This window comes from Chryseosolibacter indicum, assembly GCF_018598585.1.
Lineage (GTDB): Bacteria > Bacteroidota > Bacteroidia > Cytophagales > Cyclobacteriaceae > Chryseosolibacter > Chryseosolibacter indicus.
Window position 1 is genome coordinate 115,344 of sequence record NZ_JAHESD010000003.1, and the last position, 55,737, is coordinate 171,080.

General features: G+C 39.5%; 68 protein-coding genes (2 of these 68 running past the window's edge). 51 read left to right on the plus strand and 17 right to left on the minus strand.

Annotated features, from left to right (window positions below; translation table 11 throughout):
• From rpoC to rpsJ, 6 genes are all read left to right on the plus strand, one after another.
• Nucleotides 1-1,390 carry the 3' portion of a DNA-directed RNA polymerase subunit beta' gene (gene rpoC, locus KK060_RS02155; RefSeq protein WP_254151756.1) on the plus strand. 2,921 nt of this gene lie to the left of the window's left edge, so only the last 1,390 of its 4,311 coding nucleotides appear in the window; its start codon lies off the left edge, out of view; the stop codon is at nt 1,388-1,390.
• Nucleotides 1,391-1,517: 127 nt separating this feature from the next.
• On the plus strand, nt 1,518-1,847 hold the full coding sequence (locus KK060_RS02160; RefSeq protein ID WP_254151757.1) for a DUF3467 domain-containing protein: 330 nt from the start codon (nt 1,518-1,520) through the stop codon (nt 1,845-1,847).
• Nucleotides 1,848-1,992: 145 nt separating this feature from the next.
• Nucleotides 1,993-2,415, plus strand: coding sequence for a 30S ribosomal protein S12 (gene rpsL / locus KK060_RS02165; RefSeq protein WP_254151758.1), 423 nt, complete (start codon nt 1,993-1,995; stop codon nt 2,413-2,415).
• Between the two features lie 12 nt (nt 2,416-2,427).
• Nucleotides 2,428-2,895 (plus strand): 30S ribosomal protein S7, encoded by a 468-nt coding sequence (rpsG, locus tag KK060_RS02170; protein WP_254151759.1) that lies wholly within the window; start codon nt 2,428-2,430, stop codon nt 2,893-2,895.
• A gap of 17 nt (nt 2,896-2,912) precedes the next feature.
• Complete coding sequence (gene fusA / locus KK060_RS02175) at nt 2,913-5,018, plus strand: elongation factor G (protein WP_254151760.1); 2,106 nt, start codon at nt 2,913-2,915, stop codon at nt 5,016-5,018.
• 49 nt (nt 5,019-5,067) lie between these two features.
• Complete coding sequence (gene rpsJ, locus KK060_RS02180) at nt 5,068-5,373, plus strand: 30S ribosomal protein S10 (protein WP_079688288.1); 306 nt, start codon at nt 5,068-5,070, stop codon at nt 5,371-5,373.
• A 75-nt stretch (nt 5,374-5,448) separates the two neighbouring features.
• Here rpsJ and KK060_RS02185 read toward each other — a convergent pair whose 3' ends face one another.
• The 3 genes from KK060_RS02185 to KK060_RS02195 form a co-directional block, all read right to left on the minus strand.
• A complete protein-coding gene (locus KK060_RS02185; RefSeq protein WP_254151761.1) occupies nt 5,449-6,066 on the minus strand; it encodes a nucleotidyltransferase family protein in 618 nt (205 codons plus the stop codon).
• A gap of 7 nt (nt 6,067-6,073) precedes the next feature.
• Nucleotides 6,074-7,249: an XdhC family protein gene (locus tag KK060_RS02190; protein ID WP_254151762.1), complete on the minus strand. Its 1,176-nt coding sequence runs from the start codon at nt 7,247-7,249 to the stop codon at nt 6,074-6,076.
• A gap of 84 nt (nt 7,250-7,333) precedes the next feature.
• Nucleotides 7,334-8,158: a M57 family metalloprotease gene (locus KK060_RS02195; protein WP_254151763.1), complete on the minus strand. Its 825-nt coding sequence runs from the start codon at nt 8,156-8,158 to the stop codon at nt 7,334-7,336.
• A 108-nt stretch (nt 8,159-8,266) separates the two neighbouring features.
• Between KK060_RS02195 and KK060_RS02200 the strand changes: the two genes are divergently transcribed.
• Complete coding sequence (locus KK060_RS02200; RefSeq protein ID WP_254151764.1) at nt 8,267-11,077, plus strand: S8 family peptidase; 2,811 nt, start codon at nt 8,267-8,269, stop codon at nt 11,075-11,077.
• A 56-nt stretch (nt 11,078-11,133) separates the two neighbouring features.
• Here KK060_RS02200 and KK060_RS02205 read toward each other — a convergent pair whose 3' ends face one another.
• From KK060_RS02205 to KK060_RS02215, 3 genes are read right to left on the minus strand one after another with little or no spacing between them, the layout of a single operon-like run.
• Complete coding sequence (locus KK060_RS02205; protein WP_254151765.1) at nt 11,134-11,541, minus strand: c-type cytochrome; 408 nt, start codon at nt 11,539-11,541, stop codon at nt 11,134-11,136.
• A gap of 58 nt (nt 11,542-11,599) precedes the next feature.
• The gene (locus tag KK060_RS02210; protein ID WP_254151766.1) at nt 11,600-13,765 is read right to left on the minus strand and encodes a molybdopterin cofactor-binding domain-containing protein; all 2,166 of its coding nucleotides are present in this window, start codon (nt 13,763-13,765) and stop codon (nt 11,600-11,602) included.
• Nucleotides 13,766-13,773: 8 nt separating this feature from the next.
• On the minus strand, nt 13,774-14,253 hold the full coding sequence (locus KK060_RS02215; protein ID WP_254151767.1) for a (2Fe-2S)-binding protein: 480 nt from the start codon (nt 14,251-14,253) through the stop codon (nt 13,774-13,776).
• Nucleotides 14,254-14,485: 232 nt separating this feature from the next.
• On the opposite strand from KK060_RS02215, the gene KK060_RS02220 reads away from it, so the two are divergent.
• Nucleotides 14,486-14,908 (plus strand): DUF2141 domain-containing protein, encoded by a 423-nt coding sequence (locus tag KK060_RS02220; RefSeq protein WP_254151768.1) that lies wholly within the window; start codon nt 14,486-14,488, stop codon nt 14,906-14,908.
• A 1-nt stretch (nt 14,909) separates the two neighbouring features.
• Here the strand turns inward: KK060_RS02220 and KK060_RS02225 are convergent, their stop codons facing one another.
• The 7 genes from KK060_RS02225 to KK060_RS02255 form a co-directional block, all read right to left on the minus strand.
• Nucleotides 14,910-15,413, minus strand: a complete 504-nt coding sequence (locus KK060_RS02225) for a c-type cytochrome (protein WP_254151769.1) — start codon at nt 15,411-15,413, stop codon at nt 14,910-14,912.
• Nucleotides 15,388-16,032 (minus strand): SCO family protein, encoded by a 645-nt coding sequence (locus tag KK060_RS02230; protein WP_254151770.1) that lies wholly within the window; start codon nt 16,030-16,032, stop codon nt 15,388-15,390. The genes KK060_RS02225 and KK060_RS02230 overlap by 26 nt, the downstream gene beginning before the upstream one ends.
• Nucleotides 16,025-16,561: a CopD family protein gene (locus KK060_RS02235; RefSeq protein WP_254151771.1), complete on the minus strand. Its 537-nt coding sequence runs from the start codon at nt 16,559-16,561 to the stop codon at nt 16,025-16,027. The genes KK060_RS02230 and KK060_RS02235 overlap by 8 nt, the downstream gene beginning before the upstream one ends.
• Nucleotides 16,562-16,609: 48 nt before the next feature.
• Entirely contained in the window at nt 16,610-17,428 is an 819-nt protein-coding gene (locus KK060_RS02240) for an MOSC domain-containing protein (RefSeq protein ID WP_254151772.1), read from the minus strand.
• 501 nt (nt 17,429-17,929) lie between these two features.
• Nucleotides 17,930-19,636: an alpha-glucan family phosphorylase gene (gene glgP / locus KK060_RS02245; protein ID WP_254151773.1), complete on the minus strand. Its 1,707-nt coding sequence runs from the start codon at nt 19,634-19,636 to the stop codon at nt 17,930-17,932.
• 105 nt (nt 19,637-19,741) lie between these two features.
• Nucleotides 19,742-20,710 (minus strand): ABC transporter ATP-binding protein, encoded by a 969-nt coding sequence (locus KK060_RS02250; RefSeq protein WP_254151774.1) that lies wholly within the window; start codon nt 20,708-20,710, stop codon nt 19,742-19,744.
• Between the two features lie 48 nt (nt 20,711-20,758).
• A complete protein-coding gene (locus tag KK060_RS02255) occupies nt 20,759-21,772 on the minus strand; it encodes an iron chelate uptake ABC transporter family permease subunit (RefSeq protein WP_254151775.1) in 1,014 nt (337 codons plus the stop codon).
• Between the two features lie 395 nt (nt 21,773-22,167).
• Between KK060_RS02255 and rplC the strand changes: the two genes are divergently transcribed.
• The 34 genes from rplC (at nt 22,168) to KK060_RS02425 (ending at nt 41,648) form a co-directional block, all read left to right on the plus strand.
• Nucleotides 22,168-22,800, plus strand: coding sequence for a 50S ribosomal protein L3 (gene rplC / locus KK060_RS02260; protein ID WP_254151776.1), 633 nt, complete (start codon nt 22,168-22,170; stop codon nt 22,798-22,800).
• Complete coding sequence (rplD, locus tag KK060_RS02265) at nt 22,800-23,432, plus strand: 50S ribosomal protein L4 (protein ID WP_254151777.1); 633 nt, start codon at nt 22,800-22,802, stop codon at nt 23,430-23,432. The genes rplC and rplD overlap by 1 nt, the downstream gene beginning before the upstream one ends.
• Entirely contained in the window at nt 23,432-23,719 is a 288-nt protein-coding gene (rplW, locus tag KK060_RS02270; protein ID WP_254151778.1) for a 50S ribosomal protein L23, read from the plus strand. Before rplD ends, rplW begins: the two co-directional genes overlap by 1 nt.
• Nucleotides 23,720-23,731: 12 nt before the next feature.
• Nucleotides 23,732-24,556 carry a 50S ribosomal protein L2 gene (rplB, locus tag KK060_RS02275; RefSeq protein ID WP_254151779.1) on the plus strand — a complete coding sequence of 275 codons (825 nt, stop codon included), beginning with the start codon at nt 23,732-23,734 and terminating at the stop codon, nt 24,554-24,556.
• Complete coding sequence (gene rpsS / locus KK060_RS02280) at nt 24,556-24,834, plus strand: 30S ribosomal protein S19 (RefSeq protein ID WP_254151780.1); 279 nt, start codon at nt 24,556-24,558, stop codon at nt 24,832-24,834. The genes rplB and rpsS overlap by 1 nt, the downstream gene beginning before the upstream one ends.
• A gap of 2 nt (nt 24,835-24,836) precedes the next feature.
• Entirely contained in the window at nt 24,837-25,307 is a 471-nt protein-coding gene (gene rplV / locus KK060_RS02285) for a 50S ribosomal protein L22 (RefSeq protein WP_302179988.1), read from the plus strand.
• Nucleotides 25,308-25,309: 2 nt separating this feature from the next.
• Nucleotides 25,310-26,122, plus strand: a complete 813-nt coding sequence (gene rpsC / locus KK060_RS02290; protein WP_254151781.1) for a 30S ribosomal protein S3 — start codon at nt 25,310-25,312, stop codon at nt 26,120-26,122.
• Nucleotides 26,123-26,173: 51 nt separating this feature from the next.
• Nucleotides 26,174-26,596: a 50S ribosomal protein L16 gene (rplP, locus tag KK060_RS02295; protein WP_254151782.1), complete on the plus strand. Its 423-nt coding sequence runs from the start codon at nt 26,174-26,176 to the stop codon at nt 26,594-26,596.
• 6 nt (nt 26,597-26,602) lie between these two features.
• On the plus strand, nt 26,603-26,797 hold the full coding sequence (gene rpmC / locus KK060_RS02300; RefSeq protein WP_254151783.1) for a 50S ribosomal protein L29: 195 nt from the start codon (nt 26,603-26,605) through the stop codon (nt 26,795-26,797).
• A 5-nt stretch (nt 26,798-26,802) separates the two neighbouring features.
• Entirely contained in the window at nt 26,803-27,057 is a 255-nt protein-coding gene (gene rpsQ / locus KK060_RS02305; protein WP_254151784.1) for a 30S ribosomal protein S17, read from the plus strand.
• 109 nt (nt 27,058-27,166) lie between these two features.
• Nucleotides 27,167-27,535 carry a 50S ribosomal protein L14 gene (gene rplN / locus KK060_RS02310; protein ID WP_254151785.1) on the plus strand — a complete coding sequence of 123 codons (369 nt, stop codon included), beginning with the start codon at nt 27,167-27,169 and terminating at the stop codon, nt 27,533-27,535.
• 3 nt (nt 27,536-27,538) lie between these two features.
• Nucleotides 27,539-27,880, plus strand: a complete 342-nt coding sequence (gene rplX / locus KK060_RS02315; RefSeq protein ID WP_254151786.1) for a 50S ribosomal protein L24 — start codon at nt 27,539-27,541, stop codon at nt 27,878-27,880.
• Nucleotides 27,880-28,437, plus strand: a complete 558-nt coding sequence (rplE, locus tag KK060_RS02320; protein ID WP_254151787.1) for a 50S ribosomal protein L5 — start codon at nt 27,880-27,882, stop codon at nt 28,435-28,437. The genes rplX and rplE overlap by 1 nt, the downstream gene beginning before the upstream one ends.
• Nucleotide 28,438: 1 nt before the next feature.
• Nucleotides 28,439-28,708 (plus strand): 30S ribosomal protein S14, encoded by a 270-nt coding sequence (rpsN, locus tag KK060_RS02325; RefSeq protein ID WP_254151788.1) that lies wholly within the window; start codon nt 28,439-28,441, stop codon nt 28,706-28,708.
• 231 nt (nt 28,709-28,939) lie between these two features.
• Nucleotides 28,940-29,338: a 30S ribosomal protein S8 gene (gene rpsH, locus KK060_RS02330; RefSeq protein WP_254151789.1), complete on the plus strand. Its 399-nt coding sequence runs from the start codon at nt 28,940-28,942 to the stop codon at nt 29,336-29,338.
• Nucleotides 29,339-29,349: 11 nt separating this feature from the next.
• Nucleotides 29,350-29,904 carry a 50S ribosomal protein L6 gene (gene rplF, locus KK060_RS02335; RefSeq protein ID WP_254151790.1) on the plus strand — a complete coding sequence of 185 codons (555 nt, stop codon included), beginning with the start codon at nt 29,350-29,352 and terminating at the stop codon, nt 29,902-29,904.
• 59 nt (nt 29,905-29,963) lie between these two features.
• A complete protein-coding gene (gene rplR / locus KK060_RS02340) occupies nt 29,964-30,311 on the plus strand; it encodes a 50S ribosomal protein L18 (protein WP_254151791.1) in 348 nt (115 codons plus the stop codon).
• Nucleotides 30,312-30,332: 21 nt separating this feature from the next.
• Nucleotides 30,333-30,851 (plus strand): 30S ribosomal protein S5, encoded by a 519-nt coding sequence (gene rpsE, locus KK060_RS02345; RefSeq protein ID WP_254151792.1) that lies wholly within the window; start codon nt 30,333-30,335, stop codon nt 30,849-30,851.
• Nucleotides 30,852-30,856: 5 nt separating this feature from the next.
• Entirely contained in the window at nt 30,857-31,036 is a 180-nt protein-coding gene (rpmD, locus tag KK060_RS02350) for a 50S ribosomal protein L30 (RefSeq protein ID WP_254151793.1), read from the plus strand.
• A gap of 1 nt (nt 31,037) precedes the next feature.
• Complete coding sequence (rplO, locus tag KK060_RS02355) at nt 31,038-31,484, plus strand: 50S ribosomal protein L15 (RefSeq protein WP_254151795.1); 447 nt, start codon at nt 31,038-31,040, stop codon at nt 31,482-31,484.
• The gene (gene secY, locus KK060_RS02360; RefSeq protein WP_254151797.1) at nt 31,484-32,809 is read left to right on the plus strand and encodes a preprotein translocase subunit SecY; all 1,326 of its coding nucleotides are present in this window, start codon (nt 31,484-31,486) and stop codon (nt 32,807-32,809) included. The genes rplO and secY overlap by 1 nt, the downstream gene beginning before the upstream one ends.
• Before the next feature lie 7 nt (nt 32,810-32,816).
• Nucleotides 32,817-33,629 (plus strand): type I methionyl aminopeptidase, encoded by an 813-nt coding sequence (gene map, locus KK060_RS02365; RefSeq protein WP_254151799.1) that lies wholly within the window; start codon nt 32,817-32,819, stop codon nt 33,627-33,629.
• On the plus strand, nt 33,590-33,808 hold the full coding sequence (gene infA / locus KK060_RS02370; RefSeq protein ID WP_254151800.1) for a translation initiation factor IF-1: 219 nt from the start codon (nt 33,590-33,592) through the stop codon (nt 33,806-33,808). Before map ends, infA begins: the two co-directional genes overlap by 40 nt.
• A 35-nt stretch (nt 33,809-33,843) precedes the next feature.
• Nucleotides 33,844-33,960 (plus strand): type B 50S ribosomal protein L36, encoded by a 117-nt coding sequence (ykgO, locus tag KK060_RS02375; protein WP_079690082.1) that lies wholly within the window; start codon nt 33,844-33,846, stop codon nt 33,958-33,960.
• 6 nt (nt 33,961-33,966) lie between these two features.
• Nucleotides 33,967-34,347 carry a 30S ribosomal protein S13 gene (gene rpsM, locus KK060_RS02380; protein ID WP_254151802.1) on the plus strand — a complete coding sequence of 127 codons (381 nt, stop codon included), beginning with the start codon at nt 33,967-33,969 and terminating at the stop codon, nt 34,345-34,347.
• A gap of 28 nt (nt 34,348-34,375) precedes the next feature.
• Entirely contained in the window at nt 34,376-34,774 is a 399-nt protein-coding gene (rpsK, locus tag KK060_RS02385; RefSeq protein WP_254151804.1) for a 30S ribosomal protein S11, read from the plus strand.
• A gap of 72 nt (nt 34,775-34,846) precedes the next feature.
• Nucleotides 34,847-35,452, plus strand: a complete 606-nt coding sequence (gene rpsD / locus KK060_RS02390; protein WP_254151806.1) for a 30S ribosomal protein S4 — start codon at nt 34,847-34,849, stop codon at nt 35,450-35,452.
• Nucleotides 35,453-35,477: 25 nt separating this feature from the next.
• Nucleotides 35,478-36,467: a DNA-directed RNA polymerase subunit alpha gene (locus KK060_RS02395; protein ID WP_254151807.1), complete on the plus strand. Its 990-nt coding sequence runs from the start codon at nt 35,478-35,480 to the stop codon at nt 36,465-36,467.
• A gap of 6 nt (nt 36,468-36,473) precedes the next feature.
• Nucleotides 36,474-37,004 (plus strand): 50S ribosomal protein L17, encoded by a 531-nt coding sequence (rplQ, locus tag KK060_RS02400; RefSeq protein WP_254151809.1) that lies wholly within the window; start codon nt 36,474-36,476, stop codon nt 37,002-37,004.
• 136 nt (nt 37,005-37,140) lie between these two features.
• Nucleotides 37,141-38,235, plus strand: coding sequence for a glutamine-hydrolyzing carbamoyl-phosphate synthase small subunit (gene carA / locus KK060_RS02405; RefSeq protein ID WP_254151811.1), 1,095 nt, complete (start codon nt 37,141-37,143; stop codon nt 38,233-38,235).
• Nucleotides 38,236-38,279: 44 nt separating this feature from the next.
• A complete protein-coding gene (gene eno, locus KK060_RS02410; protein ID WP_254151812.1) occupies nt 38,280-39,557 on the plus strand; it encodes a phosphopyruvate hydratase in 1,278 nt (425 codons plus the stop codon).
• A 431-nt stretch (nt 39,558-39,988) separates the two neighbouring features.
• A complete protein-coding gene (locus tag KK060_RS02415; RefSeq protein WP_254151814.1) occupies nt 39,989-40,561 on the plus strand; it encodes a hypothetical protein in 573 nt (190 codons plus the stop codon).
• A gap of 215 nt (nt 40,562-40,776) precedes the next feature.
• Nucleotides 40,777-41,070 carry an FtsB family cell division protein gene (locus KK060_RS02420; RefSeq protein WP_254151816.1) on the plus strand — a complete coding sequence of 98 codons (294 nt, stop codon included), beginning with the start codon at nt 40,777-40,779 and terminating at the stop codon, nt 41,068-41,070.
• An 11-nt stretch (nt 41,071-41,081) separates the two neighbouring features.
• Nucleotides 41,082-41,648, plus strand: coding sequence for a hypothetical protein (locus KK060_RS02425; protein WP_254151818.1), 567 nt, complete (start codon nt 41,082-41,084; stop codon nt 41,646-41,648).
• Here KK060_RS02425 and KK060_RS02430 read toward each other — a convergent pair.
• The gene (locus KK060_RS02430) at nt 41,645-42,721 is read right to left on the minus strand and encodes an Ldh family oxidoreductase (RefSeq protein WP_254151819.1); all 1,077 of its coding nucleotides are present in this window, start codon (nt 42,719-42,721) and stop codon (nt 41,645-41,647) included. The genes KK060_RS02425 and KK060_RS02430 overlap by 4 nt on opposite strands.
• Nucleotides 42,722-42,854: 133 nt before the next feature.
• On the opposite strand from KK060_RS02430, the gene KK060_RS02435 reads away from it, so the two are divergent.
• The 3 genes from KK060_RS02435 (at nt 42,855) to KK060_RS02445 (ending at nt 47,092) form a co-directional block, all read left to right on the plus strand.
• Nucleotides 42,855-44,465 (plus strand): DUF4139 domain-containing protein, encoded by a 1,611-nt coding sequence (locus KK060_RS02435; protein ID WP_254151821.1) that lies wholly within the window; start codon nt 42,855-42,857, stop codon nt 44,463-44,465.
• A gap of 134 nt (nt 44,466-44,599) precedes the next feature.
• Nucleotides 44,600-46,573, plus strand: coding sequence for a TonB-dependent receptor plug domain-containing protein (locus KK060_RS02440; protein ID WP_254151822.1), 1,974 nt, complete (start codon nt 44,600-44,602; stop codon nt 46,571-46,573).
• Between the two features lie 3 nt (nt 46,574-46,576).
• Nucleotides 46,577-47,092: a YfiR family protein gene (locus KK060_RS02445; protein ID WP_254151824.1), complete on the plus strand. Its 516-nt coding sequence runs from the start codon at nt 46,577-46,579 to the stop codon at nt 47,090-47,092.
• Here KK060_RS02445 and KK060_RS02450 read toward each other — a convergent pair.
• On the minus strand, nt 47,072-48,007 hold the full coding sequence (locus KK060_RS02450; RefSeq protein WP_254151825.1) for a Ppx/GppA phosphatase family protein: 936 nt from the start codon (nt 48,005-48,007) through the stop codon (nt 47,072-47,074). The genes KK060_RS02445 and KK060_RS02450 overlap by 21 nt on opposite strands.
• A 72-nt stretch (nt 48,008-48,079) precedes the next feature.
• Here KK060_RS02450 and KK060_RS02455 point away from each other — a divergent pair, with 72 nt between their 5' ends.
• From KK060_RS02455 to KK060_RS02475, 5 genes are all read left to right on the plus strand, one after another.
• On the plus strand, nt 48,080-49,651 hold the full coding sequence (locus KK060_RS02455; RefSeq protein WP_254151827.1) for an acyl-CoA carboxylase subunit beta: 1,572 nt from the start codon (nt 48,080-48,082) through the stop codon (nt 49,649-49,651).
• Between the two features lie 90 nt (nt 49,652-49,741).
• On the plus strand, nt 49,742-50,812 hold the full coding sequence (locus KK060_RS02460) for a M42 family metallopeptidase (protein ID WP_254151829.1): 1,071 nt from the start codon (nt 49,742-49,744) through the stop codon (nt 50,810-50,812).
• A 109-nt stretch (nt 50,813-50,921) separates the two neighbouring features.
• Complete coding sequence (locus KK060_RS02465; RefSeq protein WP_254151831.1) at nt 50,922-51,434, plus strand: YfiR family protein; 513 nt, start codon at nt 50,922-50,924, stop codon at nt 51,432-51,434.
• 84 nt (nt 51,435-51,518) lie between these two features.
• A complete protein-coding gene (locus KK060_RS02470; protein ID WP_254151832.1) occupies nt 51,519-52,028 on the plus strand; it encodes a YfiR family protein in 510 nt (169 codons plus the stop codon).
• A 462-nt stretch (nt 52,029-52,490) separates the two neighbouring features.
• Nucleotides 52,491-53,276 (plus strand): ABC transporter substrate-binding protein, encoded by a 786-nt coding sequence (locus KK060_RS02475; RefSeq protein ID WP_254151834.1) that lies wholly within the window; start codon nt 52,491-52,493, stop codon nt 53,274-53,276.
• Nucleotides 53,277-53,332: 56 nt separating this feature from the next.
• On the opposite strand, the gene aroA is transcribed toward KK060_RS02475, so the two are convergent.
• On the minus strand, nt 53,333-54,553 hold the full coding sequence (aroA, locus tag KK060_RS02480; RefSeq protein ID WP_254151836.1) for a 3-phosphoshikimate 1-carboxyvinyltransferase: 1,221 nt from the start codon (nt 54,551-54,553) through the stop codon (nt 53,333-53,335).
• A 95-nt stretch (nt 54,554-54,648) separates the two neighbouring features.
• Between aroA and KK060_RS02485 the strand changes: the two genes are divergently transcribed.
• Nucleotides 54,649-54,840: a hypothetical protein gene (locus KK060_RS02485; protein WP_254151838.1), complete on the plus strand. Its 192-nt coding sequence runs from the start codon at nt 54,649-54,651 to the stop codon at nt 54,838-54,840.
• Here the strand turns inward: KK060_RS02485 and aroB are convergent.
• Nucleotides 54,837-55,737: the 3' portion of a 3-dehydroquinate synthase gene (gene aroB, locus KK060_RS02490; RefSeq protein WP_254151840.1), read on the minus strand. The gene runs 131 nt beyond the window's last position; 901 of the gene's 1,032 nt are visible here — the last part of the coding sequence; the start codon falls outside the window, past its right edge; the stop codon is at nt 54,837-54,839. The genes KK060_RS02485 and aroB overlap by 4 nt on opposite strands.

Below are 55,737 nucleotides of genomic sequence, written 5' to 3' on the forward strand. Positions count from 1 at the left end.
TATCATTGATACTACTGATAATGACAATAATCCTGTTCAGGTTGTAATGGGCCGTACAGGTGAAATAAGAATTGTAGATAATGATAAATCCCGCGTGCTTATTACTAATAACGTTCCTTATGGCGCGTTTTTGAAAGTAAAAGACGGACAAAAAGTAGAGAAAGGTGATGAGCTGTGTTTCTGGGATCCTTACAATGCAGTAATTCTTTCTGAGTTTGAAGGAGTAATTGAATACGAATCGATTATAGAAGGTGTTACCTATAAAGAAGAGTCTGACGAACAGACTGGTCACAGAGAAAAGGTAATTACTGAAACAAGAGATAAGACTAAAAACCCTGCAGTTGTTGTTAGAGGCAGTGCAGAACCTAAGGCTTACAACGTGCCTGTAGGGGCTCACTTGGCTGTTGATGCAGGTGAGAAAATTAAAGCAGGTCAAGTACTTGCTAAGATTCCTCGTACAATGGGTAAATCAAGAGATATTACCGGAGGTCTTCCTCGTGTAACTGAATTGTTTGAAGCACGTAATCCTTCTAATCCAGCTGTTGTATCCGAGATAGACGGTGTGGTTACTTATGGAGGTATTAAGCGTGGTAACAGAGAGATCTTTATTGAATCTCGTGATGGTGTTCAGAAGCGTTATTTGGTGCCATTGTCTAAACATATTCTTGTTCAGGATAACGATTTTGTAAAAGCAGGTCAACCCTTATCTGATGGTTCAATCACGCCTTCTGATATCTTATTGATTAAAGGACCTACTGCAGTACAAGAGTACTTAGTAAATGAGATTCAAGAAGTATATCGTCTGCAGGGTGTGAAGATCAATGATAAACACATTGAAGCTATTGTTAGTCAAATGATGCAGAAGGTTGAGATTATCGATCCAGGAGACACTAACTTCTTACCAGGAGAATTTGTAGATAAGTTTGTTTTCCGTGAAGAAAACGATCAGGTTCTTGATAAAAAAGTAGTTACTGATGCTGGTGATTCTCAAAACTTTAAGCCGGGACAGATTATCACAGCCCGTGACCTTCGCGATGAAAATTCAGCTTTAAGGAGAAAAGATCAGAAGTTGGTTGAAGTGAGGGATGCCCTTGCGGCGGTTTCGAGACCTACATTGCAAGGTATTACGCAGGCGTCATTGAAAACTGAAAGCTGGTTATCTGCCGCATCGTTCCAGGAAACTACTAAAGTGTTAAGTGAAGCTGCGATTCGCGGTAAAACTGACTGGTTGATGGGTATGAAAGAAAACGTAATTGTTGGACACTTGATACCTGCAGGTACTGGTCAGCGGAAGTTCAATGATATCATTGTAACTCACAAGGATGAGTATAATGCATTGACTAGTGCAGAAGCTCGTACTAGAGACAGAGAAAAAGAACTTCAGGATTAAATAATAGTCAATAGTCATTGGTCATAGTCATTAATCAGTAGGGTAAGCCCTTTGATTAATGACTTTTTCCTTTGGACGAATTAGTTTGCAGAGTACATAAGCGCTTGACCAATGAACTTAAATTAAGATGGCAGACGAAAAGAATAAACAACAGCCGCCTCAGAACCAGATAAATATTGAATTAACAGAGGAAACCGCAGAGGGTATTTATTCAAATCTGGCAATGATTGCTCATTCAAATAGTGAGTTTGTTATTGATTTTATTCGACTTATGCCTGGTGTTCCAAAGGCTAAGGTCAAATCGAGAATTATAATTACTCCGGAGCATGCTAAGCGATTTCTTTTAGCACTCAAGGATAATATTGAAAAATACGAAGCTGCTTTTGGTACAATAAAGAGAACGGAGGACATGCCTAAGTTCCCCATGAACTTTGGTGGTGCAATGGGAGAAGCGTGATGACAGCAAAGGAGAAGATTAATCTCTAAAAGATTGATACAAAGCGTTTCTGATAAAGAAATTTCTTATTAGTCTTTTGTAGGTTTCCTTCTTCTGACTACCTTTGCAGTCCTTATTTTAAGAGGTTTTAATAATTAGTATATAAATGCCTACCATTCAACAACTTGTAAGAAAAGGCCGTACGAAATTGACTTTCAAGTCTAAGTCACCTGCCTTGGATTCTTGCCCACAGCGCAGAGGTGTATGTACACGTGTGTACACAACGACCCCTAAAAAGCCGAATTCTGCTATGCGTAAGGTAGCAAGGGTTCGTTTAACAAACGGTAAAGAAGTAAACGCATATATTCCAGGTGAGGGTCACAACCTACAAGAGCACTCAATTGTGCTTATTCGCGGCGGAAGGGTAAAAGATCTTCCAGGTGTTCGTTATCACATTATTCGTGGAGCATTGGACACTGCAGGTGTAAATGGCCGTCTTCAAGGTCGTTCTAAATATGGAGCTAAAAGACCTAAAGCTGGTGCAGCTGCAGCTCCTGCAAAAGGTGCTCCTGCGAAAGGTAAAAAATAATTGAATTGAACAATGAGAAAGTCTAAACCAAAAAAGAGATACTTACTTCCTGATCCAAAGTTCAATGATACTTTGGTAACAAAATTTGTTAACTACCTGATGGAAAGCGGCAAGAAAAGCGTTGCTTATGGCATTTTCTATGATGCAATTGCGCTTGTTGAGAAAAAGGCCAATGAATCAGGACTTGAAGTATGGAAACGCGCTATGAACAACCTTATGCCTTCGTTAGAGGTTAAAAGTAGACGTGTAGGTGGAGCTACTTTTCAGGTGCCTGTAGAAATCAGACCTGAAAGAAAGATCAACTTAAGTATCAAGTGGCTTATTGATTATTCAAGAGCCCGTGGTGAAAAGACAATGATGGACAAGCTAGCTGCTGAAATCATCGCTGCATCTAAAGGAGAAGGTGCTGCTATTAAGAAGAAAGATGATACACACAGAATGGCAGAAGCGAACAAGGCATTCTCACATTTCAGATTTTAATTGAGGAATTATAAGTAATGGCAAGAGATTTAAAATTCACCAGAAACATTGGTATTGCTGCCCACATCGATGCAGGTAAGACAACTACCACTGAGCGTATTCTATACTATGCTGGTGTAAACCATAAAATTGGAGAAGTGCACGAAGGTGCAGCAACGATGGACTGGATGGCGCAGGAGCAGGAGAGGGGTATTACCATTACTTCAGCTGCAACAACAGTACACTGGAAATATCGTAACAACGAATATCACATCAATATCATTGATACTCCTGGTCACGTGGATTTTACTGTTGAAGTAAACCGCTCACTTCGCGTATTGGATGGTCTTGTGTTCCTCTTTAGTTCAGTTGATGGCGTTGAGCCTCAGTCTGAAACTAACTGGAGGCTTGCTGATAACTATAAAGTAGCCCGTATTGGTTTCGTGAATAAAATGGACCGCTCTGGTGCTGACTTTTTAGGTGTTGTTAAACAAGTAAAAGAAAGATTAGGGAGCAATGCAGTTGCGCTTCAATTACCAATTGGTGCTGAAGACAATTTTAAAGGTGTTGTGGATCTTGTGAACAACCGTGGTATCGTATGGAATGAGCATGATAAGGGGATGACTTTTACTGAAGTTCCTATTCCTGACGATATGAAAGACGAAGTTCTCGAGTACCGTGAGAAGCTTTTAGAAGCTGTAGCAGAGTATGATGAGACATTGATGGAGAAGTTTTTTGAAGATCCTAACTCAATTTCTGAGAAGGAAATTCTCGCAGCACTTCGCAAGGCTACAATCGATATGAAGATTGTTCCTATGGTTTGTGGTTCATCTTTCAAAAATAAAGGTGTTCAAACCATGTTGGATTACGTGATGGAATTACTTCCTTCGCCTCTAGATAAAGATAATATTATTGGAACCGATCCTGATACAAATGGAGAGGTCACCATTAAGCCTGATGAAAAGGAGCCATTTACAGCATTGGCATTTAAAATCGCAACTGATCCGTTTGTAGGACGTTTGTGCTTTATTCGTGCTTACTCTGGTGTTCTTGAATCGGGTTCTTATATTTACAATACCCGCTCAGGACAAAAAGAACGCATCTCCCGCGTATTCCAGATGCATGCGAATAAGCAGAATCAAATCGAAAGACTTGCTGCTGGTGATATCGGTGCTGTTGTTGGATTTAAAGATATTAAAACTGGTGACACCCTTTGTGATGAGAAACGCAAAGTTGTATTGGAATCAATGGTGTTCCCTGAACCTGTTATTGGTTATGCAATCGAGCCTAAAAAACAAGCTGATGCTGATAAATTAGGTATGGCGATTGGTAAACTAGTGGAAGAAGATCCTACACTTCGCGTAAATACTGATCAGGAAACTGGTCAGACTATCCTTCGTGGGATGGGAGAGTTGCACCTTGAAATTATTATCGACCGTTTGAAGCGTGAATTCAAGGTTGAAATCAATCAGGGCGCTCCTCAGGTGGCGTATAAAGAAGCACTTACTAAAGGTGTTGAACACAAGGAGGTTTATAAGAAACAGACTGGTGGTCGTGGTAAGTTCGCTGATATCGTATTTGAGCTTTCGCCACGTGAAGATGGTAAAGAGGGACTTGAGTTTGTTAACGACATCGTTGGTGGTGTTATTCCTAGAGAATTCATTCCTGCGATTCAAAAAGGATTTCAGTCAGCAATGGTTAACGGACCTTTAGCTGGATACCCTGTAGATTCCATGAAAGTACGTCTGTTCCATGGTTCTTACCATGATGTTGACTCTGATGCATTGTCATTTGAATTGGCAGCTCGTTTAGGTTTTAAAGAAGCGGCAAAAAAGGCAGGACCACAGCTTCTTGAACCTATCATGTCTGTGGAAGTTTTATCTCCAGATGAATATACTGGTTCAGTAACGGGTGACTTGAATAGAAGAAGAGGTTTGATGAAGGGTATGGATACAAGAGGTGGTGCTCAAGTTATAAAAGCTGATGTTCCTCTTGCTGAATTGTTCGGTTACGTAACTGATCTTCGTACCATTACTTCAGGACGTGCATCTGCTTCACTTACTTTTTCTCACTATGCTCCGGTTCCTAAAAACCTGGCTGACAAAGTAATTGAAGAAGTTAAAGGTGCTGCTTTAGCGAAATAATATAACTAATTAATTATAGGATTTAGACGATCTCCTAACTGAGACAAAGATGAACCAAAAAATCAGAATAAAACTTAAGTCTTACGACCACAACTTGGTGGATAAATCTTCTGAGAAGATTGTAAGAGCAGTAAAGGCTACCGGTGCTGTAGTAAGTGGTCCTATTCCGCTTCCAACAGAAAAGGAGAAGTTTACTGTATTACGCTCACCGCACGTAAATAAAAAGTCTCGTGAGCAATTTCAACTTTGCACTTATAAGCGCTTAGTAGACATCTACAGTAACAGTGCAAAAACAGTTGATGCGCTTATGAAGCTTGAATTGCCAAGTGGTGTTGATGTAGAGATCAAAGTCTAACGTTTGAAAGATTATTAAAAAAAAGCTATCACTTCAGTGATGGCTTTTTTTATTGCCTCACGCATTAAAGCCTAGCTAATTTGAGATTTTAGTTAGTTGTGTCAAGAACTTGGTGTAGTCCTCAATAGTGTCTAAATCAAACTCTCCATTTTCGAATGGAATTGTCGTTGAATCATCAGTACAGGATTCAATAACTCTTTTTGCTCCCTCATCGTCTCCCAATAGTGTTAAGTTATTATACAACTGTTTATCGAATAGAGCAGGTGTTCCGGTTGTTTTTAAATAGCTGGAAGCTACTACTGGCTTAGAAAGCCGACTGTATGCATTAATAAGCTTGTTGATATGGTCTTTAGTAAGGAAAGGTTGATCGCATACAGAAATAATAACCGCATCTAAATCTTTTCTTAATTCGTTTATGCTTTGTAGGCCGTATTTAATAGATGTGCCGATTCCTCTTTGCCAGTTTGGGTTTATGGTATATTTAATTGGTAAGTCTTTTATTAGACTTTGATGTTCTGCTTGACGAGCGCCCAACACTACTAACGTTTCATCGACATTTGATGAAAGTACTTCCTTTATGGTTTTTATTAATAGAGGTTCGCCGTTAATGGGTAATAATTGTTTAGACTGTCCCATTCTCGAAGAAGATCCTGCTGCAAGAATGATGCATCCAATTGAGACTTCTTTGGTCATTAAATAATTAAAGGTTGGAAGATTTTCGGTATTCTCTATCGGCTAAATAGACTTGTTTAAAAACCTGGTCGCTTTGCTGATCGCGATGATGAATAGGTGCATTTCTATACTTTAAAAAGCCGCCTGACCTGTTTGAAAATTTACTCTGAATTTCTGCAATAATACTGATTGCAATTTCATCTGGTGTTTCTGCGCCAATATCAAGTCCAATAGGCGAGTGAATACGATTAAGATCATTGTCGTCGAACACAATTCCTTCTTGCGCAAGTTCCTCTTTCATTTTATCAAATCTTTTTCTAGGCCCCAGTATGCCTATATAAGGTGATGGCGTTCCTAGAAGTTTTCGGAGAACATCGCGGTCATATTCGTAGTTGTGTGACATAAGAACACAAGCAGTGTATGGGGTAATCGAAAAATCACGGTCAACAAAGTCTCTATGACAAAGTGAAAGTTTGTCAACCCCGGGAAAAAAGGTAGGTGCAATATGAGCTACACATTCATCAGTAATCTGTACAAGCCAGCCTAGGGATTTTGCTAGTTGACTTACAGGTCTTGCATCAAAACCTCCTCCGAATATTATGAGTGAGGTTGAAGGTTGTATTAATTCAATAAACACTTCTGTTTGCCCATTAGCAGATGTATAACTGTTAGCATATGATTTTTTGTTTAAGAAAACCTCTTTAAGATCTTTTTTTACTTCACTAGTGAGACTGCTATTGGAAAATGAAATTTTAACGTTTTCATTTTGAATCAGTAGCTTTTCTCCAATTAATGTTCCATTGAAAACAGTGGCAATACCAGTAGGAATGTTAGTATTAATAATTTCCCTAAGAAGATTTATTGGATTTTTTGCGTCTTGTTCATCAATCGGTTCTATTAAAACATCAATCACACCGTTACAGCCAAGACCGATGCCCAGGTTTTGATTGCTTTCTTCCCTGGTGTCGTAAGTAACGGTCATAGGTTTTTTATCCAGTATTACCTGTCTTGCTTTTCGTAATGCATCACCCTCCAGACAGCCACCGCTAATAGATCCAGTCCACCTTCCATTGTCAGTAATTAACATTCTCGCCCCCGGACTCCTGTAAGAAGACCCGCGAACTCTAACAACTGTAGCAAGGGCTGCTTTCTGCTGTTTTTCGATTTTAGAAAATGCTTCTACAATAGCGATCAGTTCTTTCATGTTCTGCTAATATCAGGACTAATATAAAAAAAGAAAGCCGTCCACCTGCATTTGGTAGACGGCTTTTGGTCAGGTTATATATGCTTAGTATATGGTAGACAAAGCAGTTTTATCGCCGGACGTAAAAGGACGATCACCACCATTTGAACAAGCAAGCATATACGAGCCTGATTCAGGATTTGTTGGTGTGCCAGGTATGTGTACTGCACCATATTGCGAAGGGCCTTCGTTTCCTGCACCGCTAGAGCCACAACTAAATGCTCTGTTCATATAATCTGTATGACGTAGTCCAATAGCATGTCCAATTTCATGTGCAATAACAGTTGTAGCGTCAGCTCTACGACTTGACCCATTGTAAACATATGTGTTTAATTTGATTGGGCTTGCAGGATTTCCACTGGCACTAGGAAAGCCGGCGCTTTGCCCTAGTGTAACAAAACCGCCGCTAGGTAATTCATACATCGTTAGTATTTGAATATTCGCTCCGGTTTTTGTTGTTGTTCTTTGGAATTTTAATGTGAGATTTTCAGCATTATAGCGAGCAAGTGCAGCGTCAAAAGAACTTTGCATATATGAATCGAAGCCAGGATCCATGTATATTTTTAATGTTCTTGGGGTGCTTTTTACAATGTTGGTTGTTCTGTAGTGCTCCTCACCTGCTTTTCCGCCTAGCCCGACAGGTGCAACGAGGTCATCAATTTGATTTTCTGTTAAAAAGATATCATATTCAACAATGTACCCATTTCCTGATTTCTTTAATCCTTCATTCGTATGGAAGCCTGCGGCTTCCAGTTTGGAAATAATTTCTTTCGGAACATCATTTCGTAGTTCTTCTTGTTGTTCTTCACAAGAAAGCATAGCGGTAAACACCAACGCTATGCTTAGCGTTGTAGCATGAATTCTCTTCATAAGTTTTTAAAAATTTAGGTTTGAGTGATTAATGTGTTTGATGAAATAATAAATTAAACGTTAACTTTTCAAGAAATTGGTGAAATATAATTTTAGAAAATCTTCTGAATGAAGAACAAACAGGTTTATATACTTTTTTCTGTCGTTTCTTTTCTTTCTATAACGTTACCGGTATCTGTTATTTCTCAAATTAGAAGTGACAACTTGTTTTCTAGACAGCGTAATCTCATGCCAAAATCAGATAGTTACTTCGTTATCTCCTATTCTAATAACGAAATACAGAATCTAAGGAAGAGTGAGTCGGTAAGATACCTCAGAAAATTGTCTGCTACTAAGTATATAATTGCTTTCAACGGAGTTCCTAGCGTTCCGTTTTACATCAAAGGCCAATCAAAGGATGACAATAGTTGGAAACTCCCTTCGGGTACTAATATTGCTGATCAAAAGGAATGCAAATATGTTGTTTGTGTACTAGATATAGATGCTTTTATAAAAGCGAATAATAGTAATGATGTAAATATTATCAATATCTACGATGACTCACAAACTATAATAATCAGAATTAAGGACGATAAAACGTTAAATCAGCTTTTAGAGTTGAGTAATGTTGTTTTTGTAAAACCATATCAATCTGCTAAAGAAGAGTCACCTAATTCCTTTCAAGATAATAGTGTAAATAAAATTAATATCGTACATCACGAGAATCCTTTTATAGCTGGGGAAGATTTGACAGTATGTGTTAAGGAAAGGACTATTGATAAAACTGACATTGATCTTAAGAATAGAATTATTAATTCTGAACTTGAAGATTCACAAGTTTCTTTACATGCGAATCAGATTGCAACTATGATTGCAGGAGGAGGAAATACCCTTCACACTGCTCGTGGTGCTTCATGGAAAAGCCGAGTAATGTCATCGAGTTTTGATAATCTCTTTCCTGATAATATTAGGGAGTTACAGGGCAATGGTGTTACTGTACAGAATCATTCATATGGTGTTGCTATCGAGAATTATTACGGACCGGAGGCGCATGCTTATGATGAAAGTATAAATAAAGCACCAGAGATACTTCATGTTTTTTCATCAGGAAATTCAGGTGAGGAGATTCCTTTAACTGGCAATTATGCCGGGTTGGGAAGGTATTCAAATATTACTGGTAATATGAAGATGTCAAAAAATGCTTTGGTTGTAGGAGGACATAGTAGAGAACTTCAAGTAGATTCTCGTATTTCTAGGGGCCCCGCCTATGATGGACGCATAAAGCCTGAAGTAGTAGCATTTGGTCCCGAAGGTTCTTCAGACGCAGCTGCGGTAGCTTCTGGTACTGCTTTACTTTTACAGGATGCCTACACGCAGATTAATGAAAAGATTCCTTCATGTGACTTGGTGAGGTCTGTTATGATTGCTGGGGCGGATGACGTAGGAGCCGTAGGGATAGATCATGTGACTGGATATGGTGCTATTAACGCTTACAGATCAATACAACTTATAAAGAATAAATGGTTTTATCAGGACTCGCTTCAAGATAATCAGGATAAATTGGTATCACTTGATGTGCCTGCAGGAATAAAGTCTCTTAAAGTCACCTTAAGTTGGATTGATCCAGCTGCAACTGCCGGAGATGTTCAGGCTTTAGTAAATGACATTGATCTTAAAGTTATCGATGATGATCAAAACACAATATTGCCATGGTGTTTAAGTAGTTATCCTCACATTGACTCTCTATCTCTAATTGCAAAACGTCGTGAAGATCATTTGAATAATAATGAAATAATAACAATAGAAAATCCGCGGGAAGGGAAGTACATAATAAAAGTATCTTCTAAAGCCTTGGCTACATCTTATCAAAAGTACTCGGTAACCTTCTTCATGGATAGTATAGACAGCTTTAAATGGACTTACCCTACAGGTTCCGATCCTCATCCTACAAACTCTGAAAAGTATTTAAGATGGAATACGACTTACAATGGGATAGGAGATTTAGCTGTTAGCGTTAACGGATCTTCTTACGTAACTATTAGTAATAGTGTCAGTTTAAATGGAGGATTCTATAAATGGCTTACTCCGGATAGTACGGGAACAGCAGTGGTTAGAATGAAGATACATGATAAAACTTACTACAGTGATACTTTTTATATTACGCCGCCTGTAAATGTATCGATAGGATATAATTGTGATGATGAAGTAATGATAAATTGGAACGCCATCGAGAAAGCAACTGCTTATCGAATATATACTCTAGGGGATTTATTTTTAAAACCTTTGACAGAGGTTGGAGATACTTCATTCATTATTAAAAAAGGTCACTTAGTTGACGAGTACGTGGCGGTAGAACCTCTAATGGACAAAAAATCTGGCGGTGTAAGAAGCATTAGCTACAATGTGGGAACACAAGGAGTTAATTGTTATTACTTAACTTTTACTGCTCAAGCTGTTGAATCATCTGCCTTATTAACCTTAAATCTTAGCACTTCAACCCAGGTTCAGAAGATAATCTGGCAAAAGATGGTAGGTGGAATATATCTTTCATTAGATGAAAGTGCAGTCGTAAATGAAGAGTTGTTGTATAACTATACCGATCATTCTATTACTGGAGGTATTACAGATTATCGGGCAATTATCGTTGTGAAAGGTAGAGGTGAGGTGTTGACTAATACAGCAAGAGTCTACTATGCGGAAAAGGAAAATGTCTATTTATATCCTAATCCTGTTCGTACGACTGAGGAACTTGAAATCTTAACTAATGGCGACAATCTTTTATTGCAAATAATTGATGTACAAGGAAGAGTTGTAAAAAGGCAAATACTTAATACCCTCCTTTCCAAAGTAAGCATTAGCGATCTTCCACCAGGTTTATACATATATAGATTACAAAGGGGAAGTGATTTTTTTAGCTCAGGAAGGATTGTAATTAAGTAACATGTAAAAGCTGCAAGAAATGTCAGATGAATGCCATCTTCATCTGACATCAGTTATTACTTTCTTGCTGAAGCTACTTCAGCTGGAGTTACTGCAGCACCTTTATTTCCCCACGAATTCCTGATGTAGTTAAGAACATCACTTACTTGTTCATCAGAAAGATCAAAAGCCGGCATCTCACTATTATATGTTTTTCCGTTTACCTTCATCTCACCACTTACCCCATTTATTATTTGCTTGATAGAACGATTCTTGTCAGCCATTAGATAATCTGACTTTGCCAACGGTGGATATACGTCTTCTATTCCTTCTCCTTGTTCCTGGTGACAAGAGATACATTGTGCTACATAAATGTCTTGACCACGTGCAATGCTGGCTTTAAGGTCAAACTTTTGATTTTTATTGAATGAGAATTGAATTACAGCAGTTAAAACAATAAAGGTGCTTAAAAAATACTTTTTCATACGTGTTTTAATAGTTAAGAAAGCAATCTCCATACCGCGATTGCTTTCCAAAGTAAGATTAAACTTCTTCTAAAGTAAAAGGTAAAGTTCGTATTCTTTTACCAGTTAAATCAAAAATTGCGTTGGTCAATGCGGGAGCAAATGGAGGAAGGGCTGGTTCACCAACACCGCCGGCTTTCTCATCATTTTCCATGATGTGAACCTCAATCTCTGGAGTGTCGGTTATTCTCGGTAGTTTGTAAGTATCGAAATTTCTTTCAACAGCTTTGCCATCCTTGAAATGAGTCTCGTGTTTTATTGCAGCGCCTAAAGCCATAATAATGCTTCCCTCTACCTGAGCCCTGATTGTATCAGGATTAACATACCACCCACAATCCATTACAGCCCAAACTTTATCGATTTTTAACTTACCGTCTGCCTTCTTGGATACTTTCACTACTTCACCTACTATGGAAGAGAAGCATTCTGTAATCGCTACGCCATAACCTGAATTCTTACTTTTCGATTTCCAACCACTTACCTGTTCTAGCTTACTTATCAGTTCGTGATAGCGCTCATCCCAAATATGTTGTCTTCTGAATTCAAGTGCATCTTTGTTTACGCTTATAGCAAGTTCATCCATGAAGCTTTCAAAGGCAAAAGCATTTGTAGAAGAATAAACAGAACGCCACCACATTACCGGAACCGGTGATTCTAATGGAACATCCCCAAAATTATAATGAGGAAGACTGTTAAAATAAGTTTCTAAAAATCCTTCAGTTACGCTTGAGTTGTAACTGCCTTTGTTCGCTCCGGGGTTTTGATGATCCATGTTTTGACCTGCCATTTTCGTCTCAAATCCGCGAATCCTTCCGTCATCTGTCAAGGCAGCCTTGCATTGGTAAACCATGCCAGGCCTGAAAGGACCTTGTGTCATATCATCTTCACGTGTCCAAACTACCTGAACGGGTGTCTTAATTTCTTTTGATATCATTACTGCCTCATGAGGATAATCAGTAAATGCTTTTCTGCCGAAACCCCCACCGAGGAAAGTCATGTTAACTGTTACATTTTCCAATGGAATACCTAATTGCGTACTAATATCACTTTGAATCCAATCAGGGCCTTGGATAGGGCCCCATATTTCAACCCTATCACCTGTAACATTTGCAATACAATTCACAGGCTCTATACAGCTGTGGGATTCATAAGGTGTTTCATATATAGCTTCCAGTTTCCTGGTCTCCTTCTCCATCACATTCTTAAAATTACCCTTTGTCTTAAACGATATCGGCTCTTCTTTAAGCTGATCTCTCATTTTTGAATAAAGTTGTTCTGTGCTGTGATGTTCAAATCCAGCATCATCCCATTCTACTTTTAGAGCCTTACGCCCCTGCATGGCAGACCAAAGGTTGTCGGCTACAACAGCAACACCTTCACGCTTATGAGAGAAAACATTCATTTGAACTTTTAAGACATGCTTAACGCCCGGTATAGCCCTTGCAGCGGTGTCATCAAAACTTTTTACCTTCCCTAAAAATCTTGGGTTACGCTCTACAACAGCATAAAGCATTCCGGGAAGCTTCTTATCTATACCAAAGATCGCTTTTCCATTGACCTTTAGTGGTGTATCCTGCCGTGGTAATGGCTTCCGTAGAATTTTATAATCCTTAGGATGTTTTAAGGCTACATCTTTTGGAGGCTCCAATTTAGATGCAGCCTCAACAAGCTCTCCATACCCTAACTTTTTTCCAGATGCTTTGTGAATGATAAAACCATTTTCAGCATAGAGCTCAGAAATAGGTACACCAAGTTTGTTAGATGCCGCAAGCTTCAGCATTTCTCTTGCTGTTGCACTGAGTTTTAAAAGCTTTTTATAGATGCCTCTTACTGTAGAACTTCCTCCTGTTATTTGATTTCCATATTTGGCGTTGTTACCTACTCCAAAAACAATATTTACATCATTTAAATCTACTTCAAGTTCTTCTGCAATAATTTGAGGTACTGCCTGATATGATCCCTGCCCCATCTCTGAGCGATGATTAACAATTGTTACCTTTCCTGTTGTGTCAATTGTTATCCATGCATTCAATTCTATTCCCAGATTGTTTGCTGTGTCGGTGCTAACAATACTCCCTTCTTTAGCTTTTGCAGTTGAATAAAAGCCAAGTGATAAAGCTGCACCTGTCAAACCAGTAAGCTTTAGGAAATTTCTTCTGGATAAATTTTTAGCTGATGTCTCCATAGTAAAAGTTATTTAGCAGAGGCTTTTTGATTCATGAGTTGAGATGCTGTTTTGATTGCTTTACGAATCCTTGGGTAGGTTCCGCATCTGCAAAGATGCCCTTGCATTGCTGAATCAATGTCTTTATCTGCTGGATTAGGGTTACGCTTCAGTAGAGCCGTGGCAGCCATAATTTGGCCTGATTGACAATAACCGCATTGTGGTACTTGCTCTTGTATCCACGCCTGTTGTACCGGGTGAGAGTTGTCTTCAGATAATCCTTCAATAGTCGTGATGTTCTTGTTTGATGCTGCAGAAACAGGAATTGAACACGAACGAACCGGATTGCCTTCCAAATGAACAGTACATGCGCCGCATTGAGCAATGCCACAGCCATACTTTGTGCCAGTAAGACCTATAAGATCTCGAATGGCCCATAACAATGGCATTTTAGGGTCAGCATCTATAGTAATGTTCTTGTCGTTGATTTTTAGGGTTATAGAAGCCATGAGTAAGAGGTTTGATTCTGATTAAAAATAGCAAATAGGACTGTGATTTTTTTAATATATGATTTAGCGAATGCGGTATATATTTAACAAAAGCACAATTTTAGTTCTCAGTGGTTGTACTATTGGTATAAACAACAGTTTTAACCTGATATATTTTTGCTTAGAATGCGGCTGTCGCCTAAGTAATCAGGAATAAGATTTTTGTAATAATGAGCAACGTTAGGATAAAATTATGAAAAAGGCTGTCCCGTATGTAATAGTATTCCTACTCTTGGCTCAATCTGTAAAGGCGCAAACGACCTTGGAAGTTTCGATAAAGAATATCAAAGAGCCGAAAGGAACCATAAGAGTGGGCCTTTTTAATAATGAAAAGGACTTCCTGAAAAAGCCAGTCGATGGTAAAGTGGTGGATGTAACGTCTCATAGTGTAGCAGTTATGTTCGAAAACCTTCAGCCGGGCGATTACGCAATAAGCGTTATACACGATAAGAATTCAAATGGCGATTTGGATACTAATATTATGGGAATACCGAAAGAAGGCTTCGGATTTGGAAATGATTCGATGGGATTATTTGGACCACCATCTTTTGATAAAGCAAAAGTTACTGTTAAGGAAGGACTGGTAAAAGCAGAAATTACGCTAAAATATTTCTGACTTAATTACAGTCTTGCAGCATGTCACTTGCTTCTTTAACATCAATAATTCCCTTTTCATGACTCCAGGAATTGTAAATGTAAGTGGAAATCTCAGCTATCTCTAAATCGCTTAAAAGGGCCATAGGAGGCATGCGTTGGTTGTAGGCCTTTCCATTTACAATAAGCTCGCCTTCTTTTCCGTACCGAATAAGACACAATACATCTTTCAGATTCTTGTCCATGTAATCTGATTCGTTCAATGGGGGGTAAACTAAACCTAAACCCTTGCCATTTTTTTGGTGACAGTTACTGCAATGTTTAAGGTAGAGCTGCTCACCCTGGTTATAGTATTGTTGGAATTTAGTAGAAGAATTTTTGGATATTCTATCCTCGCTATTCTTATTACAAGAAACTAGCAACGAACCAAAAAGTAAAAAGTAAAAAGAAGAGAGCCTTATAAGGCTTTTAGCTTTCTGCCTTTTTCCTCTAAAGCTAGGCCTATTTACTTTCTCTCTTATACTCATTCTTTAATCTTTCCAAATCTGCCATCAGCCTGTTTACATCCTCTTCTTTTGTTCCATCATATTTGCCACGTATTCTTCGCTCTTTATCAATTAACAGAAAAGCTCCGCTGTGAATAAATCCATCCGGTTCTGCTTTGTCTTCCATTGCAGTAGCAAAGTAACTTGTTTGAGCAATATTGTAGATAGAATCTTTTTTGCCCGTTACAAAATGCCACTTGCTGCTCTTAACACCGAGGCGTTCAGCAAAGTCTTTTAGTTTCCCGACAGTATCATACTCGGGATCTATGGTATGAGATAGGATTAAAATTTCAGGATCATTTTCAATCGAATCATAAACACGTAGCATCTGTGTTTTCATAATCGGGCAGATCGTTCTGCATGATGTAAAGAAGAAGTCAGCTACGTAGATTTTATCTTTAAACGTTTCGTTCGTTACTATTTGGCTGTCCTGATCGACAAATCTGAAATCAGCAATGGTATGATACACCGTATCACTACCCTCTACATTGCGTTCTCCGAGGATAGGTAAATTTTGCTCTTTCTTTCTAATGCAGGCACCGAACAGAAAGCAAAGTGCAAGGAACAATGCAATTGCATTTGTAATCTTAGATCTATTCATTTTTTCTGTACTTCTTATAAATTTTTATCCCTATCAATATCAGGAATGTTACAGCACCAAGGCCCAACAAGCCCCAAACCATACTAAGGGCATTCTTTAATACTATAATAAAAACAATACTTATCAGGAATAAAGTTGCAACCTCATTCCACATTCTTAGTTGCTGAGATGTATACTTAATAGTATCATTCCTCAATTGGTTAAAGATCCGGTGTATCGAAAAGTGGTAGATGTAAAGAAGGAACACGAGTGTTAATTTAATATGCATAAAACCTTGCTGTAAATATCCCGGTTGAGTGATAAGCAAGGAGGCGCCCATGCCAAGAGTAATTACTGCTGATGGCCATGTTATTCCATACCACAACCGTGACGCCCAGATTTTAACATATTTTAATAATACTGCCTTCTCTTGTTCAGGTTTATCGTATGCTTCTACCAGGTAAATTAAAAGCCGGGGCATGTAGAACAACCCTGCAAACCACGTTACAATAAAAATTATGTGTACTGCTTTTAGGTAGAGAAATGCCATGTTGCAAAAGTGGTTAGCAAAGCATCACTAACCAATACTTTTCTTGCTTTAATTCAAAATAATTGTATCGCCTACGTTAACAATGCCTTGATCTAGCGCTACCAGGTTCTGACCAAAATAGATTTTATTGTCTCGCTTTCTATACTTTGCCAGCGTTGCAAGTGGTTCCGGCCCCTTTACCGCAGTATCTTGATTTACTGTTGTAAGAACACATCGCGCGCAAGGCTTTACAGCTACAAACCTATTCTTTCCTATTGAGAAATGTCTCCAGTTGTCTTCCTCATAAGGCTCGCCTCCGTCAAAAACAAAATTAGGACGAAACCTGTTCATCGGAAGGGGTTCTGCAAGCTTGTCATTTAAGTAGTCAAGACTCGCTTGGCCTATGATTAAAAATGGATAAGCATCTGCGAGGCTTACATTCTCTTCATTAACCTTATACCTTGCATCAACAGCACGAGGCTTATTCTCAGGAAAATTAACAAGCTTACACTTAAAGTTTAGCAGAGAAGAAAACCACTCACTTATCTTGGTGTCAACTTCAACTACTTCTATATCATCATCCCATATTTTCGCTTTCAATACTTCTCCTAGGGCAGGAGCATTGGTATCAATTATTAAGGATGGACTTTCAGTAGATTGGTGGGGGTTCTTGTACGTTATTGTAATTCTATCGTGATCCAGTGAAAGTTTGAAGAAGGCCATCGTGGAGTATACGCGTTGAGTTAAAAACGTGCCGTACTCATCAACCAACATCCATCTTCTGTCCAGCGCCAATCCCTTTTCTAATACTTTTGCGCTGTTTAATTTAATTCCTCCTAAGGATTTGATTGGATATATCCAGATTTCACTTAATGTTAAAGCTTTCATCTCTGTACTCGTGCTGTTAATACGCAATGCCGATATTATTGTTTCAATTTAAAAAGGATGGCTCCTGGTACTCCCCTCTGAAAGTTATTTTAAAATTGTCCTAGCACCAACGCAATCTATTAACGAAAAAAATTGAGCTTACTAAAGAGTAAAAATGTTAATCTGGCCATTTTTTCGTATATTATTATGCATTTCTTGTAAGTCTGTAAGGTCTTATTCCCGGTCATTTTTAATAAAATATTAGATAAGCTAAATGTTAGTAGGAGAGGAGGATGAGTGGAGAAGGAGTGGAGAATGACTGGAGAATGGGTCTGGCTATGGCAGAGCCAGGGCGGGCTTACGGCGAAGCTCGGGTTGACAAAAGCAGCCGGTGTCCGATCTGGAGAAAAAACTTAAAGTTGGAGTTAATTGGGCTAACCCTGATACGTAAGTGTATTATTTGAAAGAAAAAGGGCAATTGTTGATTGCCCTCTTCTTCATTAAAGCTCGTTTTATTACCGCTTAAACAGCTTGCTTCAATTGTACGCGATCGTTCAGTTTTACACTGTCATCAGCTTCAAAATGATAAAGCTTCTCATAGTACTCGTCTGCCATACGGCCCGAGTCAAAGAAAGGAGTCACTTCTCGCATACTTGTTTTCACAAGTTCTGCCCATTTCTCAGGCTGATCATAATACATTGGTATAATCTCGTATTCTAAAACATCTAACAGATGTTGAGCCTCTATTCTATCCTTCTCTTCCTGGCTTAAATGATCAGGCGCTGGCTGAATGAGGAACGAGTTACGACCATGTTTCGAAAACTCTGGTACCCATCCATCAGGTATAGAAAAGTTAACTGACGCATTCATGGCTGCAGTCATTCCCGATGTGCCAGAAGCTTCATGATACAGCTTCGGGTTATTCAACCATATATCAGAACCTTTTTTAAGATGACCTGATAACCATAACTCATAACCAGTAACTACGGTGCAGTTCGATAGTTCTTTTGTCTTCCAGTAGATATCGTTAAAGATATTTATTGCTCCGTAATCCTCAGGGTAAGGCTTACCAGCCCAAATAATCTGAATAGGATATTTTTGATTCTTCGCAATTCTTAAGAAGCGATTGAAGTCAGCAAGGATAAGGTTCGCACGCTTATAAGCCGCAAATCTTCTTGCCCATACAATTGTCAGAACGTTTTCATCGAACAGTTTACCGGTTTGGTTGGCAACAATTCTGAAAAGCTTGTTCTTAAGTTCCTTTTTACGCGTAACAAGGTTTGCATTGTTATTCTGCTCTAGGGCCTTGTCTAATTCAGCGTCTCGCCAGTAAGTCTTATTCTGTGCATTGGTTATGGCAGTAATATCGCAAATGCCTTCATAGCTATTCCACATCTTCCGCGCTACTTCTCCATGAAGTTGAGAAACTCCGTTAGCTATTTTAGCCATACGCAGTGCTGCCAATGTATAGTTTAAAACGCCATTCTCAGGTTTAACATGCTCTTCTACTACATCAAGCGATAGGCCGTTAAAAAAGCTCATGTTATTTAGCAATGAAACACTGTGCTCTTCATTACCCGCTTTCTCAGGAGTATGTGTTGTAAATACTACGCGTTTCTTTACTTCATTAATGTCTTTGTACTTATCCAATAAGTAAAAGCAAAGCGGTAGGGCGTGGCCTTCATTCATGTGATAGATCTCTGTTTGTCTCTCTAGCACATCAAGTAGTTTTGCGCCACCAGTTCCTAATAATATAGATTGTGCTACACGGGTAGTTTCATTAGGATCATAAAGCCTGTGGCTGATTGTTTGAGCAAGATAATCGTTCTCAGGAATATCAGTACTCAAAAGAAACAGCGGTGCACTTTTAAAAGTCTCTGGTTTTAGCAGGTATGCTTTAACCCAAACCTTAGCACCATGTATGGTAATAGGGAAAAGGATTTTAGTATCTACAAGAAAATGATAGTCTTTGTCTCTGAAGCTTGCCCGCATGGTCTGATCTTGGTTACGCTCCTGGTCATAGTACCCTTTCTTCCAAAGAATACCAATACCAATAAGGTCCTGCTTCAATTCATACGCACTGCGAAGGTGAGATCCGGCAAGAAATCCAAGACCACCGCTATATATTTTTAGTGGTTGATCCACTGCAAATTCCATTGAGAAGTATGCTACAGGTTTGCTATATTTTTTATCAAACTTGTAAGGGAATAGTTCTGATAGATTGAACATAGTAATAAAGGGAATGCTATTAAAGATGCAAACCTAATAAAGGGATGCCATCATACTTTTTGTTTTTTAAATATAAACTTACCTGAGTTATTCGCAATCGATTGATCAAAGTTGTTGGATCAAAGCTTCGATCGAAGATAATTTATACTGCTGGTTGTATTTATTTAATATCCAGTGAGGCTTACTTTCCTCAACTATCACATAAACGGAAATTCCATAGGTACTAGCATCCTCAGCGTGTGAAATAATCTTAAAGCCCGTTCTCTCCAATGCATTTTTTGTCCAAAGAAACTCATGTCCTGTACCAGTTAAAAAAATAGTTTGTTCTCTGAATAATTGATGTTGAATCTTCCCTGTCTTCAAATCAAAACCTTTAAACTGAAAGATCTCATCAAAAGAACCATTAAGGACAAGATCTTCAGGTATTCCCTTGAGAATGTTCTTATTCTTACCAGCAAGCCAAATCAAATCAGCTGTCTGAAGAGCCAGGTCGAGTTCATGCGTTGCTACCAGAATAGCCTTGTTCATCTCGTGAGATAACGATCTCAAAAGTCTCATTATTTCAACGCGGTTATTCAAGTCCAGGTGTGCTGTTGGTTCATCCAGCATAATGATGGGAGTATCTTGAGCAATAGCGCGGGCAATCATCGTCATTTGTAACTGGCCGTCGCTTAATTCTGCAATTCTCTTATCAGTAATATCGTAGAGACGCACTTTTTCAATTGCTCCTTCAACCGCCTTTAAGTCATGTGACGATAGTTTAATATTCCAGTTTGTATAAGGATATCGTCCAAATGTTACTAATTCATACACGGTCATGTTGGCGGCAGTTACCTTGTTTGTAAGTACAACTGCAATTTCCTTCGGATGAAATGAAGAGTCATTACCTGAAAGATTCACTTCTCCAGCAAGCGGTTTCTGAAGACCAGCAAGGGTTCTTATCAGCGAAGACTTTCCAATGCCGTTAGGTCCCATAAAGCATACGAGCTGTCCCTTATTCAAAGACAGATTTATATTCTCGAAGAGAACCTGATTATTATAACCGATGGAGAGTGCTTTGGTATAGAGTGACAACGTATTTAAGTTTACTGATACAACCGATATTGAGCATAGTTTATGGATTTACACGTCTATTCTCTTATTCTTTAAAATAACCCATATAACTACAGGGGCACCTATCATTGCTGTAATTGCATTAATAGGTAGTACCGAATTATTGCCGGGAAGCTGTGTAAGTATATCACAGAGCAAAAGTAAAATCGCTCCTCCTAATAATACTGCAGGAATTAATACCTTATGATTTGATGTGTTAATTACAAGCTTCACCAGATGAGGAACAGCAAGGCCGACAAAGGCAATAGGACCACAGAAAGCTGTTACGCCTCCCGTTAAAACAGATGCGGATAAGATAATAAAGAACCTTGATCTGTTGATGTCTATACCAAGGCTTCTCGCATACAAATCTCCCAGCAGCCAGGTGTTTAGAGATTTAATACTTGCAGACGCTATAATAATTCCAATGAATAATATGCTCGTTAATACCAGTAGCTCATTCCAGTTAAGTCCACCGAGGCTGCCGAATGTCCATAGCATATACGTCTGCATTTCTTCGGCTCTGCTTAAATACTGTAATACACTCACTATTGCCGAGGTGCCAGCACCAACCATTAATCCTATTATAAGTAATGATACGTTGTCCTGTAGTTTGCTTGAGAAAGCAAGCATGATTATAAATACAGATACACATCCAAGGCTTGCAGCAATAGCAATAGCCCATGGCGTACCAGTTGAGAAAAACGTAAAACTCACAGCGTTACTCATCAAGATCAATGAAACGGCCAGGCTTGCTCCTGAAGTTAAACCGAGTACATCGGGGCCAGCCAGCGGATTTCTAAAGAGCGTCTGCATTTGTAATCCCCCCAGTGAAAGATCACTTCCCGCTAAAACACAGGTAAAAGCTTTGGTCATCCTAAAATCCATTAGAATTGAAGTCCATATTGGGTTTTCAGCCTCCTGCAATAACAACATGCGGAAAATTGCTATTAAAGGAATATCTACGCTTCCAAAAGAAAGATTAATCAAAAACAAAAGAACAAGTATGAAGATTAAAAAGAACCATTTAAGGGTTGTTCCCATGTATCTTACTTTTATGAGCGGAATAAAAGGGCAAGTATAGGGTGATATAGGCAATTTGTGCTTAAATCCAAATTTATTCTATATGTTCATTTTAAGGATAAACATTACTTTGGACAATATGGCTCAACCAACAGAAAATCATGACAGCTCTATAGTTGAGGAATTAGACCAGATCGTTGAAAGCTTCACGGGAAAATAATCTTTTGCCGGTTTAAAGCATTGATATTTAAATAGTAAAACCGTATTTGATGATACTTTCCTTAAAAATTTTAGAGCCCACATTTGCTAACTAAAACTCTATTCCTATCTTTGCAGTCCTTTTTGCGCCAAGAATCATTTTGTTATGATCTTTGAGGTGCAGAAATCCTGAAAAACAGCATTTAAAGGTTTCAACCATGCCTGGCATTATAGGACGAAAAATAGGAATGACTAGCGTATACGGCCCACAGGGAGAAAGTATCGCCTGCACAGTGATCGAGGCCGGTCCTTGCGTAGTCACTCAAGTAAAAAACGAACAAACTGACGGTTATCGCGCTGTACAGTTAGCTTTTGGTGAAAAGAAAGAAAAAAACACCACGAAAGCTGAATTAGGCCATTTCAAAAAAGCCAACACAACCCCTAAGAGAGACTTAGTGGAGTTTCGTGATTTTGGCACTGAGTTCGAATCAATCGCAGAACTCGGTAAAGAAGTCCGTATACAGGATGTATTTGAAGAAGGCGATTTCATCGATGCAGTTGGTACTTCTAAAGGCCGCGGCTTCCAGGGTGTTGTAAAGCGCCATGGTTTTGCTGGGGTAGGAGGTCAAACTCACGGTCAGCATAACAGATTACGCGCACCCGGTTCTATGGGTAACGCCTCTTTCGCTTCACGTGTTATCAAAGGTAAGCGTCTTGCTGGCCGTATGGGTAATGCACGTGTTAAGCTTACCAACCTTCAAGTTGTAAAAATCCTTCCTGAACAAAATCTGATCGTGATCAGCGGTTCAGTTCCAGGAGCAAAGAATTCAACTGTAATCCTTCAGAAATAATGGAAGTAGCAGTATTAAAATACAGTGGTGAAAAGACCAGCAAGAAAGTCAATCTTGCAGATACAGTATTTGGTATAGAACCAAATGACCACGCAATCTATCTTGATGTGAAAAGCATTCAGGCTAACCAACGTCAAGGTACTCATAAGTCAAAACAGCGTAACGAAATCGCTGGTTCATCTAAAAAGATTAAGAAACAAAAAGGTACTGGTGGTGCTCGTGCGGGTAACATCAAAAATCCTCAATTCAAAGGTGGTGGACGTGTATTCGGTCCTGCTCCTCGTGACTATTCTTTTAAGCTGAATAAAAAAGTGAAGGATTTGGCTCGAAAGTCAGCTCTCTCCTATAAAGCAAAAGATAACGCAATAGCAGTATTAGAAGATTTCAATTTTGATTCTCCTAAGACTAAGCAATATGTTAGCTTGTTAAATGCCCTTTCATTAGGTAACAAGAAAACACTTTTGATCCTTTCTGAAAATAATAAGAACGTAGTTCTTTCAGGAAGAAACATTGAAAATGCAAAAATCACTACAGCAGATCAGGTTAACACCTACGATGTAATGCATGCTGATAACGTGATTTTTGTAGAAAGCGCAGTTAGCAAAATTGAGAACTTATTAAATAAAGAATAATGAGTATCCTAAAGAGGCCATTGGTTACGGAGAAAGTTTCTTCCTTAAACGAGAAAGGTAAATACGGATTTATCGTAGATGCTGAAGCGAACAAGGTAGAAATTAAAAAGGCCGTTGAAAAGCAATACGGTGTTAACGTAGAGAAAGTTAACACCATGAACGTAATGGGTAAATTAAAAACTCGTTACACTAAAGCTGGCGTACTAGCAGGACGCAAGCCTAACTATAAGAAAGCCATCGTAACCTTGGCTGAAGGTGAAGTAATTGATTTTTATAGCAACGTATAAAGGTTTATAATAATGGCGTTGAAGAAATTAAAACCGGTAACACCAGGAACCAGACATAGGCTGGCTACTTCCTTCGATGATATCACGACTAACAAGCCGGAGAAATCATTGGTAACAACCTTAAAGAAAACCGGAGGTAGAAATAGTGGCGGTAGAATGACTATGCGCTACATCGGCGGTGGTCATAAGCAGAAGCTCAGAGAGATTGACTTCAAACGTAACAAGTTTGGCATTCCTGCCACTGTTAAGTCAATTGAATATGATCCAACTCGCTCTGCACGCATTGCGCTCCTTTATTACGTTGACGGATCTAAGTCTTATATCATTGCACCAGAAGGATTAAAGGTTGGGCAGCAAGTTATTTCGGGGGCTGATGTAGCACCAGAAGTAGGTAATGCTCTTCCATTAACTAAGATTCCTGTAGGTACAATTATTCATAACGTTGAACTTAAGCCTGGTAAAGGTGGTGCATTAGCACGCTCTGCTGGAACATTCGTTCAATTGCTAGCACGTGAAAATGGTCTGGCAACGTTAAAAATGCCTTCAGGTGAGATGCGTAATGTGTTAGATGTTTGTATCGCAACAATCGGCGCAACATCAAATGCAGATCATATGAATGAAAGTGTAGGTAAGGCTGGTCGCTCTCGTTGGAGAGGTATCAGACCGCGTACACGTGCCGTTGCAATGAATCCTGTTGATCACCCTATGGGTGGTGGTGAAGGTCGTGCATCTGGTGGTCATCCTAGATCTCGTAAGGGGCTCTACTCAAAAGGTAAGAAGACTCGTCATCCGAATAAGTATTCAGATAATTTAATCATATCTAGAAGGAAAAAATAATGGGACGTTCGATTAAGAAAGGACCGTACGCAGATTTCCGTCTACTAAAGAAGGTAGAGACAGCAGAGAAATCTGGAAAAAAATCAGTGATCAAAACTTGGTCAAGAAGATCAACGATCACGCCTGAAATGATTAGCCATACCTTTGCAGTGCACAATGGTAATAAGTTCATTCCAGTTTATGTTACGGAAAACATGGTAGGGCATAAACTTGGTGAGTTTGCGCCTACACGTACTTTCCGCGGTCACTCAGGTAATAAGAAAGATAACGCTAAGTAATCATGGCAGAAGCTACAGCGAAAAAGACTAAAAAGTCAGTCTTAAAGAGAGAAAGACGCGATGCTAAAAAAGAGGCGGCAAAAACAGGTCCTGTTCTTGCCAAATTGGTAAACGTTCCTTCATCGCCTCGTAAAATGAGACTTGTTGCTGACCTTATCAGAGGTGAGCGTGTTAACAAGGCACTCAATATTTTGAAGTACGAGCCAAAAATTGGTTCACCTAAGCTTGAGAAGCTTCTGCTCTCAGCTATTGCTAACTGGGGAAATAAAAACCAGGATGCTAAATTAGAGGAAGCTGATCTTTACGTAAAAGATATTTGGGTAGATGGTGGTCGTCAGTTAAAAAGATTAAGACCAGCACCTCAGGGAAGAGCGCACCGTATCAGAAAGCGTTCTAATCACGTAACGCTGATCATCGACAGCTTAAATAAAATTGGTGCAGAAGTAGTAACAGAACAAGAAACTAAGGAATAATAATGGGACAAAAAATTAATCCTGTAGGCTTAAGATTAGGCATCGTACGCGGTTGGGATTCTAACTGGTACGGAGGAAACACCTTCTCAGATAAGCTTGTTGAAGATCATAAAATCAGAGAATACGTTTATGCACGTATTCCAAAAGGCGGCATTGCTAAAGTAGTTATCGAAAGGACCTTAAAGCGTATTACGCTCACCATTCACACTGCTCGTCCCGGTGTTGTGATTGGAAAAGGTGGTAACGAAGTTGATAAGATTAAAGAAGAATTGAAGAAGATCACTGGTAAGGATGTTCAGATCAATATCTTCGAAATAAAGCGCCCAGAGCTCGACGCAAAATTAGTTGGTGAATCTATTGCTCAGCAAATTGAAGCTCGTATCTCTTACAAGCGCGCTATGAAGCAGGCAATTGCTTCAGCAATGCGTGTAGGTGCTGAAGGTATCAAAGTGAAAGTTTCAGGCCGTCTAGCTGGTGCTGATATGGCTAGAACTGAACAATATAAAGAAGGTCGTATTCCATTGCACACACTTCGTGCAGATATCGATTATGCAATATCTGAAGCACAAACAGTATACGGTAAAATCGGTATCAAAGTGTGGATCTTCAAAGGTGAGGTTTATGGAAAACGTGATCTTTCACCAAATGTAGGCGCAACTGGCAATTCTTCTCAAGGAGGTCAAGGTGGTGGAAACCAACGCGAAGGAAGAAACGAGAGAGGTGGCGGGCGCAACAGAGGTGGCCGTGATGGCGGAAGACGCGGGGGCGACGGCGGAGGAAGAGGTCGTGGCGATAATCGTGGTGGAAACAGATAATTGAATTAGTAAGGACGTCCTCGACGTCTTAATTATAAAATAAACGTAACAATGTTACAGCCGAAACGAACCAAATTTAGAAAGACACAAAAGGGCCGTGTAAAAGGTATGGCTACTCGCGGGCATTCAATTGCCTTTGGATCTTTCGCATTAAAAGCATTAGAAGGCGGATGGATAACAGCACGTCAATTAGAAGCAGCTCGTATCGCTGTAACACGTGCTATGAAACGTGAGGGTCAGGTTTGGATTAGAATATTCCCTGATAAACCTGTAACACGTAAGCCTGCTGAAGTAAGGATGGGTAAAGGCAAAGGTGCTCCAGAATACTGGGTAGCTGTTATCAAGCCAGGAACGATCCTTTTTGAAGCAGGTGGTGTAAACTTAGCAACTGCAAAAGAAGCATTAGGTCTTGCAGAAGGTAAGTTGCCGATTAAAACAAAATTCACAGTAAGAAGAGACTACGTAGAATCATAAAAAGTCATGAAGAATTCTGAAATCAAGGCTCTGAGCGTAGCCGAGTTAAAAGACAAGATCAGCAGCGAAAAAGAAGCATTGCGCAAGTTAAAGTTTGCACATAGAATATCTTCTATTGAAAATCCTATGCGCATCAATTCAACACGTAAGTTGATCGCTAAATTAAGCACAGAACTAAGATCGAAAGAACTTCAAAAATAATTCCTATGGAAAGGAACGAACGTAAAGAAAGAGTCGGGAAAGTAATAAGCAACAAAATGCAGAAGACAATCACTGTTGCTGTTGACAGAAAGGTAAAACACCCGATCTACGGAAAATTTGTTAACAGAACTACAACGTTCAAGGCTCATGACGAGAATAATACCGCGGGTATTGGCGATACCGTACGTATTATGGAAACACGTCCTTTGAGCAAGGACAAGCGTTGGAGACTTGTTGAGATAGTAGAAAAAGCAAAATAAGAATTGCTTTATGCTTTCAGCTTTAAGCTTTTTGCTTCGAAAGGGCAGAGGCACAAAGCAAAAAGCAGAAGGTTGATAATAAAGGCAAACGAGATAAGATTTAAAGAATATGATACGCACCGAAACCAGACTTACTGTAGCCGATAATAGTGGCGCGAAAGAAGTGCTTTGTATGCACGTACTAGGTGGTACCCGTAAAGGTTATGCATCTGTAGGCGACAAAATAGTTGTTACTGTTAAGTCTGCTTTGCCAACAAGCCAGGTTAAGAAAGGAACTGTTTCCAAAGCTGTGGTTGTTAGAACCGTAAAAGAAGTTAGAAGAAAAGACGGATCATACATCCGTTTTGAAGATAATGCTGCTGTACTTTTAAATGCACAGGATGAGCCTCGCGGTACTCGTATTTTTGGACCAGTTGCTCGTGAGCTAAGAGAAAAGCAGTTTATGAAAATTGTATCATTGGCCCCTGAAGTTATTTAAGCCATGCAGAAAAAAAACACTAAGCAGCCTAAGCTGCATATCAAAAAAGGTGATACTGTAAAAGTAATCGCTGGTGATGATAAGGGTAAAGAAGGAAAAGTTCTTGATGTTATCCTTGATAAAAGACGTGCTGTTGTAGAAGGAGTAAATATTCACACAAAGCATGAAAAGCCTTCTGCTGGCAAACCTGAAGGTGGGATTAAAAAGGTAGAGGCTCCTATCCATGTGAGCAACCTGATGTTAGTTGATCCTGCTAGTGGTAAGACTACAAGAGTTGGAAGAAAGCTTAACGATAAAAGTAAGCTTCAGCGATATTCAAAGAAAACCGGAGAATTTATTAAGTAATGGCAACTCCAAGATTAAAGGACAAATACTCAAAAGAAATTGTCCCTGCTCTAAAGCAGAAATTCAATTACAAATCTGTTATGCAGGTACCTAAGATCGAGAAGATCTGCATTAATAAAGGTATGGGTATAGCTGTAACAGATAAAAAACTGATCGATGTAGCAGTTGAGGAAATCACTAACATCACTGGTCAGAAAGCTGTCGCTACTCGCTCTAAGAAGGCTATCTCTAACTTTAAGTTAAGAGAAAACATGCCAATTGGTGTGCGTGTGACCCTGCGCGGAGACAGAATGTACGAATTCATGGATAGACTTATGAATATCGCTTTGCCGCGTGTTCGTGACTTCCGTGGTGTAAGTGCAAAAGGATTTGATGGTCATGGAAATTATACGCTTGGCGTAAAAGAGCAAATCATATTTCCTGAGATCTCAATTGATAAGGTTAACAAAATTAGCGGTATGGATATTACCTTTGTTACTACTGCTAAAACTGACGAAGAAAGCTATGAGCTCCTGAAAGAACTAGGGATGCCATTTGCAAATAAACAATCATCATAACATGGCTAAATTATCTGTAATAGCTAGACAGGCAAAAAGAGAAAAGCTTGTAGCTGTAAAAGCAGCGAAAAGAAAGGCTTTGAAAGAAGCTGGTGATTATATCGGTCTGGATAAACTTCCTCGTAACGCTTCGCCGGTTCGTCTAAAGAACCGTTGTAAACTTACAGGTCGTCCAAGAGGATATATGGGTAAGTTCGGTGTATGCCGTAACATATTCCGGGAAATGGCCTCTGACGGCAAAATCCCTGGTTTAACTAAAGCTAGCTGGTAATCCTGATAGCTACGAACTTCGGGTCGCGGAGTTACGGGCAATTGGAAGCAGCGTTCTTTGCTGAAATCTAGCATCTGAATCAAGAAATATTGGTTGCTGAGTATCAAGGTCCGATTTGAAGATTTTCAATAGGAAACCAGATAACAGTTTGAATAATTAAAATTGTTCGATATCTTTGCAGCCCGGTTTTAAAAAAACACGGGCTTGCTTTTTAAATAAAGGAATAAGAAAATGACTGATCCTATAGCAGACTACTTAACCCGGTTGCGGAATGCCATAAAGGCCAACCACCGCGTGGTGGAGATCCCTGCTTCCAACCTTAAGAAAGAGATAACCAAAGTGTTATTTGATAAAGGTTATATCCTTAACTACAAGTTTGAGGATACACAAAATAACCAGGGCAGTATAAAGATTGCCTTGAAGTACAATCCTGAAACAAGAGAATCAGCGATTACAAGCCTTGAGCGGGTAAGTACACCTGGTCTTAGACAGTATGCGAGCGCATCAACAATGCCGCGCGTAATGAATGGATTAGGAGTAGCCATTCTTTCAACTTCCCGAGGTGTTATCACCGACAAGGAAGCTAGGAATATGAATGTTGGTGGTGAAGTTTTGTGTTACGTTTACTAATCCGATAAGCCATGTCACGTATAGGTAAAAAAGCGATAACAATACCCTCAGGAGTTACATTCAATTTTGCTAATAACAAAGTGAGTGTTAAAGGCCCAAAAGGTGAATTACATCAAGATATTGACCCTGACTTTAAGATTACGAAGCAGGAAGATGGCTCAATATTGGTCGAAAGACCTACAGATCAAAAGCGTCACAAGTCAATGCATGGATTATACAGAGCGTTGATCGCAAACATGATCGAAGGCGTATCTAAAGGGTATAAGACAAATATGGAATTGATCGGTGTTGGTTATAAAGCAACCGCCCAATCAAACGTGCTTGAACTTAGCTTAGGATATTCACATAACGTTTTCGTTGCAATTCCATCTGAAATTAAGGTTACAGCTACCCAGGAAAAGGGGGGTAATCCAACAATTTCTTTGGAAGGTAACGATAAGCAGTTGATTGGTCAGGTAGCAGCAAAGATAAAGTCACTTCGTAAAGTTGAACCTTACAAAGGAAAAGGTATTCGCTTCGTTGGTGAATTTGTTCGTAGAAAAGCTGGTAAGGCTGCTGCTAAATAATAAAATAAGTGATAAAAGTCCGTAAGGGCATTAAAAGCATCATAGATTAAGATAGACCTATGGCAGGCAAGAATAGAGAAAGACGCGCTAGAATTAAGTCCGGTATCCGGAAGAAAATCAGTGGAACAACAGAGAGACCAAGATTGTCAATCTTTAGAAGTAACACTGGCATCTATGCGCAAGTTATTGACGATGTAAAGCAAGTAACAATTGTTGCGGCTTCTACTATTGAGTTAGGAAAGAAAAATCTCAATCAGGAGAATGCTAAAGACACAGGTAAAAAAATAGCTGAAAAGGCCATTGCTGCAGGTGTTCAGTCAATTGTCTTTGATCGTAATGGTTACCTCTATCATGGCAATGTGAAAGCGTTTGCTGAAGGTGCCAGAGAAGGTGGTTTAAAATTCTAAAGAATAAGAGAAATTTAAAATATGTCTGTAAGCAATATCAGCACAGTAAAAGCTAGTGAAATCGACTTAAAAGAAAGAGTCGTTGCTATAGAACGTGTTGCTAAGGTGGTAAAGGGTGGTCGCAGATTCAGTTTTGCTGCCATAGTAGTTGTAGGCGATGGCAATGGCGTTGTAGGTTATGGTCTTGGTAAAGCCAACGAGGTAACTGATGCAATCACTAAAGGAATCGACGATGCGAAAAAGCACTTGGTGAAAGTTCCCATTATTAAAGGAACCGTGCCCCATGAGTCTATCGGTAAGTTCGGTGGTGGACTAGTATTGTTGAAGCCTGCTTCTCCTGGTACTGGTGTAATCGCCGGTGGTGCGATGCGCGCAGTATTAGAAAGTGCTGGAGTTCATAACGTACTAGCTAAGTCTAAAGGCTCATCAAATCCTCATAACGTTGTGAAAGCTACTTTTAAAGCTTTAACAGGAATGAGAGATGCTTATAGTATAGCAAGAAATAGAGGAGTGGCTTTGTCTAAAGTTTTTAACGGGTAAATTCCATGGCTAAAGTACAGATAACACAAACCAGAAGCACAATAAAGAGACCTGATACCCAGATCCGTACCATTAAAGCGTTGGGCTTAGGTAAGATTAATAGGTCAGTTGAGGTTGAGTTAACTCCTCAGATTGCTGGTATGATCAGAAAGGTAAATCATTTGATCACTGTAAAAGAACTTTAAAATGAAATTACATACACTAAAACCTGCAGAAGGTTCGGTAAGAACAAATAAAAGACTTGGACGTGGTCAGGGATCTGGAGGTTCAACTGCAGGTCGTGGTCACAAGGGTGCTCAATCAAGGTCGGGTTATCACGCAAAGCCTGGTTTTGAAGGCGGTCAGATGCCACTACAGAGACGTGTCCCTAAATTTGGTTTTAAGAATAATAATAAAGTATATTATAAAGCGGTTAATTTAGACGCATTAGAAACTTTAGCTGCTAAAAATAGTGGAGGAAACATAAGCCTTCAGTTTTTAATTGAGAACGGAATCGTTGGTAAAAACGATAAAGTTAAAGTTTTAGGAAGAGGAGAGTTAAAGTCAAAAATCAGCGTTGAAGCTCATGCGTTTTCAGCTACTGCAACAAAAGCAATTGAAACCGCTGGCGGATCAGCTACAATCGTGAAATAATGAAGCGTTTCTTTCAGACCATAAGGAACATTTTCTCAATCGAAGATCTTCGTGTAAGAATCCTCAATACAATAGGATTCTTAATCGTCTTCAGATTAGGATCTTATATTGTTCTTCCAGGTGTAGATCCTACCCACCCTAGCTTAGCAGGTGGCGGAGCTACGGAAGGTATTCTAGGCTTGTTAAATACATTCTTAGGCGGATCATTCAGCCGTGCTTCGGTTTTTGCATTGGGTATAATGCCTTATATCTCTGCATCAATTATTGTTCAGCTGTTAACTTTTGCAGTTCCTTATTTTCAGAAACTTCAAAAAGAAGGTGAGTCAGGGCGTAAACGTCTTAATCAGATAACTAGGGTACTAACAATATTTATTACCGGCTTCCAGGGATATGCTTACATCCGCGGAACTATCGACGCTGGTGCTATTATTGATCCGGGTTTCTTCTTCTTTTTCTCATCAATCACTACGCTTATAGCCGGAACAATGTTTTGTATGTGGTTAGGTGAGCGTATCACCGATAAAGGTATTGGTAATGGTATTTCAGTACTTATCATGATCGGTATTGTTTCTAGACTTCCTTTGGCTGTTTACGATGAAGCAGTTAACAACCGTGGAATGAATGGTGCACTGTTATTTATTATTGAATTGATTGTATTGTTTGCTGTGGTAATGGGGGTTATTATGCTTACTCAGGCGACACGCAGAATTCCTATTCAGTATGCAAAACAGGTAATAGGTAACAAGCTTTATGGTGGTAAGCGCGATTTCATACCATTGAAGTTAAATTCAGCTGGTGTTATGCCGATCATCTTCGCTCAGGCTTTAATGTTTATACCTGTATTGTTAGCTGGGCTTTGGAGAGATACTGAAGCAGGTGCTTATATCGGGTCAACATTTTCTGATCCTTATTCATGGCAGTACAGCCTTGTGTTTGCATCATTGATCTTGATCTTTACATTCTTTTATACAGCGATTACAATTAACTCTAATGATATCGCTGATAATTTGAAAAGAAACGGTGGTTTCGTTCCAGGTGTAAAACCAGGAAAGCAGACTGCAGAATTTATAGATACTGTATTGTCTAGAATAACATTGCCAGGTGCACTGTTTCTGGCAATCATTGCAATTCTGCCCTCGTTTGCTGTGAAAGCAGGAATTGGGCAGAACTTCGCTCAATTCTACGGTGGTACTTCTCTATTAATTATGGTTGGTGTTATTCTTGACACCCTTCAACAGATAGAAAGTTATTTACTGATGAGACATTACGAGGGCATGATGAAGTCAGGTAGAGTAAAAGGACGTTCTCAATTTGCTGCGGCCTAAAAGCTGAATGATTAACTTAAAAACGGAAGAAGAGTTAGTAATTATTCGTGAGTCGTCCCAGTTATTAGGGAAGGCACATGGAGAGATTGCTAAAAGAATTCAACCAGGTGTAAAGACAATTACACTGGATAAGTTAGCAGAGGAGTTTATCCGGGATAATGGAGGAATTCCTTCTTTTAAAAATTATCGTGGCTTTCCAGCGTCATTATGCATCTCAGTAAATGAGGTAGTAGTGCATGGATTCCCAGGGAGTTATGAACTAAAAGAAGGCGATATCATTTCTATTGATTGCGGTGTTCAGTTTAAGGGATACCATAGTGACTCTGCATATACCTATCCATTAGAGGGTGTAAAGAAGGAGGCGCTGCTGCTCTTGGAAAGAACTTATGATTCGCTTTACTTAGGCATTGCTCAAGCTAAAGCGGGTAACAGAATAGGAGATGTTGCTTTCGCAATCCAAAACTATGTAGAAAGCTTTGGATACGGAGTAGTGAGGGAACTTGTAGGTCATGGTGTTGGAAAGAAGCTTCATGAAGATCCTGAGGTTCCAAACTACGGTAAGCGAGGTAAAGGAATAAAGATAGTTCCTGGAATGGTATTCGCGATTGAACCAATGATTAATCAAGGAACCAAAAGTGTTGTTCAGGAACGTGATGGATGGACGATCCGCACAGCGGACAAGAAGCCTTCTGCCCATTTTGAGCATATGGTGGCCATTCACAAAGACAGGACGGAAATATTAACAACACACGAGTACATAGAAGAAAATTATAGCTATAAGTGGCGAAACAAAGGTCAATTGAGCAAGATGGAACTATAAGTGAAGCATTGTCAAATGCAATGTTTCGGGTAACTCTGGAAAATGGCCATGAGGTGCTGGCCCATATTTCTGGTAAGATGCGCATGAACTATATTCGTATTTTGCCGGGAGATAGAGTAAGGTTGGAGATGTCACCTTACGATTTAACAAAAGGAAGAATTGTATTCAGATATAAATAGATAGGGACTTCGTTGTCTCAACAAATTAAAAGAAAATGAAAGTTAAAGCATCCATAAAGAAGCGCAGCGCGGACTGTAAGATTATCAGACGCAAGGGCAAGTTGTATGTGATTAACAAGAAAAATCCAAGATATAAACAAAGACAAGGTTAACAGACTATGGCACGTATCGCTGGTGTAGATATTCCTGATAATAAAAGAGGTGAAATCAGCCTCACCTATATTTTTGGTATTGGCCGCAAGTCAGCCCAAAAAATTCTTAGCCAAGCCAATGTAGATTGGGACAAAAAGGTTAAGGAATGGAATGACGATGAGTCAAATGCTATCAGGGCAATTATTGCGGAACAATTCAGAATTGAAGGTGTTCTTAAGTCTGAGATTCAGTTAAGTATCAAGCGCTTAATGGATATTGGATGTTATCGTGGTCTACGTCATCGCAAAGGATTACCTGTGCGTGGACAAACTACGAAAAACAATGCGCGTACTCGTAAAGGTAAGCGTAAGACTGTAGCCAACAAGAAAAAGGCAACTAAAGGTTAATTGATATAAAGAGGTAAACTTTTCAATAATGGCGACTGCTGATAAGAGAAAAGATAAAGCAAAAAAAAGAGTAGTAAACGTTGAGGCTGTTGGTCAGGCTCATATCCAGGCTACCTTCAATAACATCATCATTTCGTTGACTAACACAACAGGACAAGTAATTTCCTGGGCGTCGGCTGGTAAAATGGGATTTAAAGGTTCTAAGAAAAACACACCTTATGCTGCTCAAACAGCCGCGCAGGAGTGTGCTACAAAGGCGTATGAGCTAGGATTGAGAAAAGTTGAAGTCTTTGTTAAAGGTCCAGGTGCTGGTCGTGAATCTGCAATCCGTACTATTCAAGGTGCAGGAATTGAAGTAACTGCAATTCGCGATGTTACTCCGCTTCCGCATAATGGATGCAGACCTCCAAAGAAAAGAAGAGTATAATAAGTTAAAATTTCTAGTTCAAGTCTTAACGTAAATTGAGATTTAGAATCTGAAATCTGAAATAATATAATCATGGCAAGATACACAGGCCCAAGGGTCAGAATTTCAAGAAGATTTAACGAGCCTATTTTAGGTGACAATAAGGCTTTGCAGAAAAAGAACTATGCTCCTGGTCAGCATGGTCGCGGAAAGAAGCGTAAGCAATCTGAATATGCTACGCAGCTTAACGAAAAGCAAAAGGCAAAATATATCTACGGATTATTAGAAAGACAATTTGCTAAAGTATTTAGTGAAGCGTCACGTAAGAAGGGTAAAACCGGTGAAGTTCTTTTACAACTTCTTGAAGCCAGATTAGATAATACTGTATATCGTTTAGGTATTGCTCCTACCAGAAGAGCAGCAAGGCAACTTGTATTGCATAAGCATATTCAAGTAAACGGGGAAACTGTAAATATTCCTTCGTTTACGCTGAAGCCTGGCGATCTTGTAGGCGTGCGTGAGCGTTCTAAATCATTGGAGGTGATTACTAATACACTTTCAATTCAGGGCGCAAAAAAATACAATTGGTTAGAATGGGATAACAACGAAATGGTTGGAAAAATTATCAACCTGCCTCCTCGCGAGGATATCCCGGAAAACATCAGCGAGCAATTGATCGTTGAATTGTATTCTAAGTAATTTTAAAGTTAATCAACACAACATTATGTCAATATTAGCATTTCAAATGCCAGAGAAGGTTGTAATGGAAAAGTCCGATGATTTTCATGGACTTTTTACATTCAAGCCGCTGGAAAAAGGATACGGAGTTACTATTGGTAATGCACTGAGAAGAATTCTGTTATCTTCGCTGGAAGGTTATGCAATTACAGGTATTAAAATTCCTGGTGTGTTGCATGAATTTTCTACAATAGAAGGTGTTGTCGAAGATGTTGCTGAGATTATTCTCAACCTTAAAATGGTTCGCTTCAAGAAGATTGCTGATAATTTTGATAATAAGATTACAGTAACTATCAAGAAACAAAAGCAGTTCAAGGCTGGAGATATTGCAAAGTTTACATCAGCATTTGAGATATTAAATCCTGATCACGTAATCTGTAATATTGACGAGGCTGCCCAGTTTGAAGTAGAACTAACCCTTGAAAAGGGTAGAGGATACCTTCCTGCGGAAGAGAATAAACCAGCTGAACAAGTCTTTGGATTTATTCCTATTGACGCCATTTTCACGCCAATCAAAAACGTGAAATACAGCGTTGAGAACACCCGTGTTGAGCAAAAGACTGACTACGAAAAGTTATTAATAGATATTGAAACTGATGGTTCTATCCATCCTGAGAAAGCTTTAGAAGGCGCTGCTCATATCCTTATTCAGCACTTCAGATTATTCTCAGATAAGTCTATCGAGCTCGAAACAGGTAAGGATGCTGAAATCGAACAAGTTGATGAAGAGATGCTTCACATGCGCAAGCTGTTGAAAACTCCGCTTCACGATCTTGACTTATCAGTACGCGCTTATAACTGCTTAAAAGCTGCTGACGTTAAAACATTAGGTGATCTTGTACAGCTTGAAATTTCGGATATGATGAAGTTTAGAAACTTCGGAAAGAAATCACTTGCTGAATTGGAACAACTGGTAGCTGAGAAAAACCTTACCTTCGGTATGGATCTCGCGAAGTATAAACTTGATGAAGATTAATTAATCATGAGACACGGGAAGAAAGTAAATCATTTAGGAAGGAAAACAGCTCACAGACAAGCGCTGCTTTCTAACCTCGCCTCTTCACTTATTCTTAATAAGAGAATTACAACTACTGTAGCAAAGGCAAAAGCATTGAGAAAATATGTTGAGCCATTGTTAACAAAATCTAAAGAAGATACAACACACTCTAGAAGGGTAGTATTTTCCTACCTTGGAAACAAAGAATCTGTGAAGACTTTGTTTGGAGAAGTTGCTTCAAAGATTGCTGAACGCCCAGGTGGATATACACGCATTGTAAAACTTGCTGACACACGTCAGGGTGACAATGCTGAGATGTGCCTCATGGAACTAGTTGACTTTAACACGCTTTATACTAAAGACGGTGTTGCTAAAAAAGCGACAACAAGAAGAAGTCGCGCTAAGAAGAAGAAAGAAACTACTGAAGGTCCTGCTGCTGAAGGCACACAGGAAGCTACAGAAACTCAAGCAGAAGCTAAGCCAAAGAAAACTAGGGCTAAAAAAGAGAAAGAATAGTGTTTCAGATATTTATACAAAGAAGGGATTGGAGTTTAACTTCAATCCCTTTTTTTATGTTCAGCTTATTACATAGATACTTTAATGGGTAGATGTCTATGAAAATGTTTCACAAGATTTATTTTTGTAACTAATTATGCATAAGAAAGCCTACCTGCTTCTAGAAGACGGCCTGCTTGTAGAAGGGACAGCGATTGGGAAAATTGGTACAACAGGCGGAGAAATTTGTTTCAATACCGGCATGACCGGGTACCAGGAGATCTACACAGATCCCTCCTATTATGGACAAATCATTGTTAATACAACAGCTCACATTGGAAATTACGGCGCTCTTGACGATGAACAGGAATCTGGTAATACCAAAATCGCTGGCGTTGTAGTAAATGATTTCGCTGAGCAATTCAGTAGGAAAGAGGCCAAAGAAAGCCTTCAGAACTATCTTGAACGAAACGGAGTGGTTGGCATCGCGGAAGTAGACACGCGCATGCTCGTTCGCTACATCAGAAACAAGGGTGCTATGAATGCGCTGATATCTTCTGAACTTACTCCTGATCAGATGAGGGATGAGATAAAGAAGGTGCCATCAATGGATGGACTTGAATTGTCCTCAATAGTAAGTACAAAAGAGCCTTACTTTATTGGTGAGCCAAACGCAAAGTTTAAGGTTGCCGCCCTCGACTTAGGTATTAAGAATAATATCCTCAGAAACTTGGCGAAGAGGGGGTGTTACATCAAAGTATTCCCCGCTAAAACATCACAGGCTGAAATGGCTGCGTGGAATCCCGATGGCTATTTTATCTCCAACGGACCTGGCGATCCTTCTGTAATGGACTATGCCATTAAAACTGTGAAACAGGTTGTAGATTCAGACACTCCTGTATTCGGAATATGTCTTGGACACCAATTGCTTGCATTGTCTTGCGGGCTTTCTACATACAAGATGCACCACGGTCATAGAGGGCTCAACCACCCGGTTAAGAACCTTATTACGGGTAAAGGTGAAATGACATCGCAAAACCATGGATTTGCAGTAAGCGAGAAGGAGATCGAAAAGAATCCTAATGTAGAGGTTACGCATTTGCATCTGAACGATAACACCATCATGGGTATCAGACTTAAGAATAAAAACGCGTTCTCTGTTCAGTATCACCCTGAAGCATCACCTGGTCCTCACGACTCAAACTATCTCTTTGATAATTTCCTTGAGATGATGGCCGCTGTGAAGAAATAAACAAAAAATCATCCTTTAAACCATTCATAAATAAATCAAATATTATGAGCTTAATTGAAAGCATCCACGCACGCCAGATTCTTGATAGCCGTGGTAATCCTACTGTTGAAGTTGATGTTGTTACTGAAAGCGGTGCCTTTGGCCGTGCTGCTGTTCCATCAGGTGCTTCAACGGGTACGCATGAGGCAGTTGAACTTCGCGATAACGATAAAAAGAGATTCGTAGGTAAAGGTGTTCTGAAAGCAGTTGAAAACGTAAATACGAAAATTGCTGAAGGAATTGTTGGATTCTCTGTGTATGATCAAAACCTTATAGACAAGATCATGCTAGAGTTGGATGGTACTCCTAATAAAGGAAATCTAGGTGCTAATGCTATTCTTGGAACATCCCTTGCAGTTGCTAAAGCTGCAGCGATGGATGCAGGCCTTCCGTTGTATCGTTACATCGGTGGTGTAAATGCAAATACACTTCCTGTTCCGATGATGAACATCCTTAACGGAGGAAGCCATGCAGATAATAAAATCGACTTTCAGGAATTCATGGTAATGCCTGTAAAAGCAGATACGTTCTCTGAATCTCTTCGTATGGGAACTGAGATCTTCCATACACTGAAAAAAGTTCTTCATGATAAACATCTCTCTACTAACGTTGGCGACGAAGGTGGTTTTGCTCCTAACATCGCTTCAAATGAAGAAGCGATCGAAGTTGTATTGATTGCTATCGAAAAAGCAGGCTTCAAAGCAGGTGAAGATGTATTCATTGCCATGGATGCGGCAACATCTGAATTCTATGATGCTGCAAGTAACTCATATACATTTAAGAAATCATCAGGTAAAACAATCAGCTCTGATGAAATGGTTGACTACTGGGCTACATGGGCTAGCAAATACCCTATCATCTCTATTGAAGATGGTATGGCTGAAGATGATTGGAATGGATGGAAAAAACTTACCGATAAAATAGGTAAGAAAGTGCAGTTAGTCGGTGACGATTTATTTGTTACTAACGTAACGCGTTTACAGGAAGGTATTGATAAAGGCGTAGCTAATTCAATTCTTGTTAAGGTTAACCAGATAGGATCGTTAACAGAAACAATCAATGCTGTAAACTTAGCAAAACGCAATGCATATAAGAGCGTAATGTCTCACCGCTCTGGTGAAACAGAAGATAGCACCATTGCTGATCTTGCTGTAGCATTAAATACAGGTCAAATTAAAACAGGTTCTGCTTCTCGTTCTGATAGAATGGCCAAGTACAATCAATTAATAAGAATTGAAGAAGAACTTGGTGAAGTAGCTTACTTCCCAGGCAGAAAGTTTTAATCGAGCAGTCGATATATAACTAAGAGAGGTTGCCTCAAAAAAGGCAGCCTCTTTACTTTTTCAAGAACCAAAACCTTAATATTCAATCGACTTTCGCTTATAGTGTTCTCTAAGGATAAGCAGGCGTAAAAAGCTCCCCTAAAGTATTTTCCCTAAAATAGCTGTCCAATCTGTGGTATTTTTCGTATCGTATATACCGTCTCACTAGCCCTTGTCGGGCAGAAATTCAGTTTTAAATTTCATTATCTCATTGCTTGGCAAGGAGCACCTGGAGACCACCACAAGAGCACCTAGAGTGGAGAAATCTACTTGCTAATCCATATCTAGCCCTTACCTTATCTCTGTTTTAACTATAAATTATCGCCTTGTAGAATACTTTTTGACACTACTTGTCAAAGGCCTGTATCATATTGCTCTAAAAAAAGACATTTATGGCAGTACTACGAACAAACTCTATGGTTAAAGGCTTTAGTGGGTCTATAGGCAAACTTGTGCTTAAACAAGTGCGTGGCAAAACCATTTTAAGCCGTGCTCCGAAATTCACTGGTAAACAAAGCGAAAAACAACGGGAGAACCGGTTAAAATTCAAAGCTGCATCTGTTTATGCTAAACATATCTTAACAGATCCGCAGAAGAAAGCTTATTACCTCCAGAAAGCAAAGAAGCTAAAGCTTCCCAATGCCTATACTGCAGTAATTAAAGATTATATGAGCAAGAGCGAGATCAGAGACATCAATACCAGTAAATTCAAGGGCAAGGCAGGCGATACAATTAAAATAAAGGTGTTCAAGAAACATTTTGCCGTACACAAGGTTCGAATCATTGTCTGTGATGAACAAGGTTCGCTCCTAACATCTGCTATGGCTGTTAGAAGGGGCATGGATGAATTTGTCTTCACTGCAGCGGAAACACTCACGCTAAAACCTGCTTTTACGGTAAAAGCAATTATTGAGGATCATTCATGGAATAAGGCGCAGAAGCAAATTACCTTATCTAATCCCTAAGGATAAAGGATAAGTCCTGGTTGTCTTTGAGTTACCAATAACTGTTAGAAACATAATTTTTGTCTTAATTTTGCACGAAGGTTACTACGTTCTTGGGAGGTTAAACCAGGAATTTAATATCCTTCTTAAGCTATTTTAAGAAACTTCTTCTGTTTATCTTCGTTCTAGTAAATAGCCGGAACAAGTTTTTTACTTTCGTAACCATTTTTTAAGCTATGTTCAAAAAACTTCCTAAGGTCTTCCGAAACTTTTATGTGGTTAGTATAGCCATCTTTCTTATTTGGATGTTGGTTCTTGATTCTAACAACCTTATCGCAAGGTATCAGTTAGGTGCGAAGTTGAATAATCTTGAAGATGAGAAAGAATACTATCAGAATAAAATTAAAGAAGTTGAGAAGGATAGAGACGAACTCTTTGGCGATAAGGAATCCGTCGAGAAATTCGCTCGCGAAAAATACCTGATGAAAAAAGAATCAGAAGATATATACGTTATAGTTGAAGAAGAATAATAAGTAATCGTATGATCAGAATAGCTTCCCTTCTTTTCTTGCTCGTTGTAGTCTCCAATGCGTTTGGTCAAGGAGAAGAAAATAGCCTGAAAGGAACTCCTTTTAAAGATCGAATAGTTTTCGGTGGTGGGCTTGGTTTAGGGTTTAGTAATGTACAGGATTTTATTTCTGTTTCACCAGTAGTTGGTTACAGACTTACCGAAAGGTTAATGGCAGGAGCAAATATTAGCTATAGATATACAAATTATAAATACTATCGTCCTTCTATAAAGCTTAACGATTACGGTGTAGGTCCTTTTGCGCGATTTACAGTTTATAAGAACATATTTGTTCAGGCAGAATACGAATACCTGAACTACGAATTCCCAACCTCATCCATTGGAGAAAACACACGTAAAACCTTTAATAGCTTCCTCGCCGGCGGTGGCTTTATTCAACCTCTTGGGCCGAACGTAGGTTTCTACCTGATGGCGTTGTATAACTTTTCTTATAAAAATCCACCTGCGGGCGAATATCTTCCTTACGATAGTCCGCTTGTGTTAAGAGCTGGCGTTAATATTGGCAACTTTGGTTTTTAAAATTCGACATTAAACCTTCCTGCCAGTTCTGTAAGATCATCAACTACTTTTGGATTTAAAGGAATACCACTTTTCTTTCTTTCGATACTCATTTCCCTCTCCGGATCTCCGGGAATGATTAACTTTTCCTCGCCTTCAACAGTCTTTGCAGACCTGAATCGGGTAATCCAGTTATCCATATGTATTTTAAATTCCTGGGCAGGACGAAATGCATCAATGCGCATCGCACCAAAGAAATGACCTATCCCTTCACCTACTGGGTCTGCCGGTGGCGCCAGAAATGCAACAAAGGGAGGGACCCACGGGCCATAATTTGCACCTGACAGTACAGCCGAAAAAATATCAACCCACGCTCCAAGGCAAAAACCTTTATGACTTCCATGCTCCCTGTCACTACCCAGTGGTATTAACGCTCCGCCTTCTTTCAATTCATGTGGGTTAGTAGAAGCGCTGCCATCTTTTTTCTGAATCCACCCCTCAGGAGCATCTTTATTCTTCCGTTGTAGTATTTCAAGTTTTCCATTCGCTGCGGTCGTAGTAGCAAAGTCGGCAACAAACGGAGGTTGTTTGTCAGCAGGTATGGCTATAGCTATCGGGTTGGTTGCAAGTAACCTTTCTACGGAAAAAGTTGGGGCTACAAGAGGACTTGCGTTTGTCATGGAAAGGCCGATCATATCATGTTCTAAAGCCATCATGGCATGATGCCCGGCTATTCCAAAATGATTTGAATTCTTCACTGCAACCCATCCCGTCCCTGCCACCGAAGCCTTCTTTATCGCTATCTCCATTGCTTGTGGTGCCACTACTAAACCTAATCCACCATCGCCGTCAACTACTGCGGTACTGGGGGATTCATGTACAATTTTAACCTTCGGATTTGCATTAACACGTTTCGCCTCCCAAAGTCTTACATAGCCAGATAATCGCGCAATTCCATGCGAGTCTATTCCTCTTAAATCAGCATTTAGCAGTACGTCCGTGGCTAAAACGGCCTGCTCTTCAGGGCACCCGATCTTCTTGAATATCTTATAGGTAAAATCCTTTAAGCGTTGTAGTTCAAATACTTTATCCATAGCACATGTAAAACCCAAAAGTAACTGAAAGTGTGGTATTGCGTTTGCATTAAGCAAACGAAATTCAGGTTTAGTTTATGGAATCCTAACTTTTTCGCATCTATTCCATATAAAATCATTATTATTAATCATTATGAAAAATTCGCCTTTGTTGATTTTACTGCTATTCACTTCACTATCCCTTTCTGCCCAACAGGAAAGGAAAGTTGATTCGAAGATCACTAACGTTACTGTATTCCTAAATAAGGCACAGATAACGCGTGAAGTTAAAACACGTGTAGAAGCTGGTAAAACAAATATTGTAGTTACCGGTGTTACTTCACAACTCGATCCACAAAGCATTCAGGTATCAGGAAAAGGAAACTTTATCTTAATTGGCATTACACATCAACAGAATTTTATAAACGAATTCAATTATCCACCTTCATTGCAGCGCTTAAAAGACTCGTTGGATTATGTTGAGAAACAGCTCATCATGGAAAACAACCAGAAGGAAATACTCACAAAGGAAGAACAACTTTTGTCAAGCAATCAGAAAATAGGAGGGGCTAATCAAAACCTTACCGTAGCTGAACTTAAAGCAATGATGGATTTTTATAAGGCTAGGCTCACAGATATTCTCACTGCAAAAATTAAAGTAGACGAGAAACTTAAGAAGTTAAATGAAACACGAGCAAAACTACAACGCCAGGTAAATGAAGAGCGTGATCTCTTCTCACGCAATACAGGTGAAATTGTAGTAAGCGTATCAGCAGAGCAACAAACCAATGTAGACTTAGAACTTAACTACGTTGTACAAAATGCTGGCTGGTATCCTGTTTATGATCTGCGCGCTGTAAATACAAAATCACCTGTGCAGTTAAATTATAAAGCTAATGTCTACCAGGCTACCGGCGAAGAATGGAAGAATGTAAAACTCAAACTCTCTACAGCCAATCCATCACAAGGAGGCTTAAAGCCGGAACTTAATGCATGGTATGTAGATGTATACAATCCTGTAGTACGACAATTAAAAGGAAGAGCCCGGGGAGTTAGCATGATGAAGAAAGCAGAAGCTGATATGGAGGTAACAGAAGAAGAAGTAATGGCCGCCCCTGCAGCAAGTTTGGCAGAACATGTTACAACAGTTCAAACTTCTGTAAACACAGAATTCAATATCAGTCTACCTTATACCATAACATCTTCCAATAAGCCCACACTGGTAGATATCAGGAAGCATGATCTCAAAGCAAACTATCAGTACGCCGTTGCACCAAAATTAGATAGCGATGCATTTCTTATGGCTAAGATTCTCGGTTGGGAAGAATACAGCCTTCTTCCAGGTGAAGCAAATGTGTTCTTTGAAGGCACTTTCGTGGGAAAAACTTTTATCGATCCTAACCAGATTAAAGACACCCTAGCCGTTTCTATGGGAAGAGATAAACGAATCACTGTAAAGAGAGAAAAGCTTCAGGATTACACATCTAAAAAATTAATAGGCTCTAACCAACGAGAAGCATATGCTTACGAAATCTCTGTTAGAAACAATAAAGGCGAAGCTATACAACTCGTTGTTGAAGATCAGATCCCTGTGTCGCAGAATAGCCAGATTGAAGTAAGTGTTATTGATACTGCCAATGCAAAGTATAGCAAAGACAATGGTAAACTAACATGGGAGTTTAACATCCAGCCAGGCGAAACAAAAAAGATGGTGTATAAATTTGAATTAAAGTATCCGAAAGATATTACCATTTCAGGGTTATAATTAAGAAATAGGGAAGGGCATAGTTACTTGTCCTCGTTATTCTTTTTTTTGTAAAAATCATACGTCTGGTGTTTAAGAATATTCTGTTGGAGATTTTATTATTATCTTCAACAGTTTTTTCTAACCCACTAGTTATGTCAACTACCTTAATAAGGGTTGTTATTCTATTTTTTATTTCCTTTTCTGTAGCTGCACAAGATCTTGATTCTTTGCTGAACATGAGCGCCTATACCCAGGAATCGGAACTTCAAAAAGTGCTAAACCAGAATTTAACGGTCTCATCTGCAAAAGCGCTAACTACCCGCGAAACACCCGGCATTATCAGCCTCATCACAGCAGAGGAAATTCAAAACGCTGGCGCTCGTGATATCATTGATATTTTACGACTGGTGCCTGGTTTCGAAATAGCACAAGACCTTCAGTTTGTATTGGGTATGGGCTTACGAGGAAGTTGGGCCAACGAAGGTAAGGTTCTTGTAATGATGGATGGCCAGCCATTCAATGAGCTGCTTTATCAGGGCGTGGCACTTGGTAACAGATTCCCCGTCGATGCCATAGAGCGAATTGAGATCATACGTGGACCCGGGTCTGCAATTTATGGTGGCTCTGCAGAGTATGGTGTAATTAATATAATCACCAAAGCTGCGGATAAGCTAAATGGTGTACACGTTTTTGGTGTGTCAGGGTTTCATAGCAATAATATTGGCCGTATTAACGGTGGCGTGTCTGTTGCTCAAAAAAAGGATAACATCTCCTGGGATTTATCCTTTTTTAAGGGAAAGGGAATTGTCAGCGACAGGCCATTCACAGATTTCAATGGCGATACAACCCTGAGTTCCCTTGCCAATGTTGCAGATTCCGACCCAATGAATTTAAACGTCGGACTCAAGGCTAAAGGCTTTCAAATAAGGGGAATGTATGATGAGTTTAAAACCAGTGATCCCTTCACGTATGTCAACTTCAGAAATTATGCTGTTGACGTCAAGTACGATTACAAAGCGAGCAAAAAGTTATTGATTACCCCCCAATTAAAGTATTATAATCAGATCCCTTTTCAATATGGATATTTCGATACATTTACTGATGTTGATGGTACCGTTTACGAAGCAGATGAAGATTACCTCAAGGTAAGAGCTGAACGCTATTACGGCTCTTTATCTTTTGTTTATGATTTATCCAGAAAGGTGAATATCAATTTCGGTGGGTTATACTTTCAAGACAAAGCTACTGATCTTTTAAAATCCGATTACTTCGGAGCTAACAAGGTTTCGTTCAATAACGTTGGGTTCTTTGCTCAATCTCTGCTTAAGCACCGTTTGGTAAACGCAACACTTGGCTTTAGATACGAACGTAACAATGCTTACGGAGATGCGTTTGTACCACGGGTAGCATTAACAAAGAAAATTGAGAACTTGCACTTCAAGATATTATATAGCCAGTCCTTCAGAGCACCTTCTATTGAGAATATCAACCTGGCGTATGAAGGGAAGATTAAACCTGAACAGTCTCAGGTGTTTGAAACAGAAATAGGTTATCAATTTACACCGGAAATGCTCCTTGCAGTTAACGTTTTTAGTCTTCGCACGAAAGATGTAATTGTTTACCTGGTTTCTGATGATGTTTACAAAAACTATCCCAAGTCAGGTTCTTATGGTGTTGAAATGGTTTACAGTGTTCGTAAGAGTAATTGGTATACAAATCTAACGTACTCTTTCAGCAGAGCAGGAAAAAGCAGTGACGCCGATCCTTACGAAATACCCGGCCTACGAGATCAGTATCTTGCCATGACATCTCATAAATTTACGTTGAACACTAACTTCTACATTAACAAGAGCATCTCGCTTAATCCAACCTTTATAGGTGTAGGTAAGCGATATGCCTATACAGCACCTGATGTCATTACAAAGCTTGATCCTTACTTCCTTGCTAACGTGTTTTTGAATTTTAAAGAGATCTATAAAGGGTTTACTGCAGGAGTTGGGGTTTATGATTTGTTTAATGAGAAGCCCTCTTTTCCTCAAGGCTATAACGGAGATTATGCACCAGTGCCAGGAAGAAGCCGTGAGTTTGTTCTGAAACTATCATATCAACTTAATTTTAAGAAATAGCCCATGAATCGAATTAGATCAGTTATAAGTGCAATAGCATTTACCTTCGGTTCATTCTTTGCCGATGCTCAAACAACCAACTACCAGGTTCATAGTCTTTTCATCATCAACATTGCGAAATACTCAACCTGGCCTGCTCATGGCACCGAGTTCCAGATTACTGTATTCGGCAAGTCAAAGCTTTTTGATGAACTCATAAAACAATCCACAGGAAAGAACATTAACGGAGCCACAATAAAAGTTACACTTACTGAGAACTTAATCGATATAGGCACGCCGCACATAATAGTACTGGCAGATGGGAAAAGTGGTTCCTTAAGCGATATTCTTAAAACCACCCAGGGAAAACCAACTATGGTTATAGCAGAACGCGAAGGTCTTTTTAGAAAAGGTGCCGGGTTTAGTTTTGTGGTTATGGACGATAATACCCTAAGGTATGATATTAATAACGGCGAGTTGGAGAAGCGGCAGATAAAGGTATCTAAAAACCTTGTCGGCCTAGCGAATGCTACCTTGTGAGACATGAGCTAACACACCTTCTTTTAACGAGTAAGTTGAAACCCGTATTCTGTTAAAGATAAACTTGTCAAAAAGATAATTCACCAGGCAACAGGCTACTACAATCATATCTACCCGCATCTCAATCATGCCGGGTATCTTCATTCTGTCTTCACGTTTCTTGGTAAGGAGTTCCCGGTAGATATCATAAAATCCTTCAAGGGTCAATGGGGTTTCAACCTCTTCTGCAGTTTTGTGTATATCATGTTTAATACAGAAAATATCGCTGAGTGTATCAAATGTTCCTGAAGAGCCTACCAGAACCTGTGGCTTAAATTCTTCCATCGCTGTGAATAAAGGCTGTAGGGATTTATCGAAGTAAGCATTCAACTCCAGTATTTCTTCCTGAAGAATAGGATCATGTTTCTGAAACCTTTCAAGCAGTCGCTGCGCACCTATTTCAAAGCTCTGTTTCCAGGATATCCGATCCTGATTTGCGATTATAAATTCTACGCTTCCTCCCCCTATATCTACAATCAAAGCGCGGTCATCACCTAAGCCGAGCGCGGCTTTTACTCCCATATAAATGTAATACGCCTCTTCATCCCCGGAGATAACATTAACTTTAATGCCTGTAAGGTCTTTGATTCGCTTAACTACTTCCTCGCCGTTCTTCGCATTTCTCATTGCACTTGTGCCAAAGGCAAAAGCTTCTTGTACACCATGCTCTTTCATAATGTTCTTAAAGCTCTGCATGGCAAGCAAAGCGCGGTGAATGCCGCCTTCAGTGATGTAGCCGTCATTGATGCCTCCCATACCAATCTTTACAGCAAGGCGGTCACGGTAAATAATGTTAAACTGGTCACTTTCCCGCTGCGCAATAAGCAGGTGAAAAGTATTGGTTCCCATATCTATAATTGCAATCTTGTCCTTCATCGTTTAAGCCGTGCGAATTTAATACTATATTTCGCACAAGTATTATTTATTACGCTTGCACTTAACAACAAGATGGCCAAGAAAAAACCAAACGATCCCGTGCTTCAGGAAAAATTTGCTGAGCTGGACAGAAAAAATAAAGAAGCGCTATTAGGCGGAGGCGAACAAAGAATTGAACAACAACATAAGAAAGGGAAATTATCTGCACGTGAAAGAATTCATCTCTTGCTGGATGAAGGCTCTTTCGAGGAACTGGGAAAGTTTGTAATGCACAGAAGTAAAGACTTCGGCCTGGATAAGGAATACTACCTGGGCGATGGTGTTGTAACAGGGTACGGTACGATCAATGGTAGGCTCGTTTATGTTTTCTCTCAGGATTTTACTGTCTTTGGTGGATCATTGTCAGAAACACATGCCGAGAAGATTGTTAAGATCATGGATCTTGCCCTCAAGAACGGAGCGCCTATAATAGGATTAAACGATTCAGGAGGAGCCAGAATCCAGGAGGGTGTAGTTTCCCTCGGCGGCTATGCTGATATCTTCTATAGAAACACACTTGCCTCTGGTGTTATTCCTCAGATCTCCGCAATAATGGGTCCATGCGCCGGAGGTGCGGTATACTCACCGGCAATAACGGATTTCATCTTCATGGTCGAGAATACATCTTTTATGTTTGTTACAGGACCTAACGTCGTAAAAACTGTAACACATGAAAATGTAACTGCAGAAGAATTAGGGGGGGCAACAACACATAGCACAAAAAGTGGTGTTACACATTTTGCTTGTGTTAATGAAGCAGAATGTATTCAGCAGATTAAAACATTGCTTAGCTACGTCCCTCAGAATTGCGAAGACCCGGCACCAAAGCTTAGCTACACACCCGGCGATGAACTTAGACCAGCATTAAACGATATCATTCCGGCTAATCCAAATCAACCCTATGATATGCGTGATGTTATCCATGGGGTGGTAGATGAAGGAAGCTTCTTTGAAGTACATAAAAACTTTGCTGAAAATATTGTGGTAGGTTTCGCTCGCATAGGAGGCAGAAGCATCGGTATTGTTGGAAACCAGCCTGCTTCTCTCGCAGGGGTTTTAGATATTCATTCAAGCATAAAAGGCGCTAGGTTCGTGAGGTTCTGCGATTGCTTCAATGTACCCTTACTTGTTTTTGAAGACGTTCCAGGCTTCTTGCCAGGTACAGACCAGGAGTGGAATGCCATTATAACCAACGGTGCAAAACTGCTCTATGCTTTCTCTGAAGCTACAGTGCCTCGCATTACTGTTATCACAAGGAAGGCTTATGGTGGCGCTTACGATGTAATGAATTCCAAACACATCGGCGCAGATTTAAATTATGCATGGCCTACTGCAGAAATTGCAGTAATGGGAGCTAAAGGTGCTGCCGAAATCATCTTTAAAAAGGAGATTGCTGAAGCACAAAATCCGCAGGAAAAGCTCAATGAAAAAGTTGATGAGTATACCCAGAAGTTTGCTAATCCATACCGTGCAGCACACCGCGGTTATATCGATGAAGTAATATACCCTGAAGAGACAAGGGCAAAGCTTATCCGTGCTTTTGCTATGTTAGAGAATAAAGCAGCGAAGCTGCCAAGGAAGAAACACGGTAATATGCCTTTATAAAACGTTCTATAACCAAAAGACGCCATATTCCTTATTCGATTTTAACTATTTTTGCAGCCTTCTGCTTTAATGTTTATTTAGTAAAACACTATGGATAAAAAAAGTAAAGAGTTTCTATACGCATATCTTAACAATGCATCCCCCACTGGCTTTGAATCTTCAGGGCAACAGATATGGTTGGATTATATTAAACCCTATATACAAGATCGTATTGTAGACGTCTACGGAACTGCTGTAGGGGTTATTAATCCGAAAGGCGCTTACAAGGTAGTTATCGAAGCACACGCTGATGAGATTTCCTGGTTTGTGAATTATATTACCGAAGAAGGTTATATCTATGTAAAACGCAATGGTGGCTCAGACCATCAGATCGCTCCTTCCAAACGCGTTAACATTCATACCGATAATGGAATCGTTAAGGGTGTATTTGGATGGCCTGCTATTCACGTTCGCGATGCAGGAAAAGAAGAACCACCTTCTTTAAAAAACATTTTTATCGATGTAGGTGCAGAGTCTAAGAAGGAAGTAGAAGCAATGGGTATCCATGTGGGTTGTGTCATTACCTTTGAAGATGAGCTCATGGAGATGAACAGACGCTGGCTGGTAGGTCGTGCACTGGACAATCGCATGGGCGGATTTATGATAGCCGAAGTGGCACGTAGATTAAGCGAGAATAAGAAAAAGCTTCCGTTCTGTCTCTACATCGTAAATTCAGTACAGGAAGAAATAGGGTTGCGTGGGGCTGAAATGATTTCCCGACGACTAAAACCTGATTTAGCTATTTGTACAGACGTTACCCACGACACCCAGTCGCCAATGTACAATAAAAGAGAAAGCGGTAATCTAAAATGTGGTAATGGACCTGTTTTATGCTACGGTCCTGCCGTTCAGAATAACGTATTAAAAATGATCCTGGAAACAGCCCAGAAGCGCAAAATACCTTTCCAACGTCAGGCAGTTTCCCGTTCTACTGGCACCGATACTGATTCCTTTGCATATTCTGCTGAAGGAGTAGCTTCTGCATTGATTTCCTTACCACTAAAGTACATGCATACAACGGTGGAAATGGTGCATAAAGATGACGTCGAAAACGTTGTAAACTTGATTTATGAATTCCTGTTGCAGTTGAAGGCAGGGCACGACTTCCGTTACATTAAGTAATTTCTACTTTAAATCTTACATTACTAAGGTTAAGCAGCTTATAGGTTCTGGCAAACTGATGTCAGAACCTATTTTTGTTATATCAAACAAACCGTAAAATCCTTAGTAGATGAAAAGAATAATACTTGCATTATTTGTCTTTAGCCTGGCAAGCAATACAATAATGGCCCAGGACAGGCCAGTTCATGAGGTTTACTCCATGATGGTGTTCAATTTCACCAAATATGTTCAATGGCCTGATCATGCTTCTTCAGGAGAATTTATTATTGGCGTGATCGGCAATGAAGATGTATACAAAACACTTACAACCTGGTATGGCGGAAAGCCAAGAGGTAACAAAACTTACGTTATTAAGAAATTCAGTTCCAACTCTGATTTAACTGATTGCCATGTAGTATTTATTGATAAATCGAAGAGTAACGAATTCGATGCGGTAAATACTAAAGTAAAAGGAAAAGGAACCCTTGTTATTACAGATAAAAACGGATTGGGTGAGAAAGGAAGCGCAATCAATTTCAAAACCGTCGACAATAAATTGAAGTTTGAGTTAAACCAAAAAGCTATTGAGGCTTCAAATCTCAAAGTTTCAGGTGCTCTTTCTTCAATGGCTATACTGATTTAATGGGTTGTTTGAAAGCCTCACCTGTTAAAAGGTGGGGTTTTTCGTTTTTTGTCGTAAATTCGCGATAAGCCAAACTTTTAGACTATGAAAAACATACTTGTTTTGTTGATGATGCTTGTTTTCGTAATGAGAACTGAAGCACAGGAGAGACCGCCGCACGAAATCCACTCGGCTATGTTATATAATTTCATTAAGTATGTTCAATGGCCTAATGAAAGCGATGGCGGAGAGTTTGTAGTGGGGGTATTGGGTGAAGAAAATGTGTTTAATACACTCAAACAATGGTACGATGGCAAGCCAAAAGGGGCTAAAAAATATGTCATAAAGAAACTTGCTGCCCCTGCAGATGCAGCAGGATGCCAAGTTGTTTACATTGGTAAATCAAAAAGCAAGGATTTTGATGATGTGAAGAATATCATTACCGGTAAGTCTATTCTAACCATTACTGATAGCAACGGCCTCGGTCAAAAAGGTAGCTGCATCAACTTTAAAGTGGTTGAAGGAAAGCTTAGATTTGAGTTGAATCAGGGAATGGTTAACTCGTCAAACCTCAAAGTATCAAGCCAGCTTTCCAGTATGGCAATTGTAATCTAGTTTTAATCTTAATCTGCCAACGCTGGTTTATGTATTTCGTACACAATGACTAGAATATTTATAAGACTTCGAGAACAATTTTAGTACTTTGATTGTCTTATTGATACAGATCGTATTACGAATTACATCTTAACCGTTCATAATAAATTTGTTTTCAGATCCCCTATCCTTAGTGATATTTGAGGACATTATTTGAGCGAGAAATCAGTTTGAGTTTTAGATATAAGTAGAAGTAAATAAAGGGTAAGCGGAACAAAACGATAAACACTTAATGTTAAATAGTCGATGTGAGAGCTTCCTTATATTCTCTTCCAAAGAAATCAAAGATCAAATTTACTCCTTGAGGAGTTATTAAGATACACGCACAGGGGCGTAGAGTTTTTATAGAGAGGGTCTTTTCTCTACGTTTCCTGTGCGTTTTTTTATTCCTTCCTGTTTTAAAATCATCACCTATATTTGGAAATGGCGTTGAAATCATTTCCGGATCAATTGGGTAACGAAACACTACTTTCGCAACCACCGCAAAGAATAATTTCCCTTGTGCCTTCACAGACCGAGCTTTTACACGATTTAGGTTTAAATGAAGAAGTAATAGGTATTACCAAGTTTTGTATTCATCCTGTTGGATGGCTTAAAACCAAGACCATAATTGGAGGAACAAAGAATTTCTGGTTTGATGTAATTGGAGAACTTAACCCTAATTTGATAATCGGCAACAAGGAGGAGAATTACATTGAAGGCATACAAGAGCTCAGCAAGAAATACCCCGTATGGATGAGCGATATTAAAAATCTATCAGAGGCGCTGGCAATGATAAATTCTATCGGAAACCTTGTAGGCCGCTCCGAAAGCGCCGATGCTTTAATCCAACAAATCAACAGCAGTTTTACATCTGTAAAGAAGATGTTGTCAAAGCGGGTCCTTTACCTTATTTGGCGAAATCCGTGGATGGCTGCCGCATCTGAAACATTTATCCACGACATGCTCCTTCGGCTTGGACTGGTTAATTGCTTACAGAGCGAACAACGTTATCCTGTTTTGTCAAGTGAAGATATCACCTCGTTAGATCCTGACATTATCATGCTGTCATCAGAGCCATTTCCATTCCAGGAGAAACATATCGGGGAAATAGAATCTCTATGTCCTACGGCAAAGGTAATACTTATAGATGGCGAGATGTTTTCGTGGTATGGAAGTAGGTTAAAGCTCGCTCCTGCTTATTTTAATAGTTTAAGTTTAGCTGAATAGTTATCGCCATCACTTGACTTAACAAGTCAGTTAATAAGATATCTACATGCATTCTGTTACTCTGTTAAATGGAATCCCACCGCTTTTAAGTCATTCCAATAATTTGGATATGATTTCTTTACTACGCCGGGGTTTTCAATATCAACATCCATTAATGTTGCAAGAGGAGCAAATGCCATTGCCATACGATGATCTTTATAAGTAGCAAAGGTTACTCGTGTCGGAAGTTTATCCGTGGGCACTAAAGTCCATTGTGAACTCTCTTCGATAAGATCAGCACCTATTTTCTTTAGTTCATTTTGAAGGGCTGTAATTCTGTCTGTTTCTTTTATTCTAAGGCTTTCTAATCCTGTAAAGGATCCTTTAACACCTTTTGCTGCGCATACTACCGCAACAGTCTGTGCCAAATCAGGACAGTGTGTAAAATCCCAACGCAATTCTTTAGTTATACTCCCTTTCGATAGCTTTAACTGGCTTCCCTCGATTTCTGCTTCTACTCCTAAAGTTTTCATGATATCAACAATCGCCCTGTCTCCCTGAAGTGAATGAAGTGAAATTCTTGGCAATAGCACTTCAGCTTTTTCAGCCAACGCTGTTATGGCAAACCAATAACTCGCGGCTGACCAATCTGATTCTACTGTAAATTCAGTAGGGGTATAGGTTTGCGGTGTTACCGTAATTAAGTTTCCTACAAATTTGGTCTTTACTCCAAATTGTGCCATTAGCGATGCGGTCATTTCTATATATGGCCTGCTACCGATCTTACCTTCTAGTTCAAGCTTTATGCCCTGAGGTAAAACAGGTGCTACCATCATTATAGCAGAAATAAACTGACTACTTATGTCTCCGCGAATTTTTAATGACGTAGTCTTTTGTCCGTTAAATCCATTGATAGTAAGCGGAGGATAACCTTCTTTCTCCTGGTAATCAATATCTGCGCCTAATGTTCGTAAGGCATCTACAAGTATTCCTATGGGGCGCTCTTTCATACGTTGCGTTCCCGTTAACACTTTCCTCTGGTTTGTTATAGAAAAATAGGCTGTAAGAAAACGCATGGTAGTTCCTGCGTCTTCAACATCAATAATCCGATCCTTTGAGTTTACCAATCGCAACATCAGTTGCGTGTCATTCGCATCTGATAAATTATGCAACTGCGATGCATTGCCCGCAAGTGCATTTATAATCAGTACTCTGTTACTTATACTCTTTGAAGCTGGAAGAAGATTTGCTGTACCGTATATCGAAGAGTTTTTTTGGATCGTTATAGTGTTATTCAAAGTGATTTCAATTTAAGAATCGCAAATTAGTTGAATGCAAATATTTTTTATCGAGAAATGAAACATTTAAACCCAAAAAAAAGTTAAATTGTAGTATGAGCAAAACAAGTAAACTAACAATCGGAGTAAGTGTGGCATCCGGTGCCTTGTTAGCTGCATGGTTACTAACAGGCACTCGTAAGGAAGCTACCAAAAAAATCATTTCTAAAAGTACATCAACCTTAAAAGGATCCATGAAGAAGGTTTCCAATAAAGTGTATGATGATTCTGAAGTGCATTACGTTTAAAGTGTACGGTAAAAAGACAGAGCCCTTTCTACCTCACTTAAAGTAATCTCGTAATCCCAATTTGCTTTACCTATTCCGGTAAGTAAAACACTCAGAATCTTGTTGCCTTTATTCTTCTTATCCTGTGTGGTAAGTTCTGCAATCTGCTTCTCTTCCAGTGCAGAGAATTGGAGCTTGCCAAAGACCTTAATGATGTAATTGTTTATTTCTGTAAGCGAAGCTTTAGAAAGAAGATTTCTTTCAACTGCTATAAAGCCTTCAGCAATAAGACCTGCAGCCACGGCTTCGCCGTGCATAATAGTTCTGTTATTCGTGAGGAAATAAGTTTCTATTGCATGACCTATTGTATGGCCTGCATTTAAGATCTTTCGCAGTCCCTTTTCCTTCGGGTCTTCTTGTACAACTTTTGCTTTAAAGTCTACTGAATGTTTAATCAAAACATCCCAATTCTGATGTTCTAAATCTGAAGTTTTAACATGCTGCCACATGTTCTCATCAGAAATTAAAGTGTGCTTAATCACTTCTGCAAAACCTGATCTTACTTCATGTTCAGGTAATGTTTTAAGAAATCCGGAATAGAGCAGTGTAAGAGCTGGTGTTTGAAATACCCCGATATGATTTTTAAAATGATGAAAATCGATTCCAAGCTTACCACCAATGCTTGCATCAACTTGTGATAATAGTGTAGTAGGAACAAGGATAAAGTCGATACCTCTTTTATAAGTAGCGGCGCAAAAGCCACCCATGTCTCCCAGAACACCCCCACCAAGAACAATAAGAACAGAATGTCTATCAAGATGCTGTTCGGTCATCTTCATCCAGATATTCTCACAACTTACCAAGTTCTTGTGTGCTTCACCGCTTTCTATCACAAATGTTGAATGGGAAGGAATGGTA

Bases quoted from the DNA above. Each gene is read 5' to 3' on its own strand.
- KK060_RS02160 (WP_254151757.1), top strand. From the start codon at position 1,518: ATGGCAGACGAAAAGAATAAACAACAGCCGCCTCAGAACCAGATAAAT.
- rpsL (WP_254151758.1), top strand. From the start codon at position 1,993: ATGCCTACCATTCAACAACTTGTAAGAAAAGGCCGTACGAAATTGACT.
- rpsG (WP_254151759.1), top strand. From the start codon at position 2,428: ATGAGAAAGTCTAAACCAAAAAAGAGATACTTACTTCCTGATCCAAAG.
- fusA (WP_254151760.1), top strand. From the start codon at position 2,913: ATGGCAAGAGATTTAAAATTCACCAGAAACATTGGTATTGCTGCCCAC.
- rpsJ (WP_079688288.1), top strand. From the start codon at position 5,068: ATGAACCAAAAAATCAGAATAAAACTTAAGTCTTACGACCACAACTTG.
- KK060_RS02185 (WP_254151761.1), bottom strand. From the start codon at position 6,066: ATGACCAAAGAAGTCTCAATTGGATGCATCATTCTTGCAGCAGGATCT.
- KK060_RS02190 (WP_254151762.1), bottom strand. From the start codon at position 7,249: ATGAAAGAACTGATCGCTATTGTAGAAGCATTTTCTAAAATCGAAAAA.
- KK060_RS02195 (WP_254151763.1), bottom strand. From the start codon at position 8,158: ATGAAGAGAATTCATGCTACAACGCTAAGCATAGCGTTGGTGTTTACC.
- KK060_RS02200 (WP_254151764.1), top strand. From the start codon at position 8,267: ATGAAGAACAAACAGGTTTATATACTTTTTTCTGTCGTTTCTTTTCTT.
- KK060_RS02205 (WP_254151765.1), bottom strand. From the start codon at position 11,541: ATGAAAAAGTATTTTTTAAGCACCTTTATTGTTTTAACTGCTGTAATT.
- KK060_RS02210 (WP_254151766.1), bottom strand. From the start codon at position 13,765: ATGGAGACATCAGCTAAAAATTTATCCAGAAGAAATTTCCTAAAGCTT.
- KK060_RS02215 (WP_254151767.1), bottom strand. From the start codon at position 14,253: ATGGCTTCTATAACCCTAAAAATCAACGACAAGAACATTACTATAGAT.
- KK060_RS02220 (WP_254151768.1), top strand. From the start codon at position 14,486: ATGAAAAAGGCTGTCCCGTATGTAATAGTATTCCTACTCTTGGCTCAA.
- KK060_RS02225 (WP_254151769.1), bottom strand. From the start codon at position 15,413: ATGAGTATAAGAGAGAAAGTAAATAGGCCTAGCTTTAGAGGAAAAAGG.
- KK060_RS02230 (WP_254151770.1), bottom strand. From the start codon at position 16,032: ATGAATAGATCTAAGATTACAAATGCAATTGCATTGTTCCTTGCACTT.
- KK060_RS02235 (WP_254151771.1), bottom strand. From the start codon at position 16,561: ATGGCATTTCTCTACCTAAAAGCAGTACACATAATTTTTATTGTAACG.
- KK060_RS02240 (WP_254151772.1), bottom strand. From the start codon at position 17,428: ATGAAAGCTTTAACATTAAGTGAAATCTGGATATATCCAATCAAATCC.
- glgP (WP_254151773.1), bottom strand. From the start codon at position 19,636: ATGTTCAATCTATCAGAACTATTCCCTTACAAGTTTGATAAAAAATAT.
- KK060_RS02255 (WP_254151775.1), bottom strand. From the start codon at position 21,772: ATGGGAACAACCCTTAAATGGTTCTTTTTAATCTTCATACTTGTTCTT.
- rplC (WP_254151776.1), top strand. From the start codon at position 22,168: ATGCCTGGCATTATAGGACGAAAAATAGGAATGACTAGCGTATACGGC.
- rplD (WP_254151777.1), top strand. From the start codon at position 22,800: ATGGAAGTAGCAGTATTAAAATACAGTGGTGAAAAGACCAGCAAGAAA.
- rplW (WP_254151778.1), top strand. From the start codon at position 23,432: ATGAGTATCCTAAAGAGGCCATTGGTTACGGAGAAAGTTTCTTCCTTA.
- rplB (WP_254151779.1), top strand. From the start codon at position 23,732: ATGGCGTTGAAGAAATTAAAACCGGTAACACCAGGAACCAGACATAGG.
- rpsS (WP_254151780.1), top strand. From the start codon at position 24,556: ATGGGACGTTCGATTAAGAAAGGACCGTACGCAGATTTCCGTCTACTA.
- rplV (WP_302179988.1), top strand. From the start codon at position 24,837: ATGGCAGAAGCTACAGCGAAAAAGACTAAAAAGTCAGTCTTAAAGAGA.
- rpsC (WP_254151781.1), top strand. From the start codon at position 25,310: ATGGGACAAAAAATTAATCCTGTAGGCTTAAGATTAGGCATCGTACGC.
- rplP (WP_254151782.1), top strand. From the start codon at position 26,174: ATGTTACAGCCGAAACGAACCAAATTTAGAAAGACACAAAAGGGCCGT.
- rpmC (WP_254151783.1), top strand. From the start codon at position 26,603: ATGAAGAATTCTGAAATCAAGGCTCTGAGCGTAGCCGAGTTAAAAGAC.
- rpsQ (WP_254151784.1), top strand. From the start codon at position 26,803: ATGGAAAGGAACGAACGTAAAGAAAGAGTCGGGAAAGTAATAAGCAAC.
- rplN (WP_254151785.1), top strand. From the start codon at position 27,167: ATGATACGCACCGAAACCAGACTTACTGTAGCCGATAATAGTGGCGCG.
- rplX (WP_254151786.1), top strand. From the start codon at position 27,539: ATGCAGAAAAAAAACACTAAGCAGCCTAAGCTGCATATCAAAAAAGGT.
- rplE (WP_254151787.1), top strand. From the start codon at position 27,880: ATGGCAACTCCAAGATTAAAGGACAAATACTCAAAAGAAATTGTCCCT.
- rpsN (WP_254151788.1), top strand. From the start codon at position 28,439: ATGGCTAAATTATCTGTAATAGCTAGACAGGCAAAAAGAGAAAAGCTT.
- rpsH (WP_254151789.1), top strand. From the start codon at position 28,940: ATGACTGATCCTATAGCAGACTACTTAACCCGGTTGCGGAATGCCATA.
- rplF (WP_254151790.1), top strand. From the start codon at position 29,350: ATGTCACGTATAGGTAAAAAAGCGATAACAATACCCTCAGGAGTTACA.
- rplR (WP_254151791.1), top strand. From the start codon at position 29,964: ATGGCAGGCAAGAATAGAGAAAGACGCGCTAGAATTAAGTCCGGTATC.
- rpsE (WP_254151792.1), top strand. From the start codon at position 30,333: ATGTCTGTAAGCAATATCAGCACAGTAAAAGCTAGTGAAATCGACTTA.
- rpmD (WP_254151793.1), top strand. From the start codon at position 30,857: ATGGCTAAAGTACAGATAACACAAACCAGAAGCACAATAAAGAGACCT.
- rplO (WP_254151795.1), top strand. From the start codon at position 31,038: ATGAAATTACATACACTAAAACCTGCAGAAGGTTCGGTAAGAACAAAT.
- secY (WP_254151797.1), top strand. From the start codon at position 31,484: ATGAAGCGTTTCTTTCAGACCATAAGGAACATTTTCTCAATCGAAGAT.
- map (WP_254151799.1), top strand. From the start codon at position 32,817: ATGATTAACTTAAAAACGGAAGAAGAGTTAGTAATTATTCGTGAGTCG.
- ykgO (WP_079690082.1), top strand. From the start codon at position 33,844: ATGAAAGTTAAAGCATCCATAAAGAAGCGCAGCGCGGACTGTAAGATT.
- rpsM (WP_254151802.1), top strand. From the start codon at position 33,967: ATGGCACGTATCGCTGGTGTAGATATTCCTGATAATAAAAGAGGTGAA.
- rpsK (WP_254151804.1), top strand. From the start codon at position 34,376: ATGGCGACTGCTGATAAGAGAAAAGATAAAGCAAAAAAAAGAGTAGTA.
- rpsD (WP_254151806.1), top strand. From the start codon at position 34,847: ATGGCAAGATACACAGGCCCAAGGGTCAGAATTTCAAGAAGATTTAAC.
- KK060_RS02395 (WP_254151807.1), top strand. From the start codon at position 35,478: ATGTCAATATTAGCATTTCAAATGCCAGAGAAGGTTGTAATGGAAAAG.
- rplQ (WP_254151809.1), top strand. From the start codon at position 36,474: ATGAGACACGGGAAGAAAGTAAATCATTTAGGAAGGAAAACAGCTCAC.
- carA (WP_254151811.1), top strand. From the start codon at position 37,141: ATGCATAAGAAAGCCTACCTGCTTCTAGAAGACGGCCTGCTTGTAGAA.
- eno (WP_254151812.1), top strand. From the start codon at position 38,280: ATGAGCTTAATTGAAAGCATCCACGCACGCCAGATTCTTGATAGCCGT.
- KK060_RS02415 (WP_254151814.1), top strand. From the start codon at position 39,989: ATGGCAGTACTACGAACAAACTCTATGGTTAAAGGCTTTAGTGGGTCT.
- KK060_RS02420 (WP_254151816.1), top strand. From the start codon at position 40,777: ATGTTCAAAAAACTTCCTAAGGTCTTCCGAAACTTTTATGTGGTTAGT.
- KK060_RS02425 (WP_254151818.1), top strand. From the start codon at position 41,082: ATGATCAGAATAGCTTCCCTTCTTTTCTTGCTCGTTGTAGTCTCCAAT.
- KK060_RS02430 (WP_254151819.1), bottom strand. From the start codon at position 42,721: ATGGATAAAGTATTTGAACTACAACGCTTAAAGGATTTTACCTATAAG.
- KK060_RS02435 (WP_254151821.1), top strand. From the start codon at position 42,855: ATGAAAAATTCGCCTTTGTTGATTTTACTGCTATTCACTTCACTATCC.
- KK060_RS02440 (WP_254151822.1), top strand. From the start codon at position 44,600: ATGTCAACTACCTTAATAAGGGTTGTTATTCTATTTTTTATTTCCTTT.
- KK060_RS02445 (WP_254151824.1), top strand. From the start codon at position 46,577: ATGAATCGAATTAGATCAGTTATAAGTGCAATAGCATTTACCTTCGGT.
- KK060_RS02450 (WP_254151825.1), bottom strand. From the start codon at position 48,007: ATGAAGGACAAGATTGCAATTATAGATATGGGAACCAATACTTTTCAC.
- KK060_RS02455 (WP_254151827.1), top strand. From the start codon at position 48,080: ATGGCCAAGAAAAAACCAAACGATCCCGTGCTTCAGGAAAAATTTGCT.
- KK060_RS02460 (WP_254151829.1), top strand. From the start codon at position 49,742: ATGGATAAAAAAAGTAAAGAGTTTCTATACGCATATCTTAACAATGCA.
- KK060_RS02465 (WP_254151831.1), top strand. From the start codon at position 50,922: ATGAAAAGAATAATACTTGCATTATTTGTCTTTAGCCTGGCAAGCAAT.
- KK060_RS02470 (WP_254151832.1), top strand. From the start codon at position 51,519: ATGAAAAACATACTTGTTTTGTTGATGATGCTTGTTTTCGTAATGAGA.
- KK060_RS02475 (WP_254151834.1), top strand. From the start codon at position 52,491: ATGGCGTTGAAATCATTTCCGGATCAATTGGGTAACGAAACACTACTT.
- KK060_RS02485 (WP_254151838.1), top strand. From the start codon at position 54,649: ATGAGCAAAACAAGTAAACTAACAATCGGAGTAAGTGTGGCATCCGGT.